The 57,105-nt window shown below is 44.0% G+C and carries 39 protein-coding genes; 24 read left to right on the plus strand and 15 right to left on the minus strand.

The window, feature by feature from the left end:
* Positions 1–522: 522 nt before the first annotated feature.
* Positions 523–915 (minus strand): hypothetical protein, encoded by a 393-nt coding sequence (locus ACE1CM_RS26970; protein WP_374881936.1) that lies wholly within the window; start codon positions 913–915, stop codon positions 523–525.
* Positions 916–1,273: 358 nt separating this feature from the next.
* Here ACE1CM_RS26970 and ACE1CM_RS26975 point away from each other — a divergent pair, with 358 nt between their 5' ends.
* The 7 genes from ACE1CM_RS26975 (at position 1,274) to ACE1CM_RS27005 (ending at position 7,553) form a co-directional block, all read left to right on the plus strand.
* Positions 1,274–2,446 carry a DUF262 domain-containing protein gene (locus tag ACE1CM_RS26975; RefSeq protein WP_374881937.1) on the plus strand — a complete coding sequence of 391 codons (1,173 nt, stop codon included), beginning with the start codon at positions 1,274–1,276 and terminating at the stop codon, positions 2,444–2,446.
* Positions 2,447–2,576: 130 nt separating this feature from the next.
* On the plus strand, positions 2,577–2,900 hold the full coding sequence (locus ACE1CM_RS26980; RefSeq protein WP_374881938.1) for a hypothetical protein: 324 nt from the start codon (positions 2,577–2,579) through the stop codon (positions 2,898–2,900).
* A gap of 109 nt (positions 2,901–3,009) precedes the next feature.
* Complete coding sequence (gene ilvA, locus ACE1CM_RS26985) at positions 3,010–4,521, plus strand: threonine ammonia-lyase, biosynthetic (RefSeq protein WP_374881939.1); 1,512 nt, start codon at positions 3,010–3,012, stop codon at positions 4,519–4,521.
* Positions 4,522–4,599: 78 nt separating this feature from the next.
* Positions 4,600–4,767 (plus strand): hypothetical protein, encoded by a 168-nt coding sequence (locus tag ACE1CM_RS26990; protein ID WP_374881940.1) that lies wholly within the window; start codon positions 4,600–4,602, stop codon positions 4,765–4,767.
* Between the two features lie 362 nt (positions 4,768–5,129).
* Positions 5,130–5,627, plus strand: coding sequence for a DUF29 domain-containing protein (locus ACE1CM_RS26995; protein ID WP_374881941.1), 498 nt, complete (start codon positions 5,130–5,132; stop codon positions 5,625–5,627).
* A gap of 480 nt (positions 5,628–6,107) precedes the next feature.
* A complete protein-coding gene (locus ACE1CM_RS27000; protein WP_374881942.1) occupies positions 6,108–7,133 on the plus strand; it encodes a hypothetical protein in 1,026 nt (341 codons plus the stop codon).
* Between the two features lie 156 nt (positions 7,134–7,289).
* The gene (locus ACE1CM_RS27005) at positions 7,290–7,553 is read left to right on the plus strand and encodes a prevent-host-death protein (protein WP_374881943.1); all 264 of its coding nucleotides are present in this window, start codon (positions 7,290–7,292) and stop codon (positions 7,551–7,553) included.
* Positions 7,554–7,688: 135 nt separating this feature from the next.
* On the opposite strand, the gene ACE1CM_RS27010 is transcribed toward ACE1CM_RS27005, so the two are convergent.
* On the minus strand, positions 7,689–8,729 hold the full coding sequence (locus ACE1CM_RS27010; RefSeq protein ID WP_374881944.1) for a J domain-containing protein: 1,041 nt from the start codon (positions 8,727–8,729) through the stop codon (positions 7,689–7,691).
* Between the two features lie 99 nt (positions 8,730–8,828).
* On the opposite strand from ACE1CM_RS27010, the gene ACE1CM_RS27015 reads away from it, so the two are divergent.
* Positions 8,829–10,382, plus strand: coding sequence for a B12-binding domain-containing radical SAM protein (locus ACE1CM_RS27015; RefSeq protein ID WP_374881945.1), 1,554 nt, complete (start codon positions 8,829–8,831; stop codon positions 10,380–10,382).
* A 352-nt stretch (positions 10,383–10,734) separates the two neighbouring features.
* Here the strand turns inward: ACE1CM_RS27015 and ACE1CM_RS27020 are convergent, their stop codons facing one another.
* Positions 10,735–11,001, minus strand: a complete 267-nt coding sequence (locus ACE1CM_RS27020) for a type II toxin-antitoxin system Phd/YefM family antitoxin (RefSeq protein WP_374881946.1) — start codon at positions 10,999–11,001, stop codon at positions 10,735–10,737.
* Between the two features lie 429 nt (positions 11,002–11,430).
* On the opposite strand from ACE1CM_RS27020, the gene ACE1CM_RS27025 reads away from it, so the two are divergent.
* Together ACE1CM_RS27025 and rnhA are read left to right on the plus strand one after the other, a co-directional pair.
* Positions 11,431–13,338 carry a GTPase family protein gene (locus tag ACE1CM_RS27025; RefSeq protein ID WP_374881947.1) on the plus strand — a complete coding sequence of 636 codons (1,908 nt, stop codon included), beginning with the start codon at positions 11,431–11,433 and terminating at the stop codon, positions 13,336–13,338.
* 140 nt (positions 13,339–13,478) lie between these two features.
* Positions 13,479–14,336, plus strand: coding sequence for a ribonuclease HI (gene rnhA / locus ACE1CM_RS27030; protein WP_374881948.1), 858 nt, complete (start codon positions 13,479–13,481; stop codon positions 14,334–14,336).
* A gap of 154 nt (positions 14,337–14,490) precedes the next feature.
* Here rnhA and ACE1CM_RS27035 read toward each other — a convergent pair whose 3' ends face one another.
* Together ACE1CM_RS27035 and ACE1CM_RS27040 are read right to left on the minus strand one after the other, a co-directional pair.
* Positions 14,491–15,951, minus strand: coding sequence for an SGNH/GDSL hydrolase family protein (locus tag ACE1CM_RS27035; RefSeq protein WP_374881949.1), 1,461 nt, complete (start codon positions 15,949–15,951; stop codon positions 14,491–14,493).
* A 1,142-nt stretch (positions 15,952–17,093) separates the two neighbouring features.
* On the minus strand, positions 17,094–17,990 hold the full coding sequence (locus ACE1CM_RS27040; protein ID WP_374881950.1) for a LysR family transcriptional regulator: 897 nt from the start codon (positions 17,988–17,990) through the stop codon (positions 17,094–17,096).
* Between the two features lie 155 nt (positions 17,991–18,145).
* Between ACE1CM_RS27040 and ACE1CM_RS27045 the strand changes: the two genes are divergently transcribed.
* From ACE1CM_RS27045 to ACE1CM_RS27060, 4 genes are all read left to right on the plus strand, one after another.
* Positions 18,146–19,540 carry a hypothetical protein gene (locus tag ACE1CM_RS27045; RefSeq protein WP_374881951.1) on the plus strand — a complete coding sequence of 465 codons (1,395 nt, stop codon included), beginning with the start codon at positions 18,146–18,148 and terminating at the stop codon, positions 19,538–19,540.
* A 248-nt stretch (positions 19,541–19,788) separates the two neighbouring features.
* Positions 19,789–20,778, plus strand: a complete 990-nt coding sequence (locus ACE1CM_RS27050; protein WP_374881952.1) for a DMT family transporter — start codon at positions 19,789–19,791, stop codon at positions 20,776–20,778.
* A 103-nt stretch (positions 20,779–20,881) separates the two neighbouring features.
* Positions 20,882–20,959 (plus strand): transposase, encoded by a 78-nt coding sequence (locus tag ACE1CM_RS27055; protein WP_374881974.1) that lies wholly within the window; start codon positions 20,882–20,884, stop codon positions 20,957–20,959.
* A gap of 412 nt (positions 20,960–21,371) precedes the next feature.
* Entirely contained in the window at positions 21,372–22,853 is a 1,482-nt protein-coding gene (locus ACE1CM_RS27060) for a bifunctional metallophosphatase/5'-nucleotidase (protein ID WP_374881953.1), read from the plus strand.
* 451 nt (positions 22,854–23,304) lie between these two features.
* On the opposite strand, the gene ACE1CM_RS27065 is transcribed toward ACE1CM_RS27060, so the two are convergent.
* Both ACE1CM_RS27065 and ACE1CM_RS27070 read right to left on the minus strand, forming a co-directional pair.
* Positions 23,305–24,897 (minus strand): hypothetical protein, encoded by a 1,593-nt coding sequence (locus ACE1CM_RS27065; RefSeq protein WP_374881954.1) that lies wholly within the window; start codon positions 24,895–24,897, stop codon positions 23,305–23,307.
* A gap of 1,107 nt (positions 24,898–26,004) precedes the next feature.
* Positions 26,005–40,818 (minus strand): LamG-like jellyroll fold domain-containing protein, encoded by a 14,814-nt coding sequence (locus tag ACE1CM_RS27070; RefSeq protein ID WP_374881955.1) that lies wholly within the window; start codon positions 40,816–40,818, stop codon positions 26,005–26,007.
* Positions 40,819–40,927: 109 nt separating this feature from the next.
* Between ACE1CM_RS27070 and ACE1CM_RS27075 the strand changes: the two genes are divergently transcribed.
* Positions 40,928–41,551 carry a PDZ domain-containing protein gene (locus tag ACE1CM_RS27075; RefSeq protein ID WP_374881956.1) on the plus strand — a complete coding sequence of 208 codons (624 nt, stop codon included), beginning with the start codon at positions 40,928–40,930 and terminating at the stop codon, positions 41,549–41,551.
* A 55-nt stretch (positions 41,552–41,606) separates the two neighbouring features.
* Here the strand turns inward: ACE1CM_RS27075 and ACE1CM_RS27080 are convergent, their stop codons facing one another.
* The 5 genes from ACE1CM_RS27080 to ACE1CM_RS27100 form a co-directional block, all read right to left on the minus strand.
* Positions 41,607–41,858 (minus strand): UPF0175 family protein, encoded by a 252-nt coding sequence (locus ACE1CM_RS27080; RefSeq protein ID WP_374881957.1) that lies wholly within the window; start codon positions 41,856–41,858, stop codon positions 41,607–41,609.
* 73 nt (positions 41,859–41,931) lie between these two features.
* Positions 41,932–42,120, minus strand: a complete 189-nt coding sequence (locus tag ACE1CM_RS27085) for a type II toxin-antitoxin system VapB family antitoxin (RefSeq protein WP_374881958.1) — start codon at positions 42,118–42,120, stop codon at positions 41,932–41,934.
* A gap of 187 nt (positions 42,121–42,307) precedes the next feature.
* Positions 42,308–42,709 (minus strand): type II toxin-antitoxin system HigA family antitoxin, encoded by a 402-nt coding sequence (locus ACE1CM_RS27090; RefSeq protein ID WP_374881959.1) that lies wholly within the window; start codon positions 42,707–42,709, stop codon positions 42,308–42,310.
* A complete protein-coding gene (locus ACE1CM_RS27095) occupies positions 42,693–42,992 on the minus strand; it encodes a type II toxin-antitoxin system HigB family toxin (protein WP_374881960.1) in 300 nt (99 codons plus the stop codon). The genes ACE1CM_RS27090 and ACE1CM_RS27095 overlap by 17 nt, the downstream gene beginning before the upstream one ends.
* 296 nt (positions 42,993–43,288) lie before the next feature.
* Positions 43,289–43,489: a type II toxin-antitoxin system VapB family antitoxin gene (locus ACE1CM_RS27100; RefSeq protein ID WP_374881961.1), complete on the minus strand. Its 201-nt coding sequence runs from the start codon at positions 43,487–43,489 to the stop codon at positions 43,289–43,291.
* A 225-nt stretch (positions 43,490–43,714) separates the two neighbouring features.
* Between ACE1CM_RS27100 and ACE1CM_RS27105 the strand changes: the two genes are divergently transcribed.
* From ACE1CM_RS27105 to ACE1CM_RS27115, 3 genes are all read left to right on the plus strand, one after another.
* A complete protein-coding gene (locus ACE1CM_RS27105) occupies positions 43,715–43,897 on the plus strand; it encodes a type II toxin-antitoxin system HicB family antitoxin (protein ID WP_374881962.1) in 183 nt (60 codons plus the stop codon).
* Positions 43,898–43,996: 99 nt separating this feature from the next.
* On the plus strand, positions 43,997–44,173 hold the full coding sequence (locus ACE1CM_RS27110) for a hypothetical protein (RefSeq protein WP_374881963.1): 177 nt from the start codon (positions 43,997–43,999) through the stop codon (positions 44,171–44,173).
* A 9-nt stretch (positions 44,174–44,182) separates the two neighbouring features.
* Entirely contained in the window at positions 44,183–44,566 is a 384-nt protein-coding gene (locus tag ACE1CM_RS27115; protein WP_374881964.1) for a hypothetical protein, read from the plus strand.
* Positions 44,567–44,750: 184 nt separating this feature from the next.
* On the opposite strand, the gene ACE1CM_RS27120 is transcribed toward ACE1CM_RS27115, so the two are convergent.
* The 3 genes from ACE1CM_RS27120 to ACE1CM_RS27130 form a co-directional block, all read right to left on the minus strand.
* Entirely contained in the window at positions 44,751–45,098 is a 348-nt protein-coding gene (locus ACE1CM_RS27120; RefSeq protein ID WP_374881965.1) for a type II toxin-antitoxin system PemK/MazF family toxin, read from the minus strand.
* Positions 45,088–45,537, minus strand: a complete 450-nt coding sequence (locus ACE1CM_RS27125; protein ID WP_374881966.1) for a CopG family ribbon-helix-helix protein — start codon at positions 45,535–45,537, stop codon at positions 45,088–45,090. The genes ACE1CM_RS27120 and ACE1CM_RS27125 overlap by 11 nt, the downstream gene beginning before the upstream one ends.
* Before the next feature lie 101 nt (positions 45,538–45,638).
* Positions 45,639–46,286 carry a Uma2 family endonuclease gene (locus tag ACE1CM_RS27130; protein ID WP_374881967.1) on the minus strand — a complete coding sequence of 216 codons (648 nt, stop codon included), beginning with the start codon at positions 46,284–46,286 and terminating at the stop codon, positions 45,639–45,641.
* A 928-nt stretch (positions 46,287–47,214) separates the two neighbouring features.
* Here ACE1CM_RS27130 and ACE1CM_RS27135 point away from each other — a divergent pair.
* From ACE1CM_RS27135 to ACE1CM_RS27160, 6 genes are all read left to right on the plus strand, one after another.
* Positions 47,215–47,823 carry a PEP-CTERM sorting domain-containing protein gene (locus ACE1CM_RS27135; protein WP_374881968.1) on the plus strand — a complete coding sequence of 203 codons (609 nt, stop codon included), beginning with the start codon at positions 47,215–47,217 and terminating at the stop codon, positions 47,821–47,823.
* A gap of 817 nt (positions 47,824–48,640) precedes the next feature.
* Positions 48,641–49,999: an AAA-like domain-containing protein gene (locus ACE1CM_RS27140; RefSeq protein ID WP_374881969.1), complete on the plus strand. Its 1,359-nt coding sequence runs from the start codon at positions 48,641–48,643 to the stop codon at positions 49,997–49,999.
* 129 nt (positions 50,000–50,128) lie between these two features.
* On the plus strand, positions 50,129–50,539 hold the full coding sequence (locus ACE1CM_RS27145; protein ID WP_374881970.1) for a hypothetical protein: 411 nt from the start codon (positions 50,129–50,131) through the stop codon (positions 50,537–50,539).
* A gap of 269 nt (positions 50,540–50,808) precedes the next feature.
* Positions 50,809–53,286, plus strand: a complete 2,478-nt coding sequence (gene ppsA / locus ACE1CM_RS27150; protein ID WP_374881971.1) for a phosphoenolpyruvate synthase — start codon at positions 50,809–50,811, stop codon at positions 53,284–53,286.
* A gap of 786 nt (positions 53,287–54,072) precedes the next feature.
* On the plus strand, positions 54,073–54,981 hold the full coding sequence (locus ACE1CM_RS27155) for a hypothetical protein (RefSeq protein ID WP_374881972.1): 909 nt from the start codon (positions 54,073–54,075) through the stop codon (positions 54,979–54,981).
* 331 nt (positions 54,982–55,312) lie between these two features.
* Entirely contained in the window at positions 55,313–56,974 is a 1,662-nt protein-coding gene (locus ACE1CM_RS27160; protein WP_374881973.1) for a peroxidase family protein, read from the plus strand.
* Positions 56,975–57,105 lie beyond the last annotated feature (131 nt).

Genomic DNA, 57,105 nt, shown 5'->3' on the forward strand with positions numbered 1-57,105 from the left:
CGACGCGGGGACGGCAGTCCCAAGGGTCTAAGACCCCGACTGAAATCGAAGATTTCAGTCGCCTGAATTCAGACGGGGTTTCAATCCCCGCCTGAATTCTTTCTCCGCGTCTCCCATTCTCCGCGTAAGAGCGTCCTTGAAGACGGCTGAAGCTGTCGTTATGACGGATGAAGCTGTCATTATGACGGCTGAAGCTGTCGTTATGACGGCTGAAGCTGTCGTTATGACGATTGAAACAACCCGCAGCTCAAGCCCTAGTCGCGAAGTGAGTCAGGTACAGCCTTAAGGCTTCGTTTGTGTAGCGGCACCCTTAAGGGTGCCCGCACACTGCTGTTGGTCCACCTCATACGACTGCAAACCGCTATATTTGTCAGAATCAGAACTTACGCAACTGGCACATTGAATTAGGTACGTTGTTGCGCTGTCTTCGCTAGCTGCTGGCGAAGACAGCGCAACAACGTACCTGAAAATTCCTTCAATATTATGACAGTTGCGTAAGTCCTAAGAATCAGATTTCCGCTCTTACTTCAAAACATTTTCAGCTGCCTCTTGGGCGTTTTCTTTCACGGCACGCGCAGTTTCTTCAGCGCCTGTGGTATAGAGCTTGCCAAACTGCTTAAATGCCTCGGCTGATTCGCGCGCAATATTATCAACTCGTTCGTTCAGGGGAACATCTTCACGAGCTTCTTCCAGCCATTCTCCGGTGGTTTTTGGTCTTTCGGATTTTTCATCAGCCTTTTGCATTTTTTCGAGGAATCTTGATGATTCTGTTCCTTGTCCACCAGAGAAAGTATTTGCTGAAACCGCGTTAACATTTGCTAAAAATAGCGTGCCAATGACGATTAAAACTGCCACTAAACGCTTTACATGAAGCTTTTTGACAAATGCGATCGCGCTAACAATTAAATTTTTCATCACCACAATCCTTTACTGTTTTTGAGTCACACAAATCTCACATTAACTAGAAAAATCTGCCGCATCATCTAGCCAAAGTAATATTTTATAGACACGGGCTGCATTGCCAGATCAAACCATTGATGGATTTTGTGCGCTTCGCGCGTTCGTGTAGTCGGTGATACCGGCATTTAGCCAGATGGCTGCAAAATAGGAATGTGCAAGGCGTTACGGTTTTTGGGGATGAGCGATCGCTGTTTCAGCGTGCAGCTAAAACTATATTGTGTAGCACAAGGGTAGCTTCCTAGATTTCGATTCTGAGGCTGATTAGGGAAATGCTACAATAATTAACAAGTTGTGACGATGGAAAATACAAAAAATGCCACTTGCACCAGTTGAAGAAAAAATGTGGGAGAGTTCGCCCGCAAAAACTCGGACTAAAATGTCTGATAGTGAGATAACCCAAAAGTACGAGTTAAGAGAGAATAGAATTCTTACCGAAATTAACCGTGAAAAGCTTCCGAGCTTTGTCGAGGCATTAAAGAAGCCTGGTTATATGAACGTGCGACCATTTTACCAAAGAAGGGCGCGTTGGAGTCCTAAGATGCAATCCCAACTAATCGAGTCATTTCTGATTAATATTCCCGTTCCTTCAATAATTTTATACGAAAAAGATTACAATTCTTATGAGGTTATGGATGGTCAGCAAAGAATTACTGCTATTCGGGATTTTTATGAAAATAAGCTTACATTAACAGGGCTTGAACTTTGGCCTGAATTAAATGGACGTACTTACGACAAACTTCCTATAAAAATTAGAGCAGGGATCGACCGTCGCTCGATATCATCTATAGTAATTATTGCAGAATCAACTTCCGATCCTGAAGAAGCTCTATTCCTCAAACAGAAAACCTTTGAGCGCCTTAACACTGGAGGAGTAGATTTAAGCCAGCAGGAAGTGCGAAACTGTTTGTATTATGGAAAGTTCAATGAACTATTGCTCAAATTAGCGCGCCATCCCATATTTGCTGAAGCTTGGGGGATTCCGAAAGACGATAACGACCCCGAATTACAGGAAAATACCCTTTATAAAAAAATGGAAGATGCTGAGTTAGTTCTGCGTTTCTACGCTCTCAGAAATGTCGATCATTTCCGCAAAGGAATGGAAGGATTTTTAGATTTATATATGATGAAGAGTTTGAATTTTACCGAGGAAGATATCAATTACTTGGAAGATATTTTTGTCAGAACAATCGAAATAGCTCACCTAATTTATGGAGAGCATTTATTCAAACCATTTGAGCCTGGTTCTCAAAATTGGTCTAAAAAATCTTATAAAGCATATTATGATGCTGTTATGGTTGGTTTTAGCAGGTATTTGCCTGAATCAGAAAAATTGATTGCTAAAAGAGATAGAGTCATTGAAGAGACAAAAAACCTCTTTAAAAAGCCGGAATCTAGTCTGCTTACAGGAGGCGGAAAAACCAAGGCAGAGATTCAGGAGCGAATCAGGATATTTGACGAAATGCTTTCGCAAGTTATCGGAGAGTAAATTGCGATGTTTGACGACCTTCTCAAGACAGTCAGCCTCAGAATTTCAACTGTCCGTGGGATGATAAAGACTAACGATAAACTTAGAAGAATCGTATTTCGAGACACTGTGCAAAGCTCTCGCTGAATTAGTGACCTACCACGTAATTTTACAACAGACTTCTATAGGGCAAGCAAGGGAGATTGGGAAAATTACAGAGTGGTTTAAGAGGTCAAAAGCAGCCGTAGCAAAAGTAAGCAATATTAATTTGAATGTAGGAGAAAGTCTTTTTTTGGTTTTAGTTAACGATGAACTGTCATACTGCTACTCAGCTAAAATTGAGAGTATTATGATGAATGACATTTCCCAAAATCAGGTAGAAATAGCCTCGGAAGCAGAAGTAGGATTAAAGTTTGATACTGATGCAAGAAAGGGATTGATTCTTTATAAGTGCAATCAAATAAAACAAAACTAACTCAAGTTATCAGTGCTTTGCTAGCGATCGCTCCCCCAACCTCACCAATAAGTACGCAAAGTGCCGTAAAATTATCCCACCATCTGCCATCTGCTCACCTGTTGACCCCATGCTTTGCGACTACCTAGTTTCCATCCTCACCGCCCGCGTCTACGATGTTGCTCAAGAAACAGCGCTAGAATACGCGCCAAATCTCTCCACGCGACTGAATAATAAACTGCTGCTGAAGCGCGAGGACATGCAATCTGTCTTTTCCTTCAAGCTGCGGGGTGCGTACAACAAAATGGCGCAATTGCCCCCAGATTTGCTCGCACAAGGTGTAATAGCTGCCTCGGCGGGAAATCATGCCCAAGGTGTCGCCCTGGGTGCGCGTCAGCTTGGCACGCGAGCAATTATTGTCATGCCTGTAACTACACCCCAAGTCAAGATTAATGCAGTCAAGGCACGCGGGGGAGAAGTAGTTTTGCACGGCGATACTTACGACGATGCTTATGCTTATGCGCGTCAATTGGAAGCAGAAAAAGGCTTGACATTTATTCACCCGTTTGATGACCCCGATGTGATTGCCGGACAGGGAACAATTGGTATGGAAATTCTGCGGCAATATCAGAAACCAATTCATGCAATTTTTGTCGCCATTGGCGGCGGCGGATTGATTTCTGGAATTGGAGCATATGTCAAAAGATTGCGTCCGGAAATTAAAATTATCGGCGTTGAACCTGTCGATGCCGATGCCATGTATCAATCGCTCAAAGCAGGTAAACGAGTGCGTTTATCTCAAGTTGGATTGTTTGCCGACGGCGTTGCAGTGCGCGAAGTTGGGGAAGAAACTTTCCGCTTGTGTCAGCAATATGTCGATGAAATTATTCGCGTTGATACTGACGATACTTGTGCGGCGATTAAAGATGTGTTTGAAGATACCCGCTCGATTGTGGAACCTGCGGGGGCGTTGGCTATTGCTGGGGCTAAAGCTTATGTAGAACGCGAGCAAATTGTAGGAGAAACATTAGTTGCCGTTGCTTGCGGTGCAAATATGAACTTCGACCGCTTGCGTTTTGTGGCAGAACGGGCAGAATTAGGGGAACGCCGCGAAGCGATTTATGCAGTTACGATTCCCGAAGAACCGGGCAGTTTGCGTCAGTTTTGCGATTGTTTGGGTAAACGCAACTTGACCGAATTTAGCTATCGCATTGCGGATGAAAAAGAGGCACATATTTTTATTGGCGTGCAAATTCAAAACCGCAACGATGCGACAAAATTAGCGCAAACTTTTGAAGATTGCGGGTTCAAAACTTTAGATTTAACCGATGATGAATTAACTAAATTACACTTGCGCCACATGGTGGGCGGGCGTTCTGCTCTTGCACATCACGAATTATTCTATCGGTTTGAATTTCCCGAACGTCCAGGTGCGTTGATGAAGTTTGTCGGTTCGATGAGTCCTAACTGGAATATTAGTGTATTTCACTATCGAAATAATGGGGCAGATTACGGGCGAATTGTGGTGGGGATACAAGTGCCACCAGACGAGATGCAACAGTGGCAGGCATTTTTAGATACGTTGGGTTATCAGTATTGGGATGAAAGTAATAATCCGGCGTATAAGCTATTTTTGGCGTAGAGATTTTGGAGTCTACAGCTTTGCCATACCGTATTGCTTTTTCGAGAAACAGCCTTTTAGCGGGAAGATAATTGAACTATGAAAACAGTTGAAATCAGCGAAATTGCCTCAATATTAGAGAATTATGGCAACAACGAGCAGCCTCTCATTCTAACTCGCAACGGTCAGCCTGTCGCTGCCTTGTTCTCTATTGAAGATGTCGATCTGGAAACTATAGCGGATTGCACTCGGATGAGGTACACCTGAGTTTGTCAAGCGCGCACCCTTAAGGGTGCGCGCTTGACAAACGAGCGCGATAACGCTTTCCCTCACGCGGCTGCAAGCCGCTGTATCAGCCTGGGTACGAACCCAAAATTTATCAACATCATTGAGCAATCTCGGAAAAGCCAAAAGGAAGAAGGCAGAATCTTTTTAGAAGATGTTTGATTGAGGCGATCGCATCTGCAAAATAGATGATGTTGCAGAATGCGATCTGCCGACCGCACGCTGAGCGCTGACGCCCATCCTACGCGATATGCCGACCGCACGCTGCGCCAACGCCTGCTTATCCCAAAATTATTAACCAAGGTTTTAGAATTAAGGAAATCACGCCAGGTTTTGACTTTTTTATGCAAACACCACAAACCGGAGAAACACCGGAAATCTTAATACAAAGTCTTTATGAGACTGACTTCTATGCCTGGACGCAGTCACAAGCAAAACTCCTCAAACATCAGCAATGGAGTTTACTCGATCTGCCTAATTTAATCGAGGAGATTGAGTCATTGGGAAAACAACAACGCGCCGAATTAAGAAATCGCTTAAAGGTTTTAATTGGACATCTGTTGAAATGGGAATATCAAGCCGAACGACGCAGCCGTAGCTGGTTGATGACAATTCGCGTTCAGCGTCGCGATACTCAAGAATTGCTGGATGAAAATCCCAGTCTTAAGCCCTATCTTCAGGAAACATTGCAAAAGATATATGAGGGTGGTAGAGATTTGGCAACAGGAGAAACAAACCTGCCGCGAAAAACCTTTCCAGAGAATTGCCCTTATACGTTAGAAGAAATTTTGAATGATAGCTTTTATCCTGGTGAACCTGCAACAGATGATGTGATGGAGTAACTTTGTCCCGATTAAAGAAGGAAACCACGCCTAGTATCGGCGGGGAATTATATGATGTCCGCCTAATTACCCTGAATAAAAATCTCCCCGCGTCACCGTGTCACCGTATCTGGGCGTCATATCGTTGACCTTTGCATCGGAATTACTCCGCGCCGGGGCTTTTCTTGCAAGCGAGCAATTAGCAATTAGCAATTAGCAAGAAAGCTAATCATTCCGATGCAACCGGATTTGATATCATTCCTAAATAGATGGGTGAAGAACCGGACATGATATTAGCCTTCTTGAGAGGAATGGATATTTATGAACGCGCTCAAAAAAATATTGCCGATTTTATTGATGATTTTCGCTGCTGTTTTTGTGACTACAGTTAGTCTTGTGTTCGGACAATCCGCCAATATAAATATTTCTTTATAACCGATTGAAGTTAGAGATGGTGCAGGGTTATACAAAAAACAATTAGCGAATGGAAATGAAGCTTATTTGCAAGTTATTGATGTGGGAAAGATGCAAATAGACCAACTAATTGGAGAAGTGGATAAAATGGGTATTAGTCAGGGAGCTTATTACCAGGGAGAAAATCAATATTATAGCCCTTTTTTTAAAATGAAGTTGTTTTATGAAGTAGCAGCAGAATACAAAAAGCTTTACAATTCAGATGTTTTTTCGGCAATCAACTGTTCTTTTTTTGAACAATATCAACCCAGTACCCAGCTATCTTTTCCTGTTAAAATTAACGGTCAAGTTGTGACTGGGGGAAATAGTCCCTACGGCCCTATTAAGCAACCAAAAGACGAATTTTATCAAAATGTGCGGCTGAAAACTTTAGTATGGAACGAAAAAGAAGTATATATTACCGATTACAACCCAGAAACAGGGAAGCCGTTGAGCGATAATCAAGTGCAAAATGCAATCGTTACTTACCTGTACAGCGACCATCCAGCTAAAGTATTAGCTAACAATCCCATAAATAGATATCACCTCATGGGCACGCTGAATAAAGATGGTAATGATGGCGATGAATCCCTGGCAATTTTAACAGTTAATCGAGCCACATTGGATGAAGCTGCTAATTTATTGCGCTCCCTAGGAGTGCAAGGAGATATCATTACAATTGACGGCGGAACTTCAACATATATATTCAATTTTAAATTAGGGGATATCATGTTGCCTCAATCGAGTGGTTCTATCTCTGCCGAGTTGCCGCATTATTTAGGATTTAGAAACAGAAAGACAAAGCCAGCTTCACCGCACATCCAGGTTAGCCAGCCAACGGGTAAGATACAAGTGGAACAAAATAAGCCTTATCTGATTTTGTGGAGAGACAATCTTGAGGGTGATGTCAAGATTGAGTTGTATGAAGGGAATAAGCTGATTCAAACTATTAGCGATCGCACGGCTAGCGATGGGGTTTATGAGTGGACGCCTGAGATTCCTGTAAAACCAGGATATTTGATGCGGATTTCTAGTGTTGAAAACTCGCAAGTATTTGGGGTGTTGCAGTTGTAATCTAACTTGCCAAATTCCAGATAGACGACATTGGAAAATGCTCGCTACAGGTGCAACTGTTAAAGAGATTGGAGAGTGGCTTAAACGATGAGCAAATTGCCGAGGCGCTAGAGGTACCTTTGGAGGTAGTGAAGCAGGTGGAATTTGAGGTTAGTGATGGAACAGATTCAACTTAGTGAAGTTCAAAAAGATTTGTTGCAATTCTTGCAAATTGCTCAGGAAGAAGACATTATCCTGATGTATGAGGGTAAGCCTGTGGGATATTTGGTCGGATTTGCTGATGAAGATGATTGGATTGATTACTTGATGCTTCACGATCCTAAGTTTCAGGAAAGATTACGCCGTTCGGTTCAAGATGCGCGCGAGGGACGAACGATCGCTTTTGAAAATGGAAAGTTGGTTTCAGATACCGAGAATTAGGAAATTACCACGGTGGTGTAGAGTTCGCGCCGAAGTTAGAGGTGTTCATTGTAGCGATCTACAGAATTTCTCAACTTTTTTGGGATGCGATCGCCGACTCCAGAAACCCGGTTTTTGCGAAAAACCGGGTTTCTCTTAAAAGAACTCCTGGAAATCTCCAAACATTTCATCATATAAATCTTCTAGGGATTCTTGCTGCCTCCGATTCAACACTTCTGGCCCATTAAGAAATTCTTGTATCGAGATTTTTTGCTCGTGAAAATCTCTGACAAAGTCGCGAATCTGCGAAACAATGTGTATTTGATTTCCCAGGTCTTCTAATATCTGTTCTATTGGCTCAATTCCTTGTTTCTTGACTCTTTTACAATCTGAAACCATTGCCCCTTCAGGGGTCTTTTTCACCAGGCGCAGTTCCCGTTTTAAGTTCTCATATTGTTGTTTTAGTATTTGATTTTGTTGTTCGATGCGGTTACATTTTCCCGTCACCTCATCTTCACTATTGTTATCAATTGATTCTCCGGCTTGATGTTGCTGTTCTATTTCTAACAGTCGCGCTAAATCTCCTTCTTGATATGCTTTATTAATTTCTTTCATTATTTCCGTATGGCGCATCTGCGTTTCGGTATCTGTCACCATGTCCGGGTGAAAGATTTCTGCTAATCGCAAAAATGTCTGGCGAATCTTTCTCGATTCATCACTTCTGGTAGCAGAACCATTTTCTAACTCCCGTTGTGCTTGTTGTTGCTGGCGATGTTCGTGTGGTGGAACGGAATCATCGCCTTCAAAAAGTTCGTCTAGTTCTGTATCTTCCGGTTCCTCATCCAATTTGGGACTAATAACTCCGGCATACTGAAGATTCTTGTAAAGCTTTTCTACCTTTTTGCGATTTTTTTTGCTTAATTTGCTATCGTTCAGAATATCTTTGAATAATGCATGAATTTCTTGGTCGAGTTCGCTCATTTTGCGGAAACTGGGGGTGGCGCGATGAAAGATTTCTGTTGCCAGCGAGCGCATCTGTTCCACAAAGTTATTCAACTCGGTTCGTTTCCGCTTAATCTTTTTAAGTAAGCTTTGGTGTTCTTTTTCTAAAGCTGCTAGGCGGATATGCAGATCCGACAGCGCCAGGGATGTAGTTGGCGACGTGGCGGAGGATTGAGACGTGGCTTTTTTAGGCATGGCGGAGGTGAGGTTAAATTACTGAATCGGATTCTGTAACGCAAAACGGTTACAATCTAGTCCAATACCCGTGAAAATTTCGCTCAGGAGTATCAAACCGTGCGAGCCTTACTAATATATCCCGTTTTTCCACCAACTTTTTGGTCTTATAACAAAATTCTAGAATTAGTCGATCGCCAAGTCTTGTTACCGCCTTTAGGATTAATCACAGTGGCGGCTATTTTACCGCAAACTTGGGAATTTAAACTGGTAGACCGCAATATTTGCCCTGTAAGCGAAGCAGAGTGGGAATGGGCAGATATTGTCATTCTCTCAGCCATGATCGTCCAAAAACAAGATTTACTTGAGCAAATTCGGGAGGCAAAACAACGGCATAAATTAGTTGCTGTTGGCGGCCCATATCCCACTTCTGTTCCTGAAGAAATTCAAGGTGCAGAAGCAGATTTTCTCATCTTAGATGAAGGAGAAATTACCCTACCGATGTTTGTTGAAGCATTAGAAAAAGGAGAAAAAAGCGGGATATTTCGCACTAATCAAAAACCGGATGTGACTGAAACGCCGATTCCTCGTTACGATTTATTGCAATTGGATGCTTATGACTCAATGTCCGTTCAATTCTCGCGGGGGTGTCCGTTTCAATGTGAATTTTGTGACATTATTGTTCTCTATGGTCGCAAACCTCGAACTAAAACTCCTGCCCAGCTTCTTAAAGAATTAGACTACCTTTACCAATTAGGATGGCGGCGGGGTATTTTTATGGTAGATGACAATTTTATCGGCAATAAGCGCAATGTTAAATTGTTGTTGAAAGACTTAAAATATTGGCAAGCAGAACACTTATATCCTTTCCGTTTTAATACCGAAGCTTCTGTGGATTTGGCAGATGATTCAGAGTTAATGGAATTGATGGTTGCTTGTAATTTTGATGCGGTATTCTTGGGAATAGAAACTCCCGACGAAGAGAGTTTAGAACTGACAAAAAAGTTTCAAAATACTCGCAGTTCTTTAAGGGAAACAGTCGATAAAATTATTCGCGCTGGTTTGCGCCCAATGGCAGGATTTATTATTGGCTTTGATGGGGAGAAAAAAGAAGCTAGCTCGCGCATTATTCGCTTTGTGGAACAAGCTGCAATTCCTACGGCAATGTTTGGAATGCTGCAAGCTTTACCGAATACTGCCCTCTGGCATCGTTTAGAAAAAGAGGGAAGATTGCGAATCAATGGGAAACAAGATATTAATCAAAGTACTTTAATGAACTTTGTCCCGACTCGTCCCATTGCAGATATTGCCCAGGAATACATCGAGGCATTTTGGACATTATATGAACCGCATAATTTCCTCGATCGAACTTATCGCTGTTTTCTCAAATTGGGCGCACCTCAATGCAAAACTCCCTTTAAATTACCAAGCTGGATCGATTTGCGTGCTTTAAGCATTATCATTTGGCGACAAGGCTTTAAACGCAACACCCGATGGAAATTCTGGCATCACTTGTTGGGAATTTTGTGGCATAATCCGGGGGTATGGGAACATTATCTAACCGTTTGCGCTCACAACGAACATTTTCTGGAATATCGTCAAATTGTGCGGGATGAAATCGAAAAACAATTGGCGGAATTTCAACGTCAGGAGGTTTTAGTTAGATCTGTATAGAAAATTAAAGTAGAGACGTTATATCAAATCCGTTTGCATCTGAATTAGTAATCTCTCTTCTCTTCCTCTGCGTCCTCTGCGCCTCTGCGGTTTATTCCAGGACTTAGGCAAAGCAACCCGGTTTCTACGAAAAATGGTTGGTTTCGGAACCAAAGATCAACGAAGAAACCGGGTTTCTGGCTTCGTTATGCGTAAGTCGTGTATTCATTCAGGCACAAACTGAAACGATATTACATGTAAAGTAGAGACGTTACATGTAACGTCTCTACTAACGGATATGATATTAGGCAGCAACTTTATATATTATTGCTGGTGGCGGTGTTGACACTTCGTTAACGCACCCTACTAATAACTACAGTGATTGGGAATCATACTTTGCCCTCATCTGCTCCATGCTAATGCCTTTACCTTCTTTCAAACTCTTGCGCGCCTGAGCTATTCTTTCCACAAAACCTGGATTGCGTAATAGCAATTCTTCCCATAAATCTTCCGGGTCTTCCAAACCGATTAAAATGCCAACAGGCTTTCCTTCTTGAGTAATTATTACATACTCTTGCTCTGCCATTTGTAGATAACCTGCTAGGTCGTTTTTTATCTGATCAATTGGAACTTGTCTCATTCTCCACCTTCTTTTTCTTTAACTGCTAAGACTTCTACCGTTCCAGCATCGATAGCGTAAATCACGTCATAGAATACGCGCAAGTTGTCAACTCTTAGCCTATATTGAGGCTACTGCAATCCTTGAAGTCGCTTGATGCGGCTTTTACTTGTCTTCTCTGGTTCGTATTTCAAGTGTGTCTCGATAGTATCAAAGACTTTAGCGCGATCGCTTGCTTTAAGTAATGCAATTCAGGTGCAAATATAATTTCGGATCTCACACTGCTGAGCGCCAAAAGTAAGGTGCAAATATTTTACCTTACCTTTTCATAATACCCCGATCTTAGTGCGTGGGGCGATTGCGAAGCGTGCCTGAGATAGATCGCGCACCCATAAAAGCAGCATTAGATCGACAATAGCAGTATAAGAAATCTCATCCAGGTATCCGGCAATGGTGCGTTTAAAACTCTGGCAATGGTTCGTCTTAGCACTCCCAATCGCAACTATCATCGGTTTTTTGCTCGTCGCAGCGGGAAGGCAAATCCACGAATGGGGTATTAATTGGATTTGGGGCGTTTTCACCCTTGTATTCGTCGGTTGGCGGTGGTTGTTGGTACGATGGACTCAACCCGCCGTAGCTCAGATAGAAGCGGTAATGGCGGAGGTTAATCAAGAACTGGAATCGACTACAAAAGATACTATACTGCCCAGGGGAACCGATGCCACAACTCAAGCAGAAGCTGCATTGCAACAAATCCTAATCGCAGCACAAAACGATCGCCCGATTTGGGAAGATTGGCAAACTTTTTGGCAGCGATGCACCGAACTCGTCAGCGCCATCGCCAAAATCTACCATCCAGAAGTAAAATATCCCCTGCTCAACATCTACGTCCCCCAAGCTTACGGGTTAATTCGCGGTACCGTAGATGACATGGATCGGTGGATGCAACAATTATCCCCCGCACTCAATCAAGTTACCGTTGCACAAGCGTTCCAAGCATATGAAATCTACCGCAAATTAGAACCATCGGCGCGTAAATTTATGCGCGCCTGGAATTTTGCACAGTGGTTATTAAATCCTGTCGCGGCAGTAGCACAACGCGCTTCTATGCGTTTCAGTAACCAAGCAAATCAACAATTAATTGTCAATTTGAGTCAACTGTTGCGGGAAGCAGCTTTGCGGAACTTGTGGCGTCAAGCGATCGCTCTCTACGGCGGTACTAACCTACCCGCTACCTTCTCCTCCCTCACACCCACCCTACCCAAAGCTCAAACTCAAACGCTACAAGACATCCTCGCCTCTGCCCAACCCGCCGAAGCGGTTGTGCAAAAACCCGTTAATATTCTCCTAGTAGGCCGCACCGGCGCCGGAAAAAGCAGCTTGATTAACACGCTATTTCAGTCAGAACTTGCCGAAGTTGATGTATTACCTAGCACAACTATTATTCAGTGCTATCACTGGGAAAACTCAACTGGTGAAACGCTAACGCTTTGGGATACACCAGGATACGAACAAGTCAAGCGTGAAGACTTGCGGGAATTGGTGCTGGATTATACAAAAAACGCCGATTTACTCCTGCTGGTTAATCCTGCCCTCGATCCGGCGCTGCAAATGGATGTAGACTTTCTCAAAGATATCAAGGCAGAAGTAGCAGATTTACCCGCGATCGCAGTCGTGACGCAAGTAGATAAGCTGCGTCCTTACCGCGAATGGCAGCCCCCCTATGATTGGGAATGGGGCGAGAAGCCAAAAGAAATATCGATTCGCGAAGCAACTGAATATCGCGCCCAACTACTAGGTGATTATTGTGACAATGTTTTGCCTGTAGTAACGGAGGATAGCAAAACGGGTAGAACAGCGTGGAATGCGGATGAGTTATCCTTGGCATTGATTGAAGCGATCGCCCCCGCCGTACAGTTGAGATTGGCTCGCTTTTTGCGCGACTTAGAAACACGTAGCATCGCAGCGGCTAAAATTATCGATCGCTACAGTTTCCAGATGGCAACGACCCAAGGATTAACAGCACTGCTGAAAAGTCCCGTACTTCAGTTTATCTCCACCATCTCCACCGGATCGCCCAGCTTGGCTTATGTGCTGGCCCAGAAAATACCAGTCGAACAATTGCCAGTTGTCATTGGTAAACTTCAGATGGCTTATGAACTGTTCTCCCTATTGAATACAGATAATCGGTCGATTAATTTTGACTTGCTGGCGCTGTGGCCTTTATTGCTCGATAATTCTACCTCACCAGAACGGGAAGCCAAGGCATTGGGTTATGCTCTGGTAGAATATTGGACTGGAAATCTAACAGTTGAACAACTGCGGCAGCGGTTTGAGTATTATCTCAAGGTACAGTAGACTGCTCCAAAAACTTTTGTGGGGTGGGCATCCTGCCTGCCCTCGACTCTATGGGTGCAGTTCGTTAAAAAAATCTACATATTCTTTAGCTGAGCAGCGAGTAAATCTAAAATCTAAAATCTAAAATCCAAAATCCTTTGATGTTATTCCCGCGTACAATTTCTTCCCTTTACACCGATGGCGCTTGTACCGGCAACCCAGGCCCTGGTGGCTGGGGCGTCGTGGTATACTTTGCCGATGGCTCGGTGTACGAGATGGGTGGATCCGAAGCCGAAACAACCAATAACCGGATGGAAATGCTGGCAGCGATCGCTGCCTTAAAACTCCTAGCTACCACCGGACAAACCCAACCTGTCACCCTTTATACCGATAGCGAATATCTCAAAAAAGGCATCACCCAATGGGTGAAAGGTTGGAAAAAGAAAAACTGGAAAACCTCCACAGGAAACCCAGTCCTCAACCAAGACCTGTGGGAAACCTTGGATCAACTCAATTCGAGTCAAGTAAACTGGGAACATGTCCGGGGTCATGCTGGCAACGAGGGGAACGAAAGATGCGATGCGATCGCCCGCGCCTTCGCCCAGGGAAAAACCCCTTCACTCCAACAGTCACCAATCTCTGACTTGTTGGCAACAGAAACAGCACAACCCCCAGATCATCGCAAAACGATACAATCCAGTGGAGTACCCTCTAACCTGCCCAACTCGGATTTGGCTATGAACGACTCAACCAGTCTCTCACCCGCAGAAACCGCTGGGCAAATATCCGGCGAGGTAAGAGTTTCCCAACTCCGCAATCTTGTTGAAACCCTCCGCATCGCCGATGAAATATCTCATAAAGGCTATCTAATCACCAGTTCCGAACTAGCCGACTTAATGGATATCCACACCAGCGCCGTCACCAGTCGCGGCGACAACTGGGTGTGGCGCAACTGGGTAGTATCCCGCGTGCGACGCGAAGGTAACCAAATTCTCTGGCAATTAGAACGAGTGGATTAACTTAATAGCTCATGGCTAATAGCTAATAGCTAATGGTAGGCCAGTCAAATATTCCCATGAGCAATTAGCCATTACCTATTAGCAATTAGCTAATGGCTCATAGTAGGCCAGTCAAATATTCCCATGAGCAATTAGCCATTAGCTATTACCAATTTTACCCACTAATCACTTTAATTAAATTGGGCAATAAAGTGCGATTTTGCATAAAATTGAGCATCTCCCGCAGATTTTGCAAGTTCTCAGGTGGTTTCAAAAGCAAGGTATCGGCGCTAATAATTTCTTGCCAATTTAACGGTTTTGGCTTTGCGGGCAATACCTGCTCCATCACTTGAAGAAACTCATGGGCGACGATACCGTAACCCGTCGTAGTGGGATGGATCCCATCGAGGCTGAAAATTCCACCCCGATATTTCTCCTCTGGATTAGTTTGATCGGCATATAACCTCAGATAGCGCGTATCCAGGATCGGTTTGCCATCAGATGTAAATCTCTCTTTCGTAGCAGGATGGGATTTAAGCGCCGCCACTAATTCTTTAGGAAACTCGTAAGTTGTATGCCGCTTCTGACGACGGTAAGCTAGTCGATCGAGGCGATTGCATATATCTACTAAGTGCCAGCCGCGTTTATTTGCCTCTAGTTTAATTGCTTCATTGTACTCGTTAATTGCAGCATCGATAGTACGAGCTTGATCGCGAGTCAAATGAGGGTATTTATCGGGTGCGTTAGCAAAATCCTCATCCCAAATCCAGAAGTGGGTGTAATATTCGTAATACCCATCCTCGCTGAGTTTTTGCTCCTCAGTAGCACCCGGAGTAATGCCGCGACTTACCGGCGGAATGGTGACGTGGGGAATAGTAGCGATGAAGACATTTTTGGCACCGATCGCATCAATTTTATCTGCAATCTGCCACAGCAGGGTTCTAAAATGCGAAGGTAACCACAGATTACAACTACGCTGATGGGCAAGAAGATCCAAATCCGCCGCCTCAGACCACTTAATCTTTAAATTTGTCACCGTACTCAAACAGTTATTTGACCCCAACCAGAAGATCAAATTTTCAATTCCACCCTGGGTTTTAGCAATTTCTGCTGCTGCACTCAACTGGGATAAATTTTCGTACTGTGCATCAAAACTGGGATTCAAAGTCCGCCTCGCCGTGCGGTACATCGCGAATTCAGGGATTTGATTGACTGTATGATCTTTTGGTATCGGAATAAATCGACGACAAGTCGCTTCAGTCAGCGTATCGCAGTTCCCCAACGCAAAACCCCAAACCGCCAGGTTATGATGCACTGGTCCAGTTTGCGTTGCTTGGGTTCCCTCGCCCCTTTCCCAGTAATCTTCTACCCGATCTAGAAACCCTTGCGTTGCCAGAAAAGCCGAAATTGAATCAGAAACGCCTATTTTTTCGCCGAATTTTACCGCCAGCATCTGAAACAGTGTTTCCAAGTTAACAGGTAAACCACCTTCCCCTGCAAAGTCGGGAACTTTAAAGTCGGTTTCCCCCAGACACCTTGCAATCATCGCTGGATAAGAAAGATGTGTCTGGGAAATACTCCCATTTAGGAACCCTTGAGTCAGACTATCTCCAATCGCAACAAGTTTGGCGGGCATGGTGCTGAATCCTTTTTTACAGTACTAAAGCATCTGTTATCGGGATTTACGTATTTTCGCCTTTCACAAGCCAAACCCGTATGAGTGGTGTGACCCTGCTTTTTGAACCAAACCCGATTCAAATCGAGACTCAGCCACTAAGATATTAAAATATTTGAGCGTAAAACCAGCTTTGTGACAACTATTGTGTATATTTGCTTTCGGATATGTCAAAGTTTCTTCTAACGATATCCCTTGACAAAATTTGTCAGAGATTACACAATAATATTGCAGAATTAATTGTTCATTCGACCCTAATGTACTAAAAGTTAAATTGAAATCTTGAAAGCCATACTAGAAAAGGATTTTATATTTTCAATCTGCTTTTGAGAGGAGACCTATGAGCCAAGAAATGTAAAGCAATTGCAACAATAGGGAGTTACCCATATGGTATGTTTGACCGATTGGGAATTTTCTACCGATTTAAACGCTCGTGCTTCTGAACAAATTTCTTGAGGTGCAGCCAATCCAGCGAATAATGGTAATGCTTCAAATGCTGCCGGACAGGCAACAGCCGCAGAAAATGCTCAAGCAGTAGTGGATAAGCAGATCGCTCGATTTGGACTAAATCAAATAGACAATGGAGTGAAAGCTGGGTTCAGCGCACCCACTAATAGTAATCACTTCTTCCAAGAAGAAGGTGTCATCGGCAATCAATAAAATCTCAGAAACTAACAAATTTTTTATTGGATAATCAAATACCCAATTATCCAACAACATAGCAGTTCCTAGGGTGCGTTAACGCAGTGTAACGCAGGATTAATTGTGTCAGAACTGACGCAAAGTAGTTCGTAGGGTGCGTTAACGAAGTGTAACGCACCATAAATTGTGTCAGAACAGACGCAAAGTAGTTCTGAGGGTGCGTTAACGAAGTGTAACTCACCATTAATTGTGGAGTAAAATTATTAGTTGTTTTTAGAGTCTCGCCTCGGTGCGTTACACTGCCGAAGAGAGTACCCTACCCGTTACTAGGGGAAATATTTCAGAAATAAAAATATTAGAAATAGGACTTAAGCAAGGGCGTTCCTATCACCAAAGTTTCTGCGTAGATCTTTGGTTGCCAAACCGACGATTTTTCAGAGAAACTTTGGTGTTTGCGTAAGTCATGAGAAAATTCTCTTAGACTCAAATATAATTTTGAGGAATTTATCTAAAGATTTGTATGGTGTTTCTTTCCTCCACACTGCCGTTGATCGGGCGTAATATATTGGATGGTGCAGCGGCATAAACACAACTTTGGGATGAGGCAGTGCTTCTGCCTCCCTGGGCATGACTGCTACCCCTTGCCCTGCTGCAACGAGAGCAATAATTGAGGCATGACTATCGGCAAATAGGTGCAGATTTGGCCTAAAGCCAGCTTTGTGGCAAGTATCGCGGATCCGATCGTTCCGCCCTGGAAAAGTTTCTTCCGACATGCCGATAAATTTTTCAGCAGCAAGTTCCATCAGGTTAATCGAGGGCTGATTTGCCAATCGATGCCTATCTGGTAACAAAGCATCAATAGGCACTTGCTTGACGCATTTAACTGTAAACTCTTCTTCTAACTCATCGGGTGGATTGCCCATAAAAGCAATGTCAATCGCGCCATCTCGCAATGCGAGAACTTGCTCGCTAGGCGGCATCTCCTGGAAACGAATGGGAACTTGAGGATAGGCAAGACTAAATTTATGTAGGGTTTCACCCAGAAAACTCTGGAGGATTGTTGGGATATAGCCAATAACTAAAGGCTCATCTGTATTGATGGAATAAGCCTTGATAGTTTGCACAGCAACATTACTTCGCTGCAAAATATCTTTTGCTTGTTCCAGAAAAATTTTTCCCGCTTCTGTAAGTTTTAATCCATCCGACTTTCGCAGAAACAGCACAACGCTCAGTTCATCTTCCAGTCGTTTAATTTGACGGCTTAACGCAGGTTGTGAAATATACAGCCTTCCAGCAGCACGGCTGAAGCTGAGTTCTTCTGCAACAGTCACAAAATATTTAAGATGCCGCAATTCCATAATTGCATTGGGTATGCCTAAAAGTTATAGCAGCTATAATTATAAAGCATTGTAATTTATAAATGTTTCATCTTAGCATAAATTTTGGAGGTTTGGAGTTCGGGTAATTAGATTCAGTCTGTTTGTACTCACTTAAGCGAAATCGCGTTGATTTAATGAATACAACCAATCAAACTGTCGCTCAATCAGTAACCCCTAGCAATTGGCGGTTACGTCCAGGTTATTTAAGCGAAGGTGATTCTGATTTTGAATCTGTCCATGTTTTGATCGGTCAATTTCTTGCCGATCGCCACTCGCCCGATCCTTTACCAGACGCATCGCTGCTAACAGAAAACGCCAAATTTGAATGGGGATGCGGCAAACCCCTGGAAAAGGTGATTAACTCGCGTACCGATCTAGAATTTCTGATGCAGCATCCCGCGTTATTTCGCAATGCGATCGCCATAATTGAACCCTGGGAACACGTTGGCAAAAATCCATTAGGAGAAAATGTCCGGGCATCGCTTAATGTTGCTTTCATCGCTCAAAAAATTGCCGATTGCGATTCAATTTTGTTTCCCGTTTGGTCTTCTGGACTGCTCGATACTGACGTGGTGGTGCCGTTAATTACGTCGGGGTTAGCTGTGGTGGTTGAAGGCGGCGATCCGTCAGTACGGGATGCTGCTACTTTTGAAGGTGGCAAATGTTCGCTCAAGGATCTCCATTGTCTGGTTGAAAAGCTGCTGATTTCACGCTCTTCGACGAGTGCCTTAGCACTGTTTATTTGTTTGGGACATCAACTGGCGGCACAGGGACACATCAATCTGATTAAGCGCGCGGTTCAGCAAGTGCTGAGTTTAGAGGCACTACCGAGAGACCGCGATGGTAAAATGTTGAAGGCACTGAAGCGCGTTTGTCAAGAAATTGAAAAACTTGGCAGTTCCCTCAAAATTACGAAGCGAAATGGTCATGTTATTGCTGAAGGTTGGGATCACCCAGAATTTGCCGTCGGACCGAACGAACACAAGGAAGTCGGCGATCGCCAGTTGCACCACTACCAATCCCCTGATGGTGAGGCGAAAGGCATTCCCCAGGAGCTAATTATGGCTCACGAAATCACCGCTGACCAATACGAAGGCGTGATTGACACCGCGATCGAATATGAGCGGGAAGTCAACATTGCCATGTTTCACTCGGATGAGGTCAACGAAGCAGCGATCTTATTTGCCAACTGGGCATACCGCTTGCTGCACGATGCCATCATTCCCTATCGGTCGATTTTAGCGGGTAGTCAGCTGGCATGGTTACTGAAACTGCCGGACGCGATCGAGATTTTGTGTTCTACTGCGATTGAGGATGAAATTGTCACCGAATGTTCCGCAACTTGCATTATCTACAAAGATTTTGAAAGCAAACAGATTCGGCGATCTTTCACTTGTCAGTTTCACCCAGAGCTATTGTCCGATTTGCGAACAGTGGGAATGTCTGAACCGCCCACATATACGCGGTTGAAGACCGATGATGGCGCAAGGCTGTTTGCCCGACTCTTATACCAAGGGATGCAAGAATGAGGCTGCAACAGAAATCAGCTGTTCCACATTTAAATTGCATATTGGGGCGGGCAGGGATGCCTACCCCACAAGCAATACAGTAATTTAGCTTACAGCCCCAACCCTTGATATGATGTCCGCCTAATTACCCTGAATAAAAATCTCGACCCGTCAGGAGTGTCACCGTTCTCCCAAGTCATTCCTAACTATGGGTGAAGAACCGGAAATGATATGAGTGAGGCAAGTGTGGCTTCAAAGGGAAAATAAACATGACAATTGAGCTGAAAGCATCACCGCAAAAGATAGAACAAACACCATCGGCGATCGCCCAGGGACTCCCTTGGAGTATTGGTCTATTTTCGTTATTTCTGGCAGTCTTTGCCCTATCGTTTGCCGCAATCTTTATTAAATTAAGTGAACGCGAACTCGGCCCGGTTGCCACGATATTCAATCGCTTCTGGGTAGCCACTATCATCTTAGGATTGCTGAATTTCTTCAAGACTTTGAGCAACCTACAGTCTGATGACTTGTCGTTAGAACAGAAGCGTTACACAACTGGCGATCTAATCTTGTTGCTGGCAATGAGTTGTTTTTTCTCTGGCACTCTAGTCACTTGGGCTTGGTCTTTAACTCAGACGAGTGTCGCCAACTCTAATCTTTTGCATAACTTGACTCCGCTTTTTACGACTCTGATGGGATGGCTGTTTTTAAATCAATGCTTTGGGGGCAGATTCCTCCTTGGCATGGTAATTGCCATCAGCGGAGCTATCTTAATTGGACTCGGCGATTTGCATTTAACGACAGATAACTTCACAGGTGACTCGCTTGCCATGCTATCTGCTTTCTTCTCTGCCGCTAACCTGTTGACTGTAGAAAAACTGCGAACAAAATTTTCCGCAACGACCCTACTCTTCTGGTGTTCCTTCTTTGGGGCATTGTTGACCTTCCCCATCGTTCTGCTTAGCGAAAATGTACTTTTTCCCTATTCCCTGGCTGGGTGGTTGACCGTAATTTCTCAAGCTTTGGTCTGCCAAGTATTTGGTCAAAGTCTTCAGGCTGATAACCTCAAAAGATTTTCATCAGGGTTCGTTGCCCTGTTCTTGCTGCTCGATCCGGTGATTACTGCTATACTTGCCTGGATCATCTTTTCTGAACAGTTAAGTCCTGTGAACTTGTTAGGTTTTTCGGTAGTTTTGGCAGGCATATACCTGGCAAAGTCCAGTCAAGCAGCCTACAAAGCCACTCCTTTGAATCCTTAAGGCAGAAACTTACTATAAAAAGAGCGGAGGAACAATTAAACGATGGTTCAGTGAAATAGTTGGAGATTTTGAACAAAGAACAACCAACGGAATATTTGAATGAATTAATAATAAATTAAAACTGTTAAAGCGCTGTGGATTTGGTTTGAGAAATTTCAATAATTTTCAAATCCGGGCTTGACTTTTTTGGCATTATCCTATCAATTTAGCACAATAAGTACGCAAGAACCCTGACTTAAACCAATCATATCATCTCCCTTCGCTTTGGTTGTGTATAGGAAGGGCGGGTTTTACCAGAAATATTTGCAGGCTACCCAAGTAATACAGGAATTACGCAAGGGCGTTGCCAGAAACCCGGTTTCTTCGTTGCTCTTGAGTTTCCTCTACCAACGATTTTTCGGCTCGCCCTTAGTTTCTTTACGTGAGTCCTGTTTAAGCAATCCTATCATTTCCCTTAGCAGAAACAAAGGTGAAGAGTTGCTCTTTCGCCAAGGATTTTTCCTATCACCTTAGTTTCTTTGCCCTGGCTGATGCTACAGATGCAACCGGACATGATATCATTACTAAATAATTGTATTCAGAGGTAAAAGACTATGACTCTCACAGAGCGGTTTAAACGTTTCACGATCTTACATTCCAATGATATGCATGGAGACTTTCTGGCAGAAGCTACGGGTTCCGCAGAAGGTCATGTGATTGGTGGCATGTCCCTGCTTTCTGGATATATCAATAAGGTGCGCCAGACCGAGAAAAACGTGCTGTTTGTGATTTCTGGTGATATGCTCCAAGGTTCGACGATTGATTCGGAATACCAAGGACTTTCAACCATAGAAATTATGAATTACCTGGCTCCTGATGTCGTGACCTTGGGGAACCACGAATTAGATTATGGTTTGCCTCACTTGTTATTCCTGGAAAAGCTGGCAAATTTCCCCATCGTCAATGCCAATTTATACGTTAAAAAGTATAACCGACGCTTGATGCAGCCCTATCTGATCCTCAATGTCGATGGATTCGATATTATGTTCATCGGCATTGTGACGGAAGAAGCTCTTAAGACATTAAAACGTGACAGGAGTATTGGCACTTTTATCAATCTAGAAGATGCTGCCGCAGAAGTTGGCAAGATTTGCAACGCCTACAAAAACGATGACATTGACTTAACCATTATTCTGACACACATCGGTTTTGAAGAGGATAAAAAACTGGCAGCAATGCTAGACCCGGCGTGGGGTGTGGATATGATCATCGGCGGACACTCCCATACATTTTTAGAACAACCGGCGGAAGTTAACAATATTCTGATTGCACAAGCTGGAGTAGGGACAGACCAGATCGGGCGTTTCGATATTGTAGTCGATGACGATACGAACAGCATTGTTGAATGGAAGTGGCAACTGCTTCCGGTCGATAATAATCTGGCAGATCCCGATCCCGAAATCGAAAAGCTGATTGCTTCGTTCAAAGAAGAGGTAGACCGCAAATATAATCGACTGATGGGACGATTATCACGGAAACTGACTCATCCTAAGCGCGAACAAGAAACTGAATTGGGGAACTTAATTGCTGATATCTTTGCTCAACTCGATAATTTAGATGTAGTTTTTGTTGCCAGTGGAGCAATCCGAGGCAAAGAATTAGGACCTCCAGTCACCTTGAGCGATCTGAGAACTGTTTTCCCTTACAAAAATTCTCTTTATAAATTTCGAGTGACTGGGGTACAGCTAACCCAGATATTTGCCCATATCATGAGACCGGAAAACCGCATACAGGGTCAAAGTCAGTATATGCAGGTCAACCAAGGGATTAAGGCAGTTTACAATGATGCCGAAAAAAGGGTGGAATCCTTAAGCATTAAGGGACAAGCTGTACAAGAAGAGCAACACTACACCATCTGTATCGATGACTATCGTTACCAAAATTCAGCTGATAATTTAGGCATAACTAATGAAGAATTAACAAAATTAGGCGACCCAAAAGTAATCGCAACCAATCCTCAAGATGTCCTGGAAGAATACTTGACCCATCATCAAAATCTTAACAGTCATATCGAAGGACGATTAGTCTACAAGTAGAGACGAAATCAACCGTTAGATTGCAGGTTTTGCCTGTATATCCACATCCGGGGCTTTCCTCTTCGTGTCTTTAGACCGAAGAGGAAAGGCGGCACGAGTAGTTTTAACTACCGTGCCAAGATCGTTCGTCGCCGGTGAAACCTGAATCGGAATACTCATGAACTTGAATAACTCCTCTGAATGCAGATAATTCTATGGGAACTATTAACGCAAGTTGCTAGTTATAAACTTTGGCGTTGCAAGCTTGCTAATGGCTAATTGCTAATATAGGATTTTTACTGACATTAGCCATTAGCCATTAGCCATTAGCTGCTATGGATGAGATAACTAGCAACTTGAGTTATTAGTTCCCACAGATTAAGGAACAAAACAATGTCTGTGTTCCAGAAAGTTTTAACCAACTACCCTTGGCATTGGTACCGCCACGGTAGATAGCCGTCTGTACTGAGATTTAGTTCCCCCCAGTGTAATCCTTGCTCAGTCGCCAATAGTGATGGAAAGTTGGTTTTCCCCAGGTGCGGTTGGTAATTACAGCGATGCCGTTTTGACAATTATTGCCAATCAGACCGAGGGCATATTCGGGGTATGACTTCGGTTGGATGCCGTAAGTGTCGGGATCGCCGCTGACTGGCACCAATACCCAGAACTGCAACTCAGTTTGGCTGCGCCGTTGCAACCTTGGATATCCGTCATTCCCAGGTTTGGCTGGTGCTTGGAGATACAAATTCTCCTTGTAGGCGAAATCTTTCTCGTAGGTTCGGATCAGGTAAGTGCCATCAGTCTGCTTGACCAGAACCCACAGGTGTCCTTGGTATCCTGCTGTAGTATTAGGAGGATCAAGGGTCCAGAGATGGACATGATCGTTGACATCGACATTGTAACCTGGAGCTTGTAAATAAGTACCAGTCACTTGGTGAATGAACATCCAGGTACCGGAAACATCTTCTGGGCGTGCGACCATATCGTCCTCCTCGGGTTCAATTGGTGGTAGTTCTGGAACAGAACTTGGTACTGTGATTTTGACGGTTTTGCCGCCAACGATTTCGCCGTCAACTACGACGTCTAGGGACCCGTTGAAGACCTGAACCTGGGTGGTGGCTTCCACGGTGCCAATCCAGGAAACGTTAAAGCTAATTTCGTGGTTTTGGTCTCTGCTGAGTGGACCATATCCGGCGGTAGGTGCGATTGCAACTACAAAAGGTGCGGTGGCGCCCTTGGCTACCAGACTGACGTTGCCAATCGTGGTAATCTGTGCAGATAATTCCGTGGTGATGGTATCGATAATCGTATCCACACTCACACCTTGGACCAGCTTGCAACCTGTCGCGTTGGCGATTCTTGTCCCTTGTCCGGGTGTGCCTCCTGGTTCGCCGCATTTAGATTTAAACGCGCTGGAGGAGTTTCTGGGTTCGTCGTCGAGTCCTGCTGGGGCGCGATAGTTGGTGTTCATGCTTAGTGCCAACACCTTAATCTTCTCGGCGACTAGCTTGGCGGTGACCGATGCCTCGGTGATGTCGTAGGAGAGGTTGGAAATTGCCTTGCAGACTGAGTCGTGTCCGGCGGCGTCGCCAAACCAAACAATAATCCGCTTAGAATCTGCACGCCAACCGATCTTGCCACCTGGTGGTTCGGCTACTTGATCGAGTCCATAGAATTGGGCTTCTGGAGTGTCCTGACCGGGAGAGGTCGTCCAGGAATCGATCGCGGCTTTGACTTGGGCGATATTGGCACTCAGGCTACATTGGTGCTTGAATGCGTAGGGATGTTCGTCGGCAACCGGCGCCGGAAAGTCTTTGTAGTCCCCTACCCCGAACCAGACATCAGACCCTAGCGCCTGGATTCTGGTCATCACATCCACGATGCCACTCTTAACGGCGGCGATCGCCGTCCTCATGCTGCCTGTCGTGTCGGCGAGAAAATAGACATCCACTTTGGGGACTACCCCAGATTTCGGGATAGTCACTTTCACCACTTCGGCGAACGTCTGATCTTTTGACAGGGTCAGATCGTTCGTTGACGGTGAAACCTGTATCGGAATGCTCATTAACTTGAATAACTCCTTTGATCAAAAAGTTTGGCCTTCAAAAGGCACAATTCCCAAAGGTGCGATCTGATTAGACTCCTTGCTTTTATTCGGTAACTTTTCACAAGAAATAAGCAACAGAAGCTCCTCAAACCTTTGCCTTGGCAAGAGGTCTATTGATGAGCTTGTTAAACTCTGCGGTTGATTATATCCCTGTCGGTGTATTTCTATTTTCACTCGCGCAACAAAATTTTACATCAATTGATATTGATAGAGTTATGAGTTATAAACAAGCGCGTTGCCAGCTGGCTAATTGCTAATTGCTAATATAGGATTTTTACTGACATTAGCCATTAGCCATTAGCTCTTATGCATGAGATAACTAGCAACTTGAGTTATTAGCTATTCAGCATTTTTCCAGCTAGAGTTTGGATATTGTCTACGGTACAAGCAACTCTTTTAGAGTAGGGGAAAGTACAACAGTTATTTGATAAACAACTATTAGCGACTTATGATGTTTTTGATGAAAATCGCTATTTTGAACCAGAACTATAGCGACTGGGTGAGGGGCTTGGTATTCTACTAAGCAAGCCAACAGATTCCTTCCAGTCTTTCGGATCAATTTGAGGTTATGAAAGCGGATTTTGTATCATATCGTGTCCGGTTGCATCGGTTGCGTTTAGCTAGCAGGTGAGCAGGTGGGCGGGTGAGCAGGTGGGAGGGAAAAAACAGCTTTTGCACCACGACCATATACAACCGATGCTAGCGGACTTGATATCATACCCCCTTTTTCTATAGCCCGCGTGGTGCGCTAGCAAGATCGCCAGCGCTTTCTTGCGGGCGAGAGTTTGTCAGCAAGAAGCTGCGGTGTCTGTGGGGAAAAAGGGGGCGTTAGGTACGGATTTGGTATCATATGATGTCCGGTTAAACACCCATAATTAGGAATGACGCGGTGACAGGGTGACACGGTGAAAAGGGAGAGATTTTTACCAAGGGTAATTAGGCGGACATCATATCACCCGCCTGGATTCTCCTTGACATTGCCAGAAACCCGGTTTCTGAGTCGCTCTCTGGTTGCAAAACCAAAGATTTTTCGGATCACCTTAGTTTGTTTGCGTAAGTCCTGAGTTAATCAGAATTTAAAATCTCGTCTAATCCGGCAGTAACATCGAGTTTAAGACGAGCTTGTTCACCCGATAGTAATGTCAGAGGTTCAACGAGATTCTCCTGAGCATCAACACTCTTGATTAGAGAATCATAGGCTGTGGCTAGGTAATTAGATACCTGTTCTAACTTAGTTAACTCGTCGGCACTTAGAGACAAACCTCGTTTAGTCTCAATCGCATTCACTAGGGGTTTGATCGCCGCCTGTTCCAGCTTGACTTTATCCCCAAATCGTGCTGCATCGTTAGCGAAATCCGCTACTCCTTGGGCGACTGCTGGAATCACAGCAGAGTAAGCGTTTTTGGTCTGAACTCCCGTAAATTCGCTATAGATGCGGGCAGAGTGGAACATGAGGTTATTGGCGAGAATCTGAGCTTCGTAAACTTTTAAAGCTCGATCATCTCCTTGTTTGAGTCGCGCTAGGGGATCGTAGGTAGTTAAGTCTAAGGATTGCTCAATACCAAAGGCAGTCTTGATCTGACTTTGCGACTCTTCTAGAGACATTCCTGAATCCACCAATCCTGTCATCAGAGTTGTTAAAGGAGTAATCATCTCTACTCCAGGCACCACAGACAAAGGACTGTAGACAGGAAGGTTAGTCGAAGTGTCGATTCCATCAACCAAGACAACACGTCCCTCATCCGGATCGATCTTTCCATTGTCATTTTTATCGAAGGAAAGGTAGGGAATGTCGATAGCGTAATGGCCTTGAAAATCAGTGAAGGTCAACGGTTCTCCCGCATCAAAGATACCGTTTAAATTGGCATCAAAGAAGACCGTACCACCGACAATCGTTGAGTCAAGCGCGCGTCCCACCTCGCTGGAGGAACCCCCAAGGGTAAATTCTGCCAGCTGGAATCTTGCTAAGTCTCGCTCCCAAACTGTTGCGCCGAATGCTTTAACCAGACACTCGACGAAGGCGTAAAGTTTTAGCTTCAGATCAAAGAGGGTTATAGGATCGTCAAGGCGATCGAAAATTTCCAAAGCTCGGATTTTTCCGTCGTAGTTGCTGGATTTTTCTCCAACATCGAGGAGGTCGAATCCACCATCCGCGCCGATACCACCACCCATAAATCCACCGAAGCCGATCAACTCTAAACCGCCACCCACCGAGATAGAAGAATTGGCATAAAGCTCGTTTTTATCGTAGATAGTCTTGTTTCCGACGGTTTGTTGCTCACCTAAGTAGGAAGGTTTGGAGGATGCGGTATCTCCACCGCTTTCATAGCTCTTCGTCGTCCAATCTGGAACAAAAATGCCATTGAGAATCTTTCTGGGGTCACCTGTGCCGATCCATTCCTGCAAACCAAGGGTATCCAAGGCTAGGTCAATGTTAGTCCCTAGATGTATGTCTCCATCGATAATCCCGGAAACAGGGCCGTAGACTGGGAATGACTTGCTCAACTCGAACTCTAATTCAAAGTCGGGTATATTTACCTGAATTAAAGTGGCTGGTTCCCCGAAAATCAATTTCAGCACATCTAGAGGGTTGGATAAAATCGGGAAATCTATCCATCCTAAATTTTGCAGGTTTTGAAGCTGATCTTTTACCTTAGTTAAAGATTTATGATTAGCTTTATTTCCGCTTGGAGTCTGGGAGGCAGCAGCGGGGGTTGCTGTGACCGTCTGCTCGTTAACTGCCCCACCTAGAGTCTTTTCGTATTGGTAACTCTCGGTTGAACCAATCAAAATGTTACCCAAAGCATCCGCATAAGGCATGAATTTTGGACTTGTCAGAGGTTCGCCCGGAGCGCCAGCTTGAGGAACAATCCTCACATCTAGTGGGTTAACCAAGAAACCATCCGCAGAGATAATATCTGCATCGAAGGCGGACTGTCCTTCTAATTGATTGCTGAGGTCGTCGAGGGTATTAATAACAGTGGGTATCCCAGCGACAAAATCGAGGAATTTATTGATTTTCCGAATCTTCTCAGCTTTCTCAGCTTGCGCTCCGCTACCCAGTTGTAGCATTAAGGTTTGTGGTACTTCGATCAGAGTCACAGAGCCATTATTATTTTGATCAAATACTCCTTGTAACCCGATCTTATTGAAGACCTTCACGTCCGTGCTTAAGGCTTTGGCTACCGGCTTAATCGGTTCTATAGCATCATCAGTAGTCTCAATGAGGGGTTTTAACTTTTCAGAAATTAGAGAACCTAGATCTAAAGTCAGATCGTAAACTCCAAAAGTGAACTTACCTCCACGAGCAACATCTCCTAAATCACCGACAAATTTGTATCCTAAGTCGAGGCCAAGTTTGAATTTCACATTGGGCAGGGGAAGACTTTGCTCGTAAGGACTAGCTGCATCTCCAGTTCCAAACTTGCCAAGCCCCGCGTTTACGTCGAGGAATAGGGAAGTATCTCCACCGACAGACCATTGCAACGCATCTTTAAAACCTTTAAGTTCATTCAAGGTGAGTAGGCCGTCTTTGCTCGTAGTCGCTGTATCTTTTAACGCCAGTTCAACGAATCCTCTGGCTTTACCAACGGGTTGAATTTTTCCTGATGACACTTGTTCGACAACTGGAGATACAGGATCTCGGAAAATAACTCCCCCTTTCCAAGTATGTGTTTCTTGGTCAAAAGTTAATGTTGAGTTTAAGGGCTGATTATTGAAACTATCCTCAAGAGCCTTTTGAGGTTTCAGGGTTAGTTCTAATTTCGTGAAATTCTTATCCTGGTTGGTAGCGATGAAGAATTCATCTTTCAGTTCGGAAACCCCAATTTCTGAGTTTCCTGCATTGACTTGCTCGTACAGGAACTTAAGTGTTTTTACATTTGTTAATTCTGGTAGAGTTTCCCACCCTCCTGACGGGGGTAAATCTAACACTGCTTCTAAACTAGGAATCCCATTGAGTTGGAGATCATCTTGGCTTTTGTCCGCGATCGCAATAGATCGAGTCTTAGTGTCGTCATATAAGGCTGGATCTAATTGATAACTGTAAGTCCCATCTGCATTGATAATTAGCGTCCCGAACTTACCTTCGATTCTGGTGGATTGATCGCCTATTACCGGCAGTGGTTCTTCTTGCTTGCCAACTAACTGTTTATAGACTTCGGGAATAGATCCACCCTTAGCCGGATTAGCTGGTTGCATTGGCGCTTGTTTTACGGTGGCGGCTAAGACGAACAGTTCGGCTGCGCCACTGACATCTAGAGTAGCTCCTATTTCGGCAGCAACCTTGGTAACGGGTTTGAATGTCGTGGAATCTTCAGCAGTGGGAGTCTTAATAAACCAGGGGCGAGACTCTCGCAGTAGGGTATATTCTTCCTTTACTTTAGGTTCGGTAATCCCTTGCTCATAGATCTTAACGTCAACTAACTTAGTTCCCTGATTATTCCAACCGGAGAGCTTGTTGGCAGGATTAGCTTTGAAAGACCATTTCCATTTGTATCCACTACTTGCTCGCGTTCCTGTTATATTAACAACCCCAGATGTAGTGTTACATTGCTTTTCCTTACCATCAGCATTCAAGTTATTACATGTAGAGTCGCCAGCAGATATTTTTACTGCTTTGTTTGTTGTCGTAAATGGATTTCCTGTCAGGGTATTTCCTGCAACTATTACTGGTTTTTCTTCAGGCTTTTCAGAATTGGCACTGTCAAAGGTTACCGAAGCCTTGTAGGTCTGAGCCGAAACGCTAAACACAGTCGGATCGGTATATTTCTCGACTTTAACCTTAAAGTCTATTTTCAATGGTTGAGATACTTCGCCATAGGCATCGGCGACTTTTATTTCTGTATCCTTGAAGACGATTTCTTGTGACTTTAAATGAGCGAGAACCCCTTTAAGCAACTCCCGTTTACCTTTCAGTTCAGCTGTAACGCTTCCTAAGAGATTATCCGGATCGACAGTCGCTTGAATTTGAATTTCTTTTTCAGAATTAGCAGAGATAGCAGATGGCTGTTCTAGAGAAATCTCGATAAATTTAGCTTCCTTGCCATCTTCTTTCGCTATGCCGACGATTTTCCCTAGATGATTGATAGCGTTACCCCATTTTTTAATAGCCGGGCCGACCTTGATACTTAGATCTGGTGGAAGTTGGCCGAATTCCCAATCAAATTCAACACCAACAGGAGGAGTGATTGTAGGTTTTTCCGGATTCAAACCACCTGACCCGGAAAAATAAACATCTGTTTGAAGAACAGCACCACTCGACGTCTTGACAGTGAAGAGGTTAGTTGGCGGACTCTTGGGATCGCCGAGCAATTGATCTAAAGTTTCCTGATCCGTGACGATAAAGGCGTCAAAACCGTTACGGAATTTCACACCCGCTACAACATCTAGGTTATATTTCGCGCTGAGGATAAATTTTCCATCGAGAGTCATCACTTTGGGTAAACCTAGATCGGTAGCGAATTCTTCGTTAACTAATGGATAGCCATGAGCCAGACTAAATTTAAACAGCAACTTCTCGGTATCGAATTTGATGACTCTTACAGGAACCTCTGTGCCGAAAGCGCTATTTATCGCTCTCTGTAGCGCTTTTTCTAAACCTTGGGTGGTAAAGTGCGGCTGTGCCAGGATATCACTCCTGAGAGGACCTGTAAAGCGATCTAAGAAGCTTGGAGTCCGACTTTCGTTAGCTGTATTTCCTCCATCAGTAGCGGTTTCGCCACCTAAGCGACCAATTAGGGGAACATCGGTATCGTATACAGCTTCTTGCAAAGACTCGAAAGCTAGAACTAATCCCTCGCTAACCTTGGCGCGGTCAAGGGTTTGTTCTTGTAATAAGAAACTGAAACGCCCACTCCCAACTCGCTCAACTGTAACGTCCGTATTATCGATTAAGTTTCCTGTAAACGTTATCCCGTCATCACTCTGGAGTACTACACCATTGGCAGTAACAACTGGATTTGGGTTTTCATTTTCCTTAAAGGTCACTAATTCCAAGTAAGCATCAGTCTGATCGCTGAGGTGATAACTGAAGCGGTCATGGACTACCCAATCTTCATTATTTTCATCAACACCTTTAACCTCATCGATCTGGAAGTTGTAAGTATAGCTACCATCCGAGTTGAGGGTCAGTTCTCCATAGCGACCTTGGATTGATGTATTTTCGGTGACCTTGACTGAATCATCCGCAAATCCTAGCGGATTAGTATCGAAAATGGGATTAGCTAATACTCGTTTATCATCTTTATCCCGCAGGTCAAGACCGTTTTGATCTCGGATATACATATTGGTGACAACCGTCTGAATGGTCGTCGTACCTGCTTTAGTAATCGTGGGTGTGAACGCTGTCTCTGTTCGCAACGCTTCACTGTTGACGATCGCATTACCCGTGATTACATCACCCACAATCTCGATTCCCTCACCATTAGCTTCTGCTATGCGCTGATCTCCAGTCTGGGTGATGATGAGATTTAATGTGTATTGAGTTTCGGTGGTTTGCTCTTCTTCGTCTTGATCTTGTAGGTAATAGACAAAGCGATCGCTGATTACCCAGTTTGGATCTACAGGTACTTCACTTGAATTGAGGGTATAAGTATAGCTACCATCAACCTTCAAGTTAAGCGTCCCGTGAAGTCCTGGAATATCAGCGCCAACTTGTTTATCAGTTGCTGTTGTTAAATTGAGCGCCCTGATTTCAACGGCTAACTGCTGCTCAACTGTACTGCTTCTGCCAATGGAGTTTAAGGTGTAATCGAATATATCAAGCAGCTTTCCAGTTTTTTGCAACTCTTGGGGGTCTTCATCGCTGAGTTCCGATAGAAGATCAGAGGTGAGTTCGTAGGTATAGTCTCCATTCGGTTTAACTGTGATATTTCCGTAATCCCCAGCGACATTCGTCTGTTCACCAGAGATCGGTTGTCCCTTAACCTGCGCGATCGTGTACTCAGTGTTAATTTCGCCTTCTGCGTCGAGAACTTGGTTAATCGCGCCTTTCGTAGAGTTGTAGAAGGGGTCGTTAGTCTCTACTCCCAAGGTGAAGTAAATATCGGTATAGCGCGGATTCAGATCGTCATCATTAGAAACGAGGTTGTTGAAAGCACCAATTGTCACTAACTGCCACTGATTCCAGTTGTCGCGAGTGAATGTTACGGGAGAGATTTCCAGATAAGTGGCATCAGGGTAATTGTTATAGACAATGTCCTTGTAGTAGAACTTGAGTTCAACTTCTTGTTGAGGTTGAGACTTCAACCCTACTCGGAATGCAGTTTCCCCACCTTCATCTACTGCGAACCCTGAATCCGGCAGCAGGAACTTAAGACCGACTTCTTCGTTATCGATTATCCGAACTCCTGCTTTTTGAGTGTCAGGGTTTCTGGCATCTAATGCATAGTAATCCCCTTCATTCGGAGCTTCAATTTTCAAGATAATCTTTTCAAATCGCTCCGCTAGAGATTCTTCGGGCGTGGAGTCGTCGATCGGGAACAGAGGCAGACTAGCGCTTTGTTTCCCTTCTGGGATATAGAGAGTCCCTGTGCGAAGTGTTTCTGTCTCGTACCCTTGAAAATCAGGTCCTGGGTCGCCTTCGTGGCGTTGTCTTTCAGCGGTTGCGCCGTTGTTATCTTCAGTTCCGAAGACCGTATATTTAATGCCAATCCCTCCTGGATATTCCACCGGACCGCTATCAACGGTGACGGTAAAGTACCCTGGATAAGTGTTTTCTTGGGCGTTCAAGTTAACGGCGGCGCGGATGATGGGTTTGTCGTTGTCCTCAATATTGACTGGAATAGGAGCTAGAGTGAGGGCGTTATAAACGGCATCCATCCTCTCGACTCCTAGTCCCGTGATTGGGTTAGGTAATGTACCTGTATACTTTCCATCCTCTAGCGCGAGAGGTGGTTCAATATCTTCCCCATCGATTTTCGCTGTAACGATGAGCTTTGTTTCTTCTTCTGTCGCTTCAGATGGATCGCCAAGAGCGATGGTGAAATCGAGCAAATGGTTCGCCTTGAGATCTGTGCTTTGGGTAAAGTAGAACCGCTCGCTCAGAGTTTGTTCACCTTCTATGGTTAATCCATTCAACAGGGTATAGGTGAATTCTCCTGAGTTTGTCCAAGAGATCGATCCATAAGTTCCCATGACCGCTGTCTCTGGATCCGCTATTTTGACATTGAGTTGGGAACCGTGGTTGTACTCCACTATATCGTCATCGACAGCAGCTACCGCTACGGTTCGCTCTAGGTTCCAATTGCTCCGATCAAACGTGAGTCGGATTGGATCTCCTGCAAGTTGGTTGGGGTTATAGAAGAGATTCCCTTTCTTTTCTTGGATGAGAGGTTGGGTTTTTACTCCTTCCTTGAAGGGCATTTTTACTCCTTCCTCGAAGGGCAGATCAATCCCTAGGTGGTCGTGGCTAATATCACCGTAACCATCATCGATCGCGTAGGAGAAGTTATCGGTCAGTCCTGCTTTATCAGCTGGTTTATGTTGAGTGTAAGAGTATCGCCCATCAGGTTCCCAAGTTAAGGTTCCATATTCGCCTACAAATGCATCTGAGCGACTCTTCTTATACTTTCTAGTAACCGGGTCAGCGGTTTTAATTTCTACGATCTTCCGCTGTGGATAGAGGGTCAACTGCTTGTCAATTGGATCTAGGATGACGGTTACAGGTACGGTGGGTTGGCTGGTTAATTTAACCTTAACAGTGTTGATTGCTCCTTCTGCCAGACTTACTGTTCCTGCTTCATTGGGCAGATTATCTAAGGATATATCGACTCCAGCTTTGTCATTATTCACGCTAACAGCATCAATCTGATTGACTACGCTGTTATAGATGTAATCAGCGCTGCTCGCTTTGATGACATATTTAAATTCAGCCTGTTCATCGTCAATTAAATCATCCACTCCACCGATTACAAATGATTTCGGTGTATTCCATTCATCAGGTAAAAAGTAGAGAGTAATTTCGCCTTTTAACTCCCCTTGCACTGTTTTGGCAACTAAGCCATCTTTGAGACTATTACTCGCGATCTTGAGATAAACTCCCTGCTCTGGACGACTGTTTAATTTAACTTGATAGGTTGTCCTTACTGGGTTATCTTCTGCAAGACTTACTGGTTTGGAGATCGGTGTCCCATCAGTATTTAGCAATACTATTCCCGCTTGATCTTTATCGACTATCTCAATCACGGCGGAGTTATTCAAGGTGTCGGTGTAGTATTTTTGACTATCGACTAAACCTGAAGAGATATTGACTTTAATAAACTCTTTCGGTTCAACCTTATGATCTTCAATTGTCGTTACATCGATAGTTGCCTCGGTTTGATCTGCCGGGATGGTAACGTAGCCTAAATTCTCATTCTCTTGCAAGTGAATAACTCCCTCGTTATCGCTTACCAAGAGATCTGCATCACCATCTCCATCCCAATCTGCAAAGGCATAGAATTCTACTTGGTCGTAAGGATGACTCAGGGTTTGTTGCCCATAAGTCACGTGATGCAGCACGGGAGCGATATATTTGACGATTAAGGAGTCAGTTGCCTCGACGAAGTAGGGTTTTTCCGAGGTTCCGAAGTTTTCTAGGTAGTGTAAGGTACCTGGCAACTCTCCTGCTCGGTTTTTGGGGTGGTCGATCAGCAAGTCAAGATCGCCATCTCGATCTAGATCGATGAATTGCAGGAAGTATCCTTCCCCAGATCGAGCGGAGAGAGATTTCACAGCACTCTGTTGTTGTCGGAAGAAAGCTGTTTTGCTGTTACTGAAGGAGGAAATCTCTCCAGAGTTAGTGATGGTGAACAGTTCTAATATTCCATCCCCATCGAGATCTACTAGCGTCGGCGATACGGGTTGTCCAAAGCTGAGGACGCTACCATCGGATCTTTCCTGGATGGGGGAGCTAAATGTGGGAGCGATCGCATTACCTGTGTTCTCAATCAATGCGATCGTTCCGTCTTCGCTTCCTACTAGCAGGTCGATGTCTCCATCTCCATTGATATCTCCTGCGGTGAGGGGTTTAGCTCCTTCTAGCTTGATGCTAAGTTTGGTCGCATTGAATTGTGGGTTACCTGATGCGGTCTGCCCGATGTTTTCGTAGTAATAAAGGTTGCCGTACTCATCCAGAACCACCGCGTCGGTTTTTCCATCTTTATTGAAATCAGCAACAGCAAAGGTGGTACGACCGCCGAGTTTTCCTGCATCCAGATTGAACAGGTTGGTTTGAGTTTCTGCAAATCCGCTGATGGGTTCGTAATCTTCTCCTGAAGTCGCTGATTGTCGAACTTCCCACAGTGCGGGATTCTTCCAATCTAAGATTTCTGTTCCGTCCGCAGCAATCAATTGAGATGTACTGGTTTCACCCACGAGATTGAGGGGAGTTAATTGATTGAAGTTCCAGTAACCTTTAAGGTTGGCGTCGTCCTGGGAGACGGTTGTTGAGCGCGATCGCTGGATTTGCGTTTCTGTTCGAGCAACATCCCACAAGCGCACTTCATCGATTTGACCTTTGAAGTAATCTGTGTTTCCCGTTTTTCCGATGCTTGTAATGTTCGGCGCAGATTCTAGAGGTGATTGTTTTTCACTCCATTGTTTTTGTCCGTTGATATATATGCTGGATTGACCAGAAGCATCCACCGTATAAGCGATATGGAACCATTCATCATCACGAATCGTGTCAGGTATATTGACAGATTTCTCTGGTGATGCAATGTTGAACTGGATTTGACGATTGTTCAAACGCAGGTATTGTTCACCAGCTGCTAATAAACCCTGAATTCCAGTGAATTGATTGGGACGCGCCCAAAGTTCTACCGTAAATTCTGTCCCTAAAGGGATGCCATTTTCGCCAATACTGATGTAGCGATTGTCTTCTAGAGAGAGGGCGATATTGCCAGGAGCGTTGACATTTGGTGTCTCGACTTCATAGTAAATCTTAGTGTCTACATCATCTGGCTGAGCGAGTGTAAACTTCAACTGGGTTGTTTGCCCTTCTTCTACTGAAGGATAACTGGCAGATATTGTCACCCGGGTGGCTTTTTTATCGAGTAGGGCGAGTTGACTGGTGATAATCTGCGCTTGCGTATCGTAGTTCGCAGGTGGGGTAATGGTGATGTTTTTAGAACCTGGATTGACCGTAAAGACAATCGTTTTCCCGGCAGTGAAATTAATATTGGGTTCAAATTCCCAATTGCCGGAATTATCGACCTTGAGTTCACCGAATTCTGTAATGATGCTCTCTTGATCTGCGACAAAAGCGACAATCGGCAAGTCTGCACCTTGGGGAGTATAAGAGAAAGAGGTCACATCAGTTACTCCCGTCTCACCGACTAACTGGAAGTGTGCTTCTACTGTCGGTTGACCGTTCACTAAACTGACTGTGACTTTAGCATCCGGGTCTTTTGCTACCCCATCCTTAGACGCAAAGTAGATTTTGATTCCCGAAATCGTTACTTCTCCCTTACTCCACCCTGATTTGAAGAAGTCTGAAGTGACTTTTACGTTTAAATTCAAGTTGGGGTTATTTCCCTGGGGAATGGGGAGAGTTAGGTCACTCCATTCCAGGCGGAGTAACTCTTCTGCGCCTTCTTGAGCAATTAACGCTCCATTTTCAATTTTCCATTCCCAAGAAGTAACTGGTTCTGGGTCAGCATCAGATTCGGCGCGGTATTGAACCTGAATGGCGCTTAAATTTTGGCCTTCATCTACAGTTGTGTCATCTAATCCAAGGTTGGTAACTTCCTCATTAGCTTTGATGGTAATTCTGTAGTCATCGCTTAACTGTTTCGGGACAATTAAGACATTTACAAATGGTTTATCCCCAGCGTATTCGCTTCCGCCTTGCAGCGATTCTGCTACTATCTGTATCTGAGAATCTGCGTAGTTTTCACCAGCTTTAACAGCAGTTACTTCTACAAATTGAGGCTGATTCCAATCTTGTGGAGTGAAGGTGAATTCCTTCTTGGATAGTTGTATCTCCGCCCCCCTATCTTGTTCCATGACGGTGAGATTTACCGTTACATCAACCTCTGGTTGTGTCGCCAACTGATACCCCAATCGCGCGACTTGCCCTTCCGTTAACGTAACTTCTCGCTCATTCTCTGCACTGATTTCGACAGGGGTCAGCTGTACCGTAGTGGTTTCCGCGTTATTAATAGCGGTATCCGTTTCAATTTTTCCAATAAATCCGGAAGAGAAATTTAGGTTACCGTCACTCTTAAGCGTTAACCCAGAAACTTTGTATGTTTTCCCGTTGTATTCAAATTCCTGATCTTCGATCTTGAGCTGAATTTCGCTATTGCTTTCCTCTTCCACCACCGTTGCCGATATTCTGACGGGAATGATTATATTTGATGGGGTGAGATATTCAGCCGATATCACTGCTGGCACCTTGCTACTAGGAGTTTGCCACGCTACCGATAGATAATCGTCCCCAAGATATTCTTTTTGAAGGGCTTCTATGTAATATTGCTTTCCTTGATCTAGGAAAATTTCTTCTGATTCTTGGCTGTCATTCCAATCCCACTGTTGATACTGGGGAAAGTCTATTTCGGGATTTACTAAATCGTGAACATCAATTTTTGGGTTTTCAAGACTTGGATTTTGGCTGACAAAAGGATTCTGTGTTCTAAATTTAAATGAAATTTGCTTCCCTCGACTGTTACTTATTTTCCAGGTATTGCGATACTTATTATCACCTATGGATTCTCCTGATTCCTGGCTAACGGAGTAATCAAACTCAGATATATTTCCCTCTTCATTAATAAGTTGTAACTTGTCACTGACGAGTACAGGTTTAACATTAGTAGTCAACTCAAACGTCCATTCTTTACCATCATTAATCCGCTCCAAGTCTACCTGAACTACCTCCCCTGGTTGAAGCGTTCCTAGTGTCAGTCCTGTTAGTTTTGCCGTTCCATAAATTTCTGTTCCTTCTACTTTGGCAATGGTCTGGGTTTGCTCAGGATTTGTGCCTTCTGGATTCAACTTCAGTACTGAATTGGCATTCGAGGCAATCCATAATTTGTATTTTCCAGTTTCTGGTGGAATTAAATTCCCCCGGATTCTCGTTCCATATCTATCTCCACTATTGGAAACATCTAATAATCTGGGTAGCCAAGCTACCGATGAAGGTTTATTAGGATAATTTTCCTTTGATGTTAAATCCTCAACCCTAGATCCTAAGATATCTTTCCAGACTTCTTTGATAAAGCCTTTATTAATGGTGAACGGAGTTAAGTATTGACTGGAGATGGTTTCTTTATCTGATGAGCTAGGTGTTGTCCATTTGACATTTAGTTTTCCGTTGCCAGTTCCTTCTTTGTAAAGCGCTTCGATGTAATATTGCTGACCTGCTTCTAAGGAAATGGTGTCACCGCTTGCTATTTTCTCTCTACCCTCGTAATTAGAGCCATTTTTGTTTAACCAAAGCTCGGCTGTATCATTTCCCTCAACGGTAAACGTATAATCTCCTTTTTCAGGGGGAGTGAGCAACCCGCGCAACCGTCCGAAAGCATCTGTATTTTGCTCAACACTAAAATCTGGAATAATAGAAGCTTCTGAAGGCTGATCGGGGAAATATGGACTTGAAATTAACTCCTCGATGGTATCCCCTTCGATATCAACCCAGATTTCTTTGGTCAATCCTTGACCGCTAGCGCCACTAGAGATAGCACGACCTTCTTCTCCCACTTTGGTGAAGGTGATTTTTTCCACGAGAGGTTCGTTTTCTTGGACGATTAACCCTCCCTGACCATCTTCTCCAACAATTTGAATTTTAGGAATTAAGTAGGCGATATCTTGATCGCTGGGTCGATCTGGGTTGTGTTGGCTGATAATTATAGCCGGTTTGTCGTTGTCTTCTATCGTGATGGTAGCTGGCTTTTCGTCGATGGTAAATTCACTAGACTCAGACAGGGTAATTGTAATATCGCGGTTTCCATCAACGATAAAGTTATCGATCGCATTGATGGGTATATCAACACTACGGGTATATTTGGGAATACTTAAACTTCCGACAGTTTTTTGTCCCAGGAGATCGTAGTCTGTTCCTATTAGAGCCGTACCTCCCAGAGTGTAATTGACCGTCAATTCTCTTGATATAGGTTGACTCAGATTGATGCTAAATCCGCTCTCGTCGCTTGTCCCTGATTCTTTAACTGTCGGGAACTTTGCTGTTACGTTGATAAACAATTCACGCTGACTGACATCAGGACTATCCCCTTCCGCGATCTTCAGCTTGTTGTATTGAGCTGCCGTCGGTAAATCGATAGATTTATTGTTGTAATTGCTATCTGCGCTAGTGGCGTTTAAGCTGACTGGTGTACCGACTGTGGCATTAACGCTAAGAGGCTGATACTGATTCCAATTCGTTGAGGTAAAGGTAACACCATTAACTGTGACATCCGCAGTTGGCTGACTGCCTAATTTGACTTTGAAGCTAACTTTACCGTCGCTGCTGGGAACCAGAGGGTTTTCCTCACTGACTACTTCTTCATTAATGCTATCGACGACGATTAGTTCTGCCTGGAACTCGTCACTATCATTAATTGTGAGAGCGGCACTACTATTAGTACTGTCCACTTCATAAAATTGGTATTCACTACCCAGGACGTTGTTCAGAGCAGTATTGATATTGCTATCAGTAAACGTCTCTATGGTGAGGGTGAATTCTTCTGGTGCTTCCTTCACTACATCAGGAAGCGCAGCAAAATAGAGTTTGGCACTATCTTTATCGACAGGGACGACCACAGCATCAACAATTTTATCTGGGTGTACTGTGTCATTGTAGTTATACTGAGGTGCGAGATAGTCTTTTGCTTCTCCCTCATTGCCTTTCGGTTCAATCTTGTAGTAAACAGGTAAGCCAGCAGCTAGGGCGTTGTTAAAATGATTTCCGTTGACAGCCTTATCTAACTTAACGGTGACATAACCGATAGATTTTAACTTATCTACGTCAATTTCATTGCTCTTGGTGGAAGATTCCAAAGGATCAGATGCTTCTGTAATTTCTACTTTGGATTTACTATAATCAATTTCAGCTGTGTAGTTAATATCTTTAATGGTGATTGTGGCCGAAGATTCTGTTTTTGTCCCACGCTTGTACTGATTGGTTGGTAAAAGCGTTATGGTAAAGCTTTCATCTCCCTCTTTTACTTTATCGATTAAGGTAGTAATCTCTAAGGTTACTTCTGTTTCCCCGGACGGCAAGATTATTGTGTCAGCTTCATTGGCTTTGAAGTCCTTATTTATTTCAGCACCATTAACGTCACTGATGTAGTAATAGACTTTAACATCACCATTAGAGGTCTTGTCAGCGTTTATTGTAAATCGGGCTTTCTCTCCTTCTTCAACAGTGCCATTTCGATTGGCTACTGCATTGGCTACTGCAATGCTGAGTGCAGGTATATCATCGTTGTTGAAGTTTACGGAGTCACCGTTGTCGCGCTCATCTTTATTTTCTGTAAAGATAGCTTGACCCTTCCCCTGACCAGATTCCGCCCCTGTTCCACCTTCAACAGTGTTGTCTGTGAAATTGCTATTGATAACTATTAACTTAGCATCGCTTCTGGCGAAGATAGCACCACCTAAGCCAGCACCACCGCCTCCTTGACCGCCTTCACCGCCTGGAGTTTCAGGCTTATCATCATCCTTCGTCCGTTCACCAGTATCTCCAGCACCCGCGAATTCGCCACCTTCGCCCAATATCCCTCCATCACCATCCTCATTCTCATCCTGATAATCAATATCCTTACCACCTCCACCTCCGCCTCCTCCGCCTCCTCCGAAGCCCCCTATTCCTCCATCGCCACCATCGCCAGCGACATCTTCTCCATAAACTTGTCCACCTCCACCTCCACCTCCACCTCCACCTGAAAAGCTTATAGACAAAATATTTGGAGAACTGGTTGAACCTAGTCCCAATGTCTTTACTAATACAAACGGAGTTTGGAAACTACAGTTTGCCAATGGTATTATTCAACATGAGGCAGTTCTTTCTATGAAAGGGTCTTCAGGAATTATGGTAGTTCGGTTTCCTAATGGGCAAGGTGGTACGCAAACTATCAAGCAAGATATGAAATTGTGGTCGTCTGCTAAAGGTCTAGTTATAAAGGGAGAAAATCCTGTTGATGTCGATACTAAAAATCCAAGCTCTACCTATGCAACTGATAATTTTCTCATTGCCATAGAACCAAACGGCTCACTAATATTCCGCAACTATTCGCTAGAGCAAAGTAACAATTCTCGCGTGGAATCACCTGTAAATAGGGAGTTTATTGGGTATCCTTCTATAGGAATTAGAATGAATGAACTGAATACAGAGGTTCGAGATCAGGTTAATCAGCAGGGTAACTTGCCTTTCAAGATTACTCAAGACACAGGTGTTCTAATTATAGAAGTGATTAATGATTCCTCTGCGGCTAAAGCTGGTCTTAAACCGGGGGATATTATTATAAGTGTTGATGGAACAAAAGTTAGCCGTGCGGCTGAAGTACAACAATTGGTTCAATCTTCTCTTTTTTTAGTAGATAATCTGAATTTTGAAATCGACCGTAATGGTGAAAATATGTCTTTAAGCGTACAACCAGGGTGTTGTGTAAAACCAGAAAGTTCCCAGCAGTAAGTTTTTGTAGCTAATCCGTGCGTTGCTGGAAGAAAGTCGTGCATCCTGACGACAATCATAACCAGCCGCGTACGCGTAAATGTTGAATGTCTTGTTCAAAGTCTTCAACATCATAGTGAACGCAGATACCGCGACTAGCAAGGAGTTTCTGGAATTCAATTTGGTGCATTTGGGCGATTCTGCTGGCGCGATTGAGGGTAATCAGTTCTTTTTGAAATAAAGCGATCGCGATTTCTCGCAGCCAGTCGGCTTCGCTTAAGGGAGTTGTTTGGGCGATGTTGTCGAGAATTTCAAGAGTGATTTGCATATCAGTTTTCCTCAGCTATTTCTAGATTTCTAAGCCTTTCGCAGCCATTGATTTATTTCTAGGTAATTGTTTGTCACTGTTGCTTGTAGTTATAATCTTCCTCGTAGTCAATAGTACCGAACAATTCCAATAATTTCAGTTGTTTGCGTCGCTGGATGTACTCGCGTAAAGCTGCTTCTATCAGTGCTGTGGCTGTTGGATAATTACTCAAAGCCAGGGCTTCTTCAAGGAGAGTTTCGTCAATTTGGAAGGTATTTACCATCTATTTTATTCCTCCAATTAGGATATGACCCAATTGTTACCGAACAATGCTGTAATTGCAGTGTAACACTGAAACTCTATTAATCGGCGATCGCTCTCAATTCCATCAATCCTAAAAGCGATATGCCAAGGGCTAGCTACGCGATCGCTCGTAACCTTACCACACATGCGATCGCATTCCCACCCCATTAAACAAACAGACTCGCATCAACGCCAAAAAAAGCTGCCAATGCGATCGCTTCCTCCTGACTAATTTTCCTTTTCCCTTCAACGATTTCAGTCACAACCTCACGAGAACCCAAAATTTCCTCTAAATCTTTCGATTCAACGCTCTGCTGTTCCATCAAAAACAATAACATTGAATAAGGATTTGAAGCCTTCCCTGGTTGATAGAACTCCTGCTCAAACTTTTCAATTAAAGTTACCAGTAACTCATAAAGCTCATTTTCCTCTGGCGTTCGGTTATAAACGTGCATCAACTCCTCAACAATCGCCAAAGCCTTTTCATTCTCCGCTTCAGTTCTAATTAACTTAGGCTGATACTTAACAAGTAACTCGCTATACTTATCTGGATTAAAAGTAAGGGTCATTTTTCCAATTCTCCTTGTCATACTCAGCGTGAGTCAAAATATATTTTATATAAATCAATTGTCGCTCGTAATCAATACTTACAATCAAACGATACTTATTCCCTTTTATATTAAAAACTGTAAAATTACCAACCGCTTCTGCTGAGGGAAAAACAGACTGAACTTCAACCAAACTAGACCAATCTGCTTTTTGAGCAACTTTATACCAGTTATCCAAAGCTTCCTGGCAATCGCTATGGGTCTTGCCATATTCTCGCAAACGTCGGTAACTGATGACGTGCATGAATCAGCTCAGCAAAACAACTGGTTAAAGTATAGCAACTTACGATCGAGCCGGAAACGCGATCGCGCTCCCATCGATCAATTCTAAAAGCGATCGCGTAGCGTGCTGGAGGCGTATCGCATACCATCTCACCACAGATGCGATCGCATCCCTTCCGATCGATCAATTCTCAAATACTTCGCATCTTCTCACAACGCGATCGCACCTCTCTCATCTATCAGTCCCAAAAGCGATCGCATCATTTGGCGTGTTGCGCCGCAATGCCAGCGACCAAACAGAAGTATCAACAATGACATTCATATTGTTTGTCGCTGTTGCTTGTAGTTATAATCTTCCTCGTAGTCAATAGTACCGAACAATTCTAATACTTTCAGTTGTTTGCGACGTTGGATGTACTCGCGTAAAGCTGCTTCAATCAGTGGTGTAGCTGTTGGATGGTTACTCAAAGCAAGCGCTTCTTGAAGGAGAGTTTCGTCAATTTGGAAGATATTTACCATGTATTTTCTTCCTCCTAGTAGGAAATGAGGTAATTGTTACCAAACGATGCTGTAATTTCAGGGTAACACTGAAGCTCTATCAATCGGCGATCGCACTTCCATCCACCAATTGTAAAAGCGATATGCCAAGGGCTAGCTACGCGAACGCTCGTAACCTTACCACACATGCGATCGCGCAACGAAATTGCTGCTAGAATATTTTTAACAACTAGCTCAAGCTTGTGTATGAAAATCAGAGCAATCGTTCATCTAGCAGAAGAAGGTGGCTATTGGGCAGAGGTTCCCGCGCTTCCTGGCTGCATTACTGAAGGCGAAACAATCGAGGAGGTGATGGCTAATTTAAAAGATGCTATTCAAGGTTGGCTCGATGTTGCTAATAGTCGTGATGCCAAGTTGACAGCATCTTAAGCAGCTAAGTATAGGAGAAGGGTTAGAAAAGGCAATCGAGATGTGGTTAAACGCTCAGCAAGCATCCTCATCCAGCAAGAGCAGCAAAAAGGGGGATGAGTGAGAGATCCAGATCGCGAAAAAGAAGAACTTGGCAATCCCATCAACGAGCCTGTACAAGCGTATAACCTAAAAGAAGCCAAAAAAAAGTGCGAACATTTAGCAAGTCAATACGAACGGCGTCTTGCAGATGTTCGTCCTGAAGGGAAAGCCTGGTTTCGTTGCTACTTTGAGTGAGGGAAACCCATGAGAATTCGAGAATCGGTTGGTCAAAGTGTATGGAACTCTTCTTTTGGTTGGTGTTGCGAACCCCTAGATCCTATACCACCGGGTCATATCGCCTTAGCTATTGAAGCGACAGATCTGGATCTAGTGGACTGGGATATTGAAGAAATTGGGGAAAAAGTAGGTTTTGATATTGAGTACAGATACACGGGGGTAAATGACCCCAAAGATTCATCTTTAGCTTGCGTAACTCAATTTGTCGGTATCTATGGGGACTGGTCAAAGCTCGATCGAGATATGGAAACTTTGATCGCTGCTGGAATTGGGCGTCATCTGTTTAAAATGCTGACTTCCAACGATGACATCGATTTGAAGCCTGTAACGGAGTACCTCAAAGCAGTCTGAGACAAGCTCAAACTTCTCTAGCTGTCAGTTATGCGATCGCATCCCACCCCATTAAACAAACAGACTCGCATCAACCCCAAAAAAACCTGACAATGCGATCTCTTCCTCCTGACTAATCTTCCTTTTCCCTTCAACGATTGCTTGGCGCACCCCCTCTCCCCTCATCCAAACCCAAAAGCGATCTCTACAGTCCTAATGTGTGCCTAAGTGCAACATCTACAGATGTCATATCTGACCAAACACCAATTGATCTGTCAATTTCTGAGTTTAGAACAGTCACAATATTGTCGGTCATAATCACCGAATTTGTTAATAATCCCGTTGGCTTTCCGGCGGGCGTTGTTATATCTACTAACACTCTACTTGGATGTCCCGCACGAGCCATATTGCTGGTAATCATTGCCACAATAGTCTGAGATAAGCCCGTCCCAATGTTATTAGCTTGAATCACCAATGCCGGACGACGTTTAGCCGTTTGAAGATTGGAATCTGGGAACAGAAACAACACAACTTCACCGCGATTATAAGGCATCGTATACATCCATTTCTGGACGATTCCAATCTTCTGCAAAACTTTGCAGTCTAGCACGCAAATTTGCAGCTTGTTCTCGATTTATACCGCGAGATTCTAAATCTACAGAGCCATTTTTGGGCAAAAAAGCGATTGTGAATTTGGCTGCATCGATGCCATTCGGTGTTTCCAGTAACTCTACTTTACCCTCTCGGTAGATACTTTCACGGATCAACTTTGCAAAAATCGCCCGAACTTTTTCTTCGCTAACCACGTCTCCTGTCTCTGTCTCAGAAAGGCTTTTTTGAATTTCTGCAAGCAGCGATTGATACATTTCTAGGTAGGTAGCGATCGCGTCATTCAACACCTCGCTGATATCCCGATCCATTAGGGTAGCGATCGCAGAGAGTGCCGCTTTTTTTTCACTATCCAGTGTTAGCGTCATGTTTTCTTTGCTCATCGTTTTTCCAATCGCGAGCGAAAGTGAATTATCACTATTATAGCAGCAGCGATATGCCAAGGGCTAGCTACGCGATCGCATCTCTCCCATATCAAATTTATTCATAGCGATCGCAGCACTGATTCAAACTCGCGCAACGCGACACTAGAACCAATTTCCCAGCCGCGATCGCCATATTGAGGAATTAAACTTTTGAGATCGTAACCGGGAAACCACCGACTAATTTCAGACTCTCGATACTGCTGTGAATCGAACTGATAGATCGATAATTGACTTTGACGGTAAATCCAGAGTTCCACAGGTGCGATCGCTTGATAATCTTCTGGTTTAGTACTGCAAGTTAGGTCAATTTCGATCGCTAAATCTGGGGGAGGATCTGTTTCTAAATCGATGCGTTCTTTCCCTAAAATACTGGCGCGATTGTCAATAAAAAAACAGTAATCTGGTTCGATTCCCTGTTGTTTAATGCGCTTTAGCGTAATTGGGGTAAATGCGTCCCAATCTTTACCTTCATGTCGCAGTATAGCTTTTACCAAATCTGCTAATAAATCGACTTGATTGGCATGTCTGGGCAATGGTGAAATAATTCTAATTTCTTGGGTTTTACCGTTGTAGCGAATTCTCAATCCAGCTTTATCTTCTCGACGCGCTAGCAAAGCTTCATAATCTTCCCAAGTCCTAAATCGCAGAATCAATTCGTCCCCCGCCGCCAGGGAAATTGTATCTTCAGTAATTGTGGGTAATGTCATATTTTAATCGCCCGATCGGGAGCGTGTATTGCTAAGCTTAGCAAAATTACAGCTAATAACGCAAGTTGCTAGTGATAAACTTGGGCGTTGCTAATAGCTAATTGCTAATTTCTAATATTAGGATGTTCCCTGAGATTAACCATTAGCCATTAGCCATTAGCTACTATGCATGAGATAACTAGCAACTTGAGTTAATACCAGAGTGCATATCCCGTAGCGTCGGGTGTGCGTATCCCCTCCCCTATCCCATCCACCCATCCCAAAAGCGATATGCCGACCGCACCCACTCGCGTTCGCACCCTGGGTAAGCTAGGGTTTGGTGCCGAGTCGTGCTTAAGTCCTGTGAATAACACCACTTACGCAAAGAAACTTTGGTGATACGAAAAATCCTTGGTTTGGAAACGAGAGATCAACCAAGAAACCGGGTTTCTGGCAACGCCCTTGCGTAAGTCCTGAATAATTCAGAGCGTGCCACTTTAAGTATTTAACTGTAAAATAGAACACAGCTATCTATTAAGTGTGTAGGGAAATCTCACAGCGATCGCATCTATATAGTTGGGATCGACTGTAGTTGGTACGGACTGTTGCCGATCCCTGGCAATCGAACCCAGTCAAATCGCTCTACAGCTGCGTTTGTTCGCAAACATGCGAGTTTTTATATATTGACATAAAAAGCATTTTGTCTATATATCTGGTGATGGTAAAATAGCAATATTTGTCAATACCCAAGTGCAAAGATTATTGTAAAAATTATTTAAAATCAACCCTGAGTTGATTAAAGAGTTAGTAAAAGCCTTTATCTTTACCCTGTTTATTAACATAAGAACTTTTATATATCGACCCAAATGGGCTGAATTGGCATACTGAAAACAAGCAAGAAAGATTCACGTTACTTGCAGCCAAAAAAGGCCAACAAGGGGGAAAAAAAATGAGCAACAAATTACTCGCTACTTTAACCGCCGGTACGATTGGTTTAGTTGGTGCCGCTACCGTTATCGGTGCCAACCCTGCTCAAGCTGCTGGTTTCAGTGGTTCATACGCTCCGAGTAATTGGACTTTTACTAACTTAAACGCCGACGGTTTTGTAGATACCAGCAACGCTCCTGAATCTATTACCCTCACAGGAGGCGACAACTTGTCTGGCGCATTTGGTCTGACTGCTTACACGACCGCAGCAGTCAATAGTTTGGTTAGTTTTAATTGGAATTACAACACTCAAGACGTAGATGGCCCCTTTTGGGACCCGTTTGGCTTCCTTAACAACGGCGTCTTTACCCAACTAACCGATCCTAATGGTTCTCAATCGCAGTCTGGAACGTATAGTACTTTAGTTAAGGCAGGCGATATCTTCGGCTTTGCGGTGAATACTCTAGACAATATTGTTGGTCCTGCATCTGTAACGATATCCAACTTTGAGGCAACTCAGGTTCCCGAACCCGCTTCAGTATTGGGTCTGCTAGCTTTCGGTGCTTTGGGTGCTGGTGCAAAACTCAAGCGCAACAAACAGCAGGTTGTTGCAAATAGCCACCTGAATTAAGCACGATTCAACACAATCTCTTCCAAGGCGACTTGCAATAAAATTGAGGGATGGGTGCATCCCGCCTTTCTACCCAGTGATATGATGTCCGTTGAATTGCCCATAATAAAAAAACCTCACAGAGTTGTTGCGTAGGGACACGGCATCATAGATTTCTCGGACAAACAGATAACTTTGATTGTGCCGTGTCCCGGCTGCTAATTATGGGTAATCGACCGGACATGATATGAAGTATTACTTGACATTACCCCAAACCCCAAAAAAAATTATTGGTAAAGTCTTTGAAAAACCCCCAGCGCCTCCCTGCCCGTTTAAGATGACCGTAGATCTACTGAGCAGTGCTGACTCGATTACAGCAGATTGCACGTGAGTGAGGTACAGCCTTAAGGCTGAGTTTGGCAAGCGCGCACCCTTAAGGGTGCGCGCTTGACAAACTCAGGTGTACCTCATGGGCGTGCAAACCGCTATAAACTTCTGCAACAACTCTTGTGGGGTGGGCATCCTGCCTGCCCTTGAGGTGGTTTTCTCAAGAGACAGGTTGATTGAATTTAGATCTGGTAGCAGCCGAAAACTCCACCTCCAACCCTGCTCTACTTACGTGTTTATTCGGATCGGAGTCGGTCGATCGCTAATGATATTTAAGTAATTTCACTAGCCAGATTACAGACAGAAAATTCAGAGAATCAGAGCAGGTGTTTACAAATTTAAAATTTTAATGAAGTCATCATCTACCATAAATTTTTATCCTGACATGCGTTAAATTATAAATAACCCTCAGTAGGAACAACTAAGCAGATACCTACTAGGGGTTAACACAATGGTAGATCTCTACGAAGGATTAACGTTGGCAGAACAATTAGTTGTTGCCAAAACAGGTAGATCTCTGAGCGATCTGCAAGTATCTGTGCTGCGGCAATCATGGCAAGGTCAGCGCAAAACCTATGACCAGATTGCTGAAGAGTTAGGCTACTCTTCCAGCTACATCAAGCAAGGGGTTGCGCCAAAGCTGTGGAAGTTGCTCTCAGAAGTTTTAGGAGAAAATGTCAATAAAACTAATATTCACACCGTCCTGGAACGGAAACTGGTAAGCCAAGTGCAGATGGGCGATCCTGCACCAATACAAGGTAAACAGATCGCGGTTATCCCAACTGTAAAATCGATTGAGTTGGAATTTCCTGAAGGACAAGTACCGCTGGCTTCTCCGTTTTACATCGAGCGAGTCCCTTACGAACAGAGGTGTTACGAAAAAATTGTCAATCCGGGAGCCTTTCTCCACATTAAAGCTCCCAAACAGATGGGCAAAACCTCGCTATCAATTAGAATTTTGGCTTTTACCGCCCAGCTAGGGTACCGCACTGCAAGTTTGAATCTGCTGCAAGCAGATAAAGCAACGATCGCTGACTTGGATAAATTTTTGCGTTGGTTCGCTTTTAATATCAGCCGCAAGCTGAAGCTAGAACCCAAGCTGGAAGATTATTGGCATGAAGATTTGGGCAGTAAAGCTAGCTGCACGAGCTATTTCCAAGACTATCTGCTGGCGCAAATAGAAAGTCCTATTGTCTTGGCATTGGATGAAGTCAACGAAATTTTTGCTCATCCCCAAATTGCTCAATATTTTTTCTCTTTATTGCGATCTTGGCATGAGGAAGCGAAAAATAGCGAAATTTGGCAAAAACTCCGGCTAGTAGCGATCAATTCTACAGAAGTTTATCTTCCTCTCAATATCAATTGCTCTCTGTTTCAAGTCGGGCTATCGATTCAGTTACGCCCGTTTAGCTGGGAACAGGTGCAGGATTTGGCAGGGCGTCACGGAATCGATTTAGAAAAAGATGAACTAGCCGAGTTGATGTTTTTAACTGGGGGTCATCCCTATTTGCTACGCCTTGCCCTCTACTATCTAACGCCGCGCGATTTGACTTTAGAGGAACTTATTCAAACACCTGACTCAGATCCGGGAATTTATAGCGACCACCTGCACAGAATTTTGTGGTATTTACAACAGCATCCCGATGTACTGACAGCTTTACAACAAGTGGTGAAAGCAAAAGCACCGATCAAGTTAGAGCAGGTGTATGGGTTTAAGTTGCAAGGGATGGGATTGGTCAACCTGCGGGGCGATCGCGCCATGACCAGTTGCAATCTATACGAACGATATTTTAGGGCAGTGCTGAGTTGAGCTTGATATGAATTAACTAGAGCATTAGCAATTAGCAATTAGCAACTTGCGTTACTATAGCGCGAGCGCTAAAATAGAATAAAGGCTATAAAATTCAGCAATCTCAACTAAATATTCAGGTAAAATACTATGTTTAATCGTCAGGTGCTAATGAAATTAGGATTGTCATCGCTGGCGATCGCCATTTTATCGATGAGTTTGCCTGCTCGTGCAGAAATAGTAGAGGCAAATCAACACAGGCAATCATCGCGCTCTTCATATCAACGACAGCGATGGTTGTACAATCAAGAACGACTGCGGCTAGATGAATTAATCCGACAGCAGGAGCAACAAAGACGAGAAAACTGGAGAAGGCAGCAACAAGAATACCGACTACGAGAAGCACAACCAGCGGAAAACTTCAGAAGACAACAAGAAGAATATAGACAACGACAAGAGGAACTTAGAATAGAACAACAACAACGATGGGACGACATTACCCGACAGCAATACAACTTGCCCTATGAAGGGAGGCAGCCTTTATTATTCGTTCCCAGGTAAAATTTGGGACGCGAATCAAACTTCTCCCATAACTCTTGTGGGGTAGGCATTCTGCCTGCCCTTGAGTTTTTTGAATGAAGAAGTCTAATTAATATGATGTGCTTGCTTTGGCGGTAAGAAACAGCATTCTGTATTCCATTATACCAAAGAATTGCGCCTATACAGCGATCCCAAAGAAATTGTAAATTTAGTTACAATATGAACAAATTTACCCATTCCCCTGTTGGCGTCGCTAGACTGAGGCTATAGGAAGGGTAGTAGGTAAATATATGGTGATGGCAGCGCAAGAGAAATCGCCTCAGTCATCCAGAGAGCGATCGCTCGTTTTATGGTTCGATGAAGTCGGGATCGACGATATTCCCTTGGTGGGGGGTAAAAATGCTTCGTTAGGGGAAATGATTCAACAGCTGACTGGGAAAGGAGTTAGCGTCCCAATGGGGTTTGCAACTACAGCGTATGCGTATCGTTATTTTATCGAGACGGCGGGAATCGAAAACAAGCTGCGGCGGTTATTTGCAGACTTGGATGTGGAAGATGTGAACAACTTGCGCGAGAGGGGGAAACAGGCGCGGGCGTTGTTGTTGCACACGCCATTTCCTGGCGAATTGCGGAATGCGATCGCCAAAGCCTACGAACAATTGTGCAGTCGCTACGGCACCGATGTAAACGTCGCCGTCCGTTCTTCCGCCACCGCCGAAGACTTACCCGACGCCAGCTTCGCCGGACAACAGGAAACCTACCTCAACGTGCAAAGCGTTCAAAGCGTATTAGAATCTTGTCATAAATGCTTTGCTTCGTTATTTACAGATCGGGCAATTTCTTATCGCCATACGAAAGGTTTCGATCACTTTGCAGTGGCGCTTTCCGTCGGCGTGCAAAAAATGGTACGTTCTGACTTAGCTGCTTCCGGGGTAATGTTTTCTATCGATACCGAAACTGGCTTTAAAAATGCCGCGTTAATTACCGCAGCCTACGGTTTAGGGGAAAATATAGTGCAAGGGGCAGTTAATCCAGATGAATATCTGGTATTTAAGCCCACTTTAAAACAAGGCTTTCGCCCAATTGTAGAAAAACGGCTGGGGACGAAAGAATTCAAACTCATTTGCGACGATGGTGGCTGCAAAATTACCAAACAAGAACGAGTCACCTTAAGCGAACAGAAACAATATGCCCTCACCGATGAGGAAATTCTACAATTAGCGAGGTGGACTTGCATTATTGAAGACCACTACAGCGAAGTGCGGGGAACTTACACCCCAATGGATATCGAATGGGCAAAAGACGGAGAAACGAATGAATTATTTATCGTCCAAGCGCGTCCGGAAACCGTACAATCGCAAAAACGGAACAATATATTACGCAGCTATCACCTGCAAGAAAAAGGCATAGTTTTAACCAAAGGTCGCAGCGTTGGGGAAGCAATTGGTCAAGGGAAAGTCCACGTTATTTTAGACCCGCATAAAATTGACCAGTTCAGAAATGGGGAAGTATTGGTTACCAATAAAACCGACCCCGACTGGGAACCAATTATGAAAAAAGCAAGTGCAATTGTCACTAACGCTGGCGGACGTACCTGTCACGCAGCAATTATTGCGCGGGAGTTGGGAATTCCAGCAATTGTTGGATGCGGCAATGCAACGGATGTTTTGAAAACAAGTCAAATAGTAACTGTTTCCTGTGCTGAAGGGGAAGAAGGACGAGTTTATGCAGGGTTATTGCCTTTTGAAGTTAAAGAAGTGACCTTAGAAAATCTGCCCCGTACCCGCACCAAAATTATGATGAATGTGGGTAACCCAGAGGAAGCATTTAGTTTGGCAGCCATTCCTAATGATGGAGTTGGATTGGCAAGGTTAGAATTTATCATCGCTAACCATATCAAAGTGCATCCGCTGGCATTGATTAAATTTGATGAGTTAAAAGATGCGGATGTCAAAGCTCAAATCGCCGAAATGACTGTTCGCTACAAAAACAAATCCGAGTTTTTTGTAGATAAGCTAGCACAAGGGATGGGGAAAATTGCTGCGGCGTTTTATCCCAATCCTGTAGTCGTGCGGATGAGCGATTTTAAGAGCAATGAATATGCCAATCTTTTGGGCGGACGACAGTTTGAACCCGAAGAAGAAAATCCGATGCTCAGTTGGCGGGGTGCTTCTCGCTATTACGATGAGCGATATCGGGATGCGTTTGCTTTGGAATGCCAAGCTTTGAAGCGAGTGCGGGATGAAATGGGTTTGACAAATGTTATCCCAATGATTCCTTTTTGTCGCACGCCGGAAGAAGGGAAAAAAGTGTTAGCCCAAATGGCGAAACATGGATTATCTCGTTACCAGGCTCAGCCTGGTAACGAGATCGCCCAGGCTCAGCCTGGTAACGAAGGCTTACAAGTTTATGTAATGTGCGAGTTGCCGAGTAATGTAATTTTGGCGGATGAATTTAGCGAGGTGTTTGATGGTTTTTCAATTGGTTCTAACGATCTGACTCAATTGACGTTAGGATTAGATCGAGATTCTGCTTTAGTGGCGCATATTTTTGACGAACGAAACGTAGCCGTGAAGCGGATGGTGGAAATGGCGATCGCATCTGCCAAACGCAATAATCGCAAAATCGGTATCTGCGGTCAAGCACCCAGCGATTATCCCGAATTTGCCCGTTTCTTAGTTGAATTGGGAATAGATTCCATCAGCTTAAATCCGGATTCGGTGTTGAAGACGCTGTTGGATGTTGCCCAAGTAGAAGGCGTCAGCTAGAATTAATGTTGCATTCTGTTAAGCCAGCAATGTAGGGCGGGTTTTACCAAAGGTTGTTAGTAAAACCCGCCCCTACAATATCAAAAATTATACACAACCAAAGCTAACAAACATAAATATAAATACTCACCCAGTATTGAAGAGGCTGCTAAAAACTGTTCAAATGTTAAAGCGTCAGCTAGTAATATGATGTCTGTTGAATTGCCCATAATAAAAAAACCGCACAGAGTAGTTGCGTAGGGACACGGCATTATATATATCTCGGATAAACAGATAACGTTAATCGTGCCGTGTCCCGGCTTCTAATTATGGGTAATCGACCGGACATGATATAACAGTTAATTTTAGCACAATTTGCCAGCGATCGCCCTTGATACTGCCTTATCGCTTTAAAATTAGCAGCTACCTCTTCTTTTCTCTTTACTCTGCGTTCTCTGCGTCTCTGCGGTTTGTTAAATAGGTATTCTACCTGCGCGAATAAAGTAAATATACTCACATCTTGCACCATTCTCAACAAGCCTGGAAAAACCGGGTTTCTTTACCAAAAATCTAGGCTTTCAAGTTCAGCTATTTGCAAGAAACTAAGGTGTTAGCCACGGTGCAAGATCTGAATATAAAACTTTCCGGACACAGGTCGATCGCTTGTGTATCAACATTATCTACCTAACCCAAAATATCTTTCATACAGGGCTGAAATATTGCGCCCAAAGCTTAAGCATGGAGATGGTAGAGAAGATGGTGGAGGAGAAGTGACTATATTTTCACAAGCTCAAGGAAGAATAAACAATGTTAAAGACCATCAAATCTTTCTTCAATCCTCTGCGGATAAAAATCCCATTTTTGTTAGACATCATCATTGTCTCAGACCCCGAAAAGATTAAAAAAATCGAGACTTCCGGGGATGTAGACCGCTTACATGCATACGATACAGCCTCCTTACCAGGGTGGGTGAAGTTTTACTTTCGCTCTACGAAATTCCATGACGATAAGCGCGACTTGTGGTTTTGCCCATTTGAATCGACTGCCAATCCTACCTACCACCCAAGACGAGCTTATCTTGAGGAAAAAGTTGCCACAAGTTATAGCCAAGAAGATGTCAAAACCATCGCAGAATTGTTGAAAAATAATGCTTCGGACGAGGTTCTTGCCCATGCAATGGTGCAAGTAGTTAACCGGAGATTCTTCGGAGAAGAGATTCCGCTGCACATCACCAAAACTGCCAACAATACAGTCCAAAAAATAACCGAGGCTATCTTGCCGTGGAAATATATACGCGGCAGAAAAGCACAGCAGGAAATCATGAATTACTGCGAACATCACCTAGCCAAGGATGTCCATATTTTAGATGTTGGACATAACATCGGCGAGGTGGTGCAAGCGACGGCAGGGGGGTTAAGAAAGTTAAAAGATAACCTCGATAAACCTGTGGAAGAAATCTTTACAGAACATCCCCTAACGCCCCAAGCGCCTCGGATTGCGATCAAATCATCAACTTTTGATGGTATGCTCTCATCTCCCACAACTCCAGGCAAGACAGTAGTGCTAATGCAAATCGGCAAAGCTGCTGCTAAAACTCATGATATATTCTTTACTTTCGGGGCGGGTAGTTCAGAACGAGCTTGTGTTTTCAAAGACTTCTTTCTCGCCTTTATGAAAGATTTGCAGAAAGAGTTACAGCGGATTGCAGCCGTATGAGGTACACTTTCGTGTGCCAGCAGCAAAAATGGCAGCGCGCTTGACAAACTAAGTCTTAAGGCTTTCTCTCACAGGACTTACGTAGCAACTCCATATACAATGGTGATGGTGCGTTACACTTGGTTAACGCACCCTACATTTAGAATCTTTGCGTAAGTCCTGCCTCACTCAGAAAGCAATCCGCTGTAAAGGCAGCAGAATCTCGAGTACAGGGTGAGAAATTACAAGTACCCTCAAGGGTACTGTCACCTTACCTTCTGCCGCTATACCTTTTGAGTTAGCGGCAGCTAGTTGAAGATCAATCCCTCTTTTGTAATTCAGGAATATTGCTATGTTTGGAATTCCTTGGCATAAGCTACCTACCCCTATTGCCCTGTTTAAACTCCTTCAGTTCCGCAATGCTTTGCGGAAAAATAACCTTCACGATACATCACAAATACCCAATAAAGATGAACTACCTAAACCTGTTCCAAGTCCTAGCGATCGCCATTTGGTGGTTCGTACTGCTGATGGAAGTTACAATGACCTCGACCATCCGGAAATGGGGATGGCTGGCACCCGGCTGGCACGGAATGTGCCGCTCTCTGATGCTAAAGTTGATGCAAAAAATCTCCTAAACCCAAATCCTCGCAATGTCAGTCGAGTGTTATTGACGCGAGATAAATTTCATCCAGCAACTATCTTAAATCTCAATGCTGCTTCATGGATTCAATTCCAAACCCATGACTGGTTCACCCATGGCAATAACCAACCAGATAATAAAGTCGAAATTCCTGTAGAAGAGGATGACCCTTGGCGGCAAGAATATGGCAAGATGGAGGTCAAAAAAACTTTAGCAGACCCGACTCGCCACGATAATAGCAATCCTCCCACTTTTATTAATGAGGTGACCCATTGGTGGGATGCTTCCCAGATTTATGGCAGTAACCAGGAGACTATTAACAAACTCCGCTCCCATGTAGATGGGAAAATGATTATTGATGAGGATGGCTTTTTACCAATGCACCCAACAGACGGGATTGACGATGTAGGTTTTCCCGGTACTTGGTGGGTGGGTTTAAGCATGTTGCATACATTGTTCGTCAAAGAACATAATGCTATCTGCGATCGCCTAAAGCAAGAGTACCCCGAATGGAGCGATGACGATCTGTTCGACCATGCCCGATTGATTAACGCTGCTTTGCTAGCTAAAATCCATACCGTAGAATGGACTCCCGCCATCCTGCCCCATCCTGCGACCAAAATTGCCATGAATACCAACTGGTGGGGACTGCTGGGTCAGGATTTCAAAAAGATGCTGGGACGCATCGGTGACAGCGAAATGCTTAGTGGCATCATCGGCTCATCAAAAGATCATCATACTGCGCCCTACTACCTGACTGAGGAATTCGTTTCTGTCTATCGGATGCATCCTCTAATTCCAGACGAGTTGGAATTTTATTCACACCAAGATGGTCGATTTGTAGTGAAGAAAGAGTTTCGCGAAGTGTTTAGTAAGCAAACTCGTGGCTTCATGGAAGAAGTGAAAATGTCCGATTTATTCTACTCGTTTGGAATTGCTCATCCTGGTGCCGTAACGCTGCATAATTATCCCCACTTCCTGCGTCAGCTTGTCCTAGATAACGGGGAAATTTTTGATTTAGCTGCGGTGGATATTTTGCGCGATCGCGAACGCGGCGTCCCTCGTTACAATCGTTTTCGCGAGATCGTGGGTCGCGGGCGGGTAAAATCTTTTGAAGAAATTACCAGCAATCCACAATGGGCGAAAGAACTGCGCGAAGTCTATAACAACGACATCGACAGTGTAGATTTGATGGTGGGTTTGTTTGCCGAAGATTTGCCAGAAGGCTTTGGTTTTAGCGATACAGCTTTTCGGGTATTTATTCTGATGGCTTCCCGACGACTGAAAAGCGATCGCTTCTTTACCAAGGACTACAGGGCGGAAATTTATACCCAATTAGGTTTGGATTGGATTGAAAATAACGGGACTTAAACAAATTTCAAGCCCAAATATAGCCCAAACTAGCTTTGTAAGCGAAGAATACGTCCCTATTGTGGTTCAACCACTCGATAAAACGAAAAGACATCGCTGTACGAAATGCTTCTAAGGCTTCAGTAAAGGTG

It is taken from the genome of Microseira sp. BLCC-F43 (assembly GCF_041929235.1).
Lineage (GTDB): Bacteria > Cyanobacteriota > Cyanobacteriia > Cyanobacteriales > Aerosakkonemataceae > Microseira.

Excerpts from the sequence above, each read along its gene's own strand:
- ACE1CM_RS27075 (WP_374881956.1), top strand. The coding sequence starts at position 40,928 with ATGAAAGGGTCTTCAGGAATTATGGTAGTTCGGTTTCCTAATGGGCAA.
- ACE1CM_RS27095 (WP_374881960.1), bottom strand. The coding sequence starts at position 42,992 with ATGCACGTCATCAGTTACCGACGTTTGCGAGAATATGGCAAGACCCAT.
- ACE1CM_RS27035 (WP_374881949.1), bottom strand. The coding sequence starts at position 15,951 with ATGCCCGCCAAACTTGTTGCGATTGGAGATAGTCTGACTCAAGGGTTC.
- ACE1CM_RS27140 (WP_374881969.1), top strand. The coding sequence starts at position 48,641 with ATGGTAGATCTCTACGAAGGATTAACGTTGGCAGAACAATTAGTTGTT.
- ACE1CM_RS27105 (WP_374881962.1), top strand. The coding sequence starts at position 43,715 with ATGAAAATCAGAGCAATCGTTCATCTAGCAGAAGAAGGTGGCTATTGG.
- rnhA (WP_374881948.1), top strand. The coding sequence starts at position 13,479 with ATGTTATTCCCGCGTACAATTTCTTCCCTTTACACCGATGGCGCTTGT.
- ACE1CM_RS27045 (WP_374881951.1), top strand. The coding sequence starts at position 18,146 with ATGAATACAACCAATCAAACTGTCGCTCAATCAGTAACCCCTAGCAAT.
- ACE1CM_RS27050 (WP_374881952.1), top strand. The coding sequence starts at position 19,789 with ATGACAATTGAGCTGAAAGCATCACCGCAAAAGATAGAACAAACACCA.
- ACE1CM_RS27060 (WP_374881953.1), top strand. The coding sequence starts at position 21,372 with ATGACTCTCACAGAGCGGTTTAAACGTTTCACGATCTTACATTCCAAT.
- ACE1CM_RS27155 (WP_374881972.1), top strand. The coding sequence starts at position 54,073 with ATGTTAAAGACCATCAAATCTTTCTTCAATCCTCTGCGGATAAAAATC.
- ACE1CM_RS27130 (WP_374881967.1), bottom strand. The coding sequence starts at position 46,286 with ATGACATTACCCACAATTACTGAAGATACAATTTCCCTGGCGGCGGGG.
- ilvA (WP_374881939.1), top strand. The coding sequence starts at position 3,010 with ATGCTTTGCGACTACCTAGTTTCCATCCTCACCGCCCGCGTCTACGAT.
- ACE1CM_RS26975 (WP_374881937.1), top strand. The coding sequence starts at position 1,274 with ATGCCACTTGCACCAGTTGAAGAAAAAATGTGGGAGAGTTCGCCCGCA.
- ACE1CM_RS27020 (WP_374881946.1), bottom strand. The coding sequence starts at position 11,001 with ATGAGACAAGTTCCAATTGATCAGATAAAAAACGACCTAGCAGGTTAT.
- ACE1CM_RS27010 (WP_374881944.1), bottom strand. The coding sequence starts at position 8,729 with ATGCCTAAAAAAGCCACGTCTCAATCCTCCGCCACGTCGCCAACTACA.
- ACE1CM_RS27120 (WP_374881965.1), bottom strand. The coding sequence starts at position 45,098 with ATGCCTTATAATCGCGGTGAAGTTGTGTTGTTTCTGTTCCCAGATTCC.
- ACE1CM_RS27125 (WP_374881966.1), bottom strand. The coding sequence starts at position 45,537 with ATGAGCAAAGAAAACATGACGCTAACACTGGATAGTGAAAAAAAAGCG.
- ACE1CM_RS27040 (WP_374881950.1), bottom strand. The coding sequence starts at position 17,990 with ATGGAATTGCGGCATCTTAAATATTTTGTGACTGTTGCAGAAGAACTC.
- ACE1CM_RS27160 (WP_374881973.1), top strand. The coding sequence starts at position 55,313 with ATGTTTGGAATTCCTTGGCATAAGCTACCTACCCCTATTGCCCTGTTT.
- ppsA (WP_374881971.1), top strand. The coding sequence starts at position 50,809 with ATGGTGATGGCAGCGCAAGAGAAATCGCCTCAGTCATCCAGAGAGCGA.
- ACE1CM_RS27100 (WP_374881961.1), bottom strand. The coding sequence starts at position 43,489 with ATGGTAAATATCTTCCAAATTGACGAAACTCTCCTTCAAGAAGCGCTT.
- ACE1CM_RS26990 (WP_374881940.1), top strand. The coding sequence starts at position 4,600 with ATGAAAACAGTTGAAATCAGCGAAATTGCCTCAATATTAGAGAATTAT.
- ACE1CM_RS26995 (WP_374881941.1), top strand. The coding sequence starts at position 5,130 with ATGCAAACACCACAAACCGGAGAAACACCGGAAATCTTAATACAAAGT.
- ACE1CM_RS27085 (WP_374881958.1), bottom strand. The coding sequence starts at position 42,120 with ATGGTAAATACCTTCCAAATTGACGAAACTCTCCTTGAAGAAGCCCTG.
- ACE1CM_RS27025 (WP_374881947.1), top strand. The coding sequence starts at position 11,431 with ATGGTGCGTTTAAAACTCTGGCAATGGTTCGTCTTAGCACTCCCAATC.
- ACE1CM_RS27005 (WP_374881943.1), top strand. The coding sequence starts at position 7,290 with ATGGAACAGATTCAACTTAGTGAAGTTCAAAAAGATTTGTTGCAATTC.
- ACE1CM_RS27145 (WP_374881970.1), top strand. The coding sequence starts at position 50,129 with ATGTTTAATCGTCAGGTGCTAATGAAATTAGGATTGTCATCGCTGGCG.
- ACE1CM_RS27135 (WP_374881968.1), top strand. The coding sequence starts at position 47,215 with ATGAGCAACAAATTACTCGCTACTTTAACCGCCGGTACGATTGGTTTA.
- ACE1CM_RS27115 (WP_374881964.1), top strand. The coding sequence starts at position 44,183 with ATGAGAATTCGAGAATCGGTTGGTCAAAGTGTATGGAACTCTTCTTTT.
- ACE1CM_RS27065 (WP_374881954.1), bottom strand. The coding sequence starts at position 24,897 with ATGAGCATTCCGATACAGGTTTCACCGTCAACGAACGATCTGACCCTG.
- ACE1CM_RS27090 (WP_374881959.1), bottom strand. The coding sequence starts at position 42,709 with ATGACCCTTACTTTTAATCCAGATAAGTATAGCGAGTTACTTGTTAAG.
- ACE1CM_RS26970 (WP_374881936.1), bottom strand. The coding sequence starts at position 915 with ATGAAAAATTTAATTGTTAGCGCGATCGCATTTGTCAAAAAGCTTCAT.
- ACE1CM_RS27080 (WP_374881957.1), bottom strand. The coding sequence starts at position 41,858 with ATGCAAATCACTCTTGAAATTCTCGACAACATCGCCCAAACAACTCCC.